Annotated in this window: 47 protein-coding genes and 3 tRNA genes; 31 read left to right on the top strand and 19 right to left on the bottom strand. The window is 44.9% G+C overall.

Translation table 11 applies throughout. The features are described 5' to 3' along the window. Positions 1-126 precede the first annotated feature (126 nt). The 6 genes from R7Q47_RS16915 to lolB all read right to left on the bottom strand — a co-directional run bounded on the left by R7Q47_RS16915 (position 127) and on the right by lolB (position 4,811). Positions 127-203, bottom strand: a tRNA-Met gene (locus R7Q47_RS16915). 284 nt (positions 204-487) lie between these two features. Then, positions 488-1,579, bottom strand: a complete 1,092-nt coding sequence (gene ychF, locus R7Q47_RS16920; protein ID WP_005393178.1) for a redox-regulated ATPase YchF — start codon at positions 1,577-1,579, stop codon at positions 488-490. A 10-nt stretch (positions 1,580-1,589) separates the two neighbouring features. Beyond that, a complete protein-coding gene (pth, locus tag R7Q47_RS16925) occupies positions 1,590-2,180 on the bottom strand; it encodes an aminoacyl-tRNA hydrolase (protein ID WP_005384112.1) in 591 nt (196 codons plus the stop codon). Between the two features lie 151 nt (positions 2,181-2,331). Beyond that, complete coding sequence (locus R7Q47_RS16930) at positions 2,332-3,276, bottom strand: ribose-phosphate pyrophosphokinase (protein ID WP_318089266.1); 945 nt, start codon at positions 3,274-3,276, stop codon at positions 2,332-2,334. Positions 3,277-3,303: 27 nt separating this feature from the next. Further along, positions 3,304-4,176 (bottom strand): 4-(cytidine 5'-diphospho)-2-C-methyl-D-erythritol kinase, encoded by an 873-nt coding sequence (gene ispE, locus R7Q47_RS16935; protein WP_318089267.1) that lies wholly within the window; start codon positions 4,174-4,176, stop codon positions 3,304-3,306. Next, positions 4,173-4,811: a lipoprotein insertase outer membrane protein LolB gene (gene lolB / locus R7Q47_RS16940; protein ID WP_017634843.1), complete on the bottom strand. Its 639-nt coding sequence runs from the start codon at positions 4,809-4,811 to the stop codon at positions 4,173-4,175. Before lolB ends, ispE begins: the two co-directional genes overlap by 4 nt. A gap of 134 nt (positions 4,812-4,945) precedes the next feature. Between lolB and hemA the strand changes: the two genes are divergently transcribed. The 8 genes from hemA to ybaK all read left to right on the top strand — a co-directional run bounded on the left by hemA (position 4,946) and on the right by ybaK (position 12,800). Further along, a complete protein-coding gene (hemA, locus tag R7Q47_RS16945; RefSeq protein ID WP_005384104.1) occupies positions 4,946-6,202 on the top strand; it encodes a glutamyl-tRNA reductase in 1,257 nt (418 codons plus the stop codon). 29 nt (positions 6,203-6,231) lie between these two features. Beyond that, positions 6,232-7,320 carry a peptide chain release factor 1 gene (gene prfA, locus R7Q47_RS16950; protein WP_005382222.1) on the top strand — a complete coding sequence of 363 codons (1,089 nt, stop codon included), beginning with the start codon at positions 6,232-6,234 and terminating at the stop codon, positions 7,318-7,320. 3 nt (positions 7,321-7,323) lie between these two features. After that, positions 7,324-8,178 (top strand): peptide chain release factor N(5)-glutamine methyltransferase, encoded by an 855-nt coding sequence (prmC, locus tag R7Q47_RS16955; protein WP_151514568.1) that lies wholly within the window; start codon positions 7,324-7,326, stop codon positions 8,176-8,178. 40 nt (positions 8,179-8,218) lie between these two features. Then, entirely contained in the window at positions 8,219-8,602 is a 384-nt protein-coding gene (locus R7Q47_RS16960) for a SirB2 family protein (RefSeq protein ID WP_005382225.1), read from the top strand. 5 nt (positions 8,603-8,607) lie between these two features. Further along, positions 8,608-9,417, top strand: a complete 810-nt coding sequence (locus tag R7Q47_RS16965) for a SirB1 family protein (RefSeq protein ID WP_154204788.1) — start codon at positions 8,608-8,610, stop codon at positions 9,415-9,417. A 53-nt stretch (positions 9,418-9,470) separates the two neighbouring features. Beyond that, positions 9,471-10,322 carry a 3-deoxy-8-phosphooctulonate synthase gene (gene kdsA, locus R7Q47_RS16970; protein ID WP_005384095.1) on the top strand — a complete coding sequence of 284 codons (852 nt, stop codon included), beginning with the start codon at positions 9,471-9,473 and terminating at the stop codon, positions 10,320-10,322. 219 nt (positions 10,323-10,541) lie between these two features. Beyond that, on the top strand, positions 10,542-12,224 hold the full coding sequence (gene ushA, locus R7Q47_RS16975) for a bifunctional UDP-sugar hydrolase/5'-nucleotidase UshA (protein WP_154204787.1): 1,683 nt from the start codon (positions 10,542-10,544) through the stop codon (positions 12,222-12,224). Positions 12,225-12,326: 102 nt separating this feature from the next. After that, positions 12,327-12,800 (top strand): Cys-tRNA(Pro) deacylase, encoded by a 474-nt coding sequence (gene ybaK, locus R7Q47_RS16980; protein ID WP_154204786.1) that lies wholly within the window; start codon positions 12,327-12,329, stop codon positions 12,798-12,800. A gap of 64 nt (positions 12,801-12,864) precedes the next feature. On the opposite strand, the gene rluF is transcribed toward ybaK, so the two are convergent. The 3 genes from rluF to R7Q47_RS16995 all read right to left on the bottom strand — a co-directional run bounded on the left by rluF (position 12,865) and on the right by R7Q47_RS16995 (position 14,971). Beyond that, positions 12,865-14,022 carry a 23S rRNA pseudouridine(2604) synthase RluF gene (gene rluF, locus R7Q47_RS16985; RefSeq protein WP_154204785.1) on the bottom strand — a complete coding sequence of 386 codons (1,158 nt, stop codon included), beginning with the start codon at positions 14,020-14,022 and terminating at the stop codon, positions 12,865-12,867. A gap of 94 nt (positions 14,023-14,116) precedes the next feature. Continuing rightward, complete coding sequence (gene smrA, locus R7Q47_RS16990) at positions 14,117-14,698, bottom strand: DNA endonuclease SmrA (RefSeq protein ID WP_005382233.1); 582 nt, start codon at positions 14,696-14,698, stop codon at positions 14,117-14,119. Between the two features lie 132 nt (positions 14,699-14,830). Continuing rightward, positions 14,831-14,971, bottom strand: coding sequence for a DUF3149 domain-containing protein (locus R7Q47_RS16995; RefSeq protein WP_005382236.1), 141 nt, complete (start codon positions 14,969-14,971; stop codon positions 14,831-14,833). Between the two features lie 259 nt (positions 14,972-15,230). Here R7Q47_RS16995 and R7Q47_RS17000 point away from each other — a divergent pair. Then, positions 15,231-15,307: transfer RNA gene (locus R7Q47_RS17000), tRNA-Pro, on the top strand. 442 nt (positions 15,308-15,749) lie between these two features. Here R7Q47_RS17000 and R7Q47_RS17005 read toward each other — a convergent pair. After that, positions 15,750-16,133 (bottom strand): hypothetical protein, encoded by a 384-nt coding sequence (locus tag R7Q47_RS17005; RefSeq protein ID WP_005384085.1) that lies wholly within the window; start codon positions 16,131-16,133, stop codon positions 15,750-15,752. 151 nt (positions 16,134-16,284) lie between these two features. After that, the gene (locus R7Q47_RS17010) at positions 16,285-17,157 is read right to left on the bottom strand and encodes a TraB/GumN family protein (protein WP_005382001.1); all 873 of its coding nucleotides are present in this window, start codon (positions 17,155-17,157) and stop codon (positions 16,285-16,287) included. 494 nt (positions 17,158-17,651) lie between these two features. Here R7Q47_RS17010 and R7Q47_RS17015 point away from each other — a divergent pair, with 494 nt between their 5' ends. Next, a complete protein-coding gene (locus tag R7Q47_RS17015; RefSeq protein ID WP_318089268.1) occupies positions 17,652-20,303 on the top strand; it encodes a beta-N-acetylhexosaminidase in 2,652 nt (883 codons plus the stop codon). A 439-nt stretch (positions 20,304-20,742) separates the two neighbouring features. Beyond that, positions 20,743-21,435, top strand: a complete 693-nt coding sequence (locus R7Q47_RS17020; protein WP_005382004.1) for an oligogalacturonate-specific porin KdgM family protein — start codon at positions 20,743-20,745, stop codon at positions 21,433-21,435. A 65-nt stretch (positions 21,436-21,500) separates the two neighbouring features. On the opposite strand, the gene R7Q47_RS17025 is transcribed toward R7Q47_RS17020, so the two are convergent. Then, on the bottom strand, positions 21,501-21,950 hold the full coding sequence (locus tag R7Q47_RS17025) for a DUF411 domain-containing protein (RefSeq protein ID WP_248487428.1): 450 nt from the start codon (positions 21,948-21,950) through the stop codon (positions 21,501-21,503). Positions 21,951-21,971: 21 nt separating this feature from the next. Next, the gene (locus tag R7Q47_RS17030) at positions 21,972-24,668 is read right to left on the bottom strand and encodes a heavy metal translocating P-type ATPase (RefSeq protein WP_248487430.1); all 2,697 of its coding nucleotides are present in this window, start codon (positions 24,666-24,668) and stop codon (positions 21,972-21,974) included. 478 nt (positions 24,669-25,146) lie between these two features. Between R7Q47_RS17030 and chiP the strand changes: the two genes are divergently transcribed. From chiP to R7Q47_RS17050, 4 genes are all read left to right on the top strand, one after another. Then, positions 25,147-26,268 carry a chitoporin gene (gene chiP / locus R7Q47_RS17035; RefSeq protein ID WP_005382007.1) on the top strand — a complete coding sequence of 374 codons (1,122 nt, stop codon included), beginning with the start codon at positions 25,147-25,149 and terminating at the stop codon, positions 26,266-26,268. Between the two features lie 123 nt (positions 26,269-26,391). After that, complete coding sequence (locus R7Q47_RS17040) at positions 26,392-26,988, top strand: DUF2057 domain-containing protein (RefSeq protein WP_031780870.1); 597 nt, start codon at positions 26,392-26,394, stop codon at positions 26,986-26,988. A 177-nt stretch (positions 26,989-27,165) separates the two neighbouring features. Then, the gene (gene gltX / locus R7Q47_RS17045) at positions 27,166-28,593 is read left to right on the top strand and encodes a glutamate--tRNA ligase (RefSeq protein WP_005384075.1); all 1,428 of its coding nucleotides are present in this window, start codon (positions 27,166-27,168) and stop codon (positions 28,591-28,593) included. A 640-nt stretch (positions 28,594-29,233) separates the two neighbouring features. Then, a complete protein-coding gene (locus R7Q47_RS17050; protein ID WP_005382010.1) occupies positions 29,234-30,196 on the top strand; it encodes an OmpA family protein in 963 nt (320 codons plus the stop codon). 114 nt (positions 30,197-30,310) lie between these two features. Here R7Q47_RS17050 and R7Q47_RS17055 read toward each other — a convergent pair whose 3' ends face one another. From R7Q47_RS17055 to R7Q47_RS17065, 3 genes are all read right to left on the bottom strand, one after another. Next, complete coding sequence (locus tag R7Q47_RS17055; protein ID WP_005382011.1) at positions 30,311-30,817, bottom strand: hypothetical protein; 507 nt, start codon at positions 30,815-30,817, stop codon at positions 30,311-30,313. Between the two features lie 279 nt (positions 30,818-31,096). Further along, positions 31,097-31,173: transfer RNA gene (locus R7Q47_RS17060), tRNA-Arg, on the bottom strand. Between the two features lie 175 nt (positions 31,174-31,348). Further along, entirely contained in the window at positions 31,349-32,482 is a 1,134-nt protein-coding gene (locus R7Q47_RS17065; protein WP_005382012.1) for a flagellar assembly protein FlgT, read from the bottom strand. 169 nt (positions 32,483-32,651) lie between these two features. Between R7Q47_RS17065 and R7Q47_RS17070 the strand changes: the two genes are divergently transcribed. Then, positions 32,652-33,290: a FlgO family outer membrane protein gene (locus tag R7Q47_RS17070; RefSeq protein ID WP_005382013.1), complete on the top strand. Its 639-nt coding sequence runs from the start codon at positions 32,652-32,654 to the stop codon at positions 33,288-33,290. A gap of 9 nt (positions 33,291-33,299) precedes the next feature. Further along, positions 33,300-33,731: a flagellar assembly lipoprotein FlgP gene (gene flgP, locus R7Q47_RS17075; RefSeq protein WP_005382014.1), complete on the top strand. Its 432-nt coding sequence runs from the start codon at positions 33,300-33,302 to the stop codon at positions 33,729-33,731. Positions 33,732-33,834: 103 nt separating this feature from the next. Here the strand turns inward: flgP and R7Q47_RS17080 are convergent, their stop codons facing one another. From R7Q47_RS17080 to flgA, 3 genes are all read right to left on the bottom strand, one after another. Then, complete coding sequence (locus R7Q47_RS17080) at positions 33,835-34,260, bottom strand: flagella synthesis protein FlgN (RefSeq protein ID WP_005382015.1); 426 nt, start codon at positions 34,258-34,260, stop codon at positions 33,835-33,837. Positions 34,261-34,287: 27 nt separating this feature from the next. Continuing rightward, a complete protein-coding gene (flgM, locus tag R7Q47_RS17085) occupies positions 34,288-34,602 on the bottom strand; it encodes a flagellar biosynthesis anti-sigma factor FlgM (RefSeq protein ID WP_005382018.1) in 315 nt (104 codons plus the stop codon). A 116-nt stretch (positions 34,603-34,718) separates the two neighbouring features. After that, positions 34,719-35,465: a flagellar basal body P-ring formation chaperone FlgA gene (gene flgA / locus R7Q47_RS17090; RefSeq protein WP_005382020.1), complete on the bottom strand. Its 747-nt coding sequence runs from the start codon at positions 35,463-35,465 to the stop codon at positions 34,719-34,721. Positions 35,466-35,541: 76 nt separating this feature from the next. Here flgA and R7Q47_RS17095 point away from each other — a divergent pair, with 76 nt between their 5' ends. From R7Q47_RS17095 to R7Q47_RS17160, 14 genes are all read left to right on the top strand, one after another. Then, the gene (locus R7Q47_RS17095; RefSeq protein WP_005382022.1) at positions 35,542-36,468 is read left to right on the top strand and encodes a chemotaxis protein CheV; all 927 of its coding nucleotides are present in this window, start codon (positions 35,542-35,544) and stop codon (positions 36,466-36,468) included. 11 nt (positions 36,469-36,479) lie between these two features. Then, positions 36,480-37,307 (top strand): CheR family methyltransferase, encoded by an 828-nt coding sequence (locus tag R7Q47_RS17100; protein WP_005382024.1) that lies wholly within the window; start codon positions 36,480-36,482, stop codon positions 37,305-37,307. A gap of 303 nt (positions 37,308-37,610) precedes the next feature. Beyond that, positions 37,611-38,006: a flagellar basal body rod protein FlgB gene (gene flgB / locus R7Q47_RS17105; protein ID WP_005382026.1), complete on the top strand. Its 396-nt coding sequence runs from the start codon at positions 37,611-37,613 to the stop codon at positions 38,004-38,006. 5 nt (positions 38,007-38,011) lie between these two features. Next, positions 38,012-38,425, top strand: a complete 414-nt coding sequence (gene flgC, locus R7Q47_RS17110) for a flagellar basal body rod protein FlgC (RefSeq protein WP_005393132.1) — start codon at positions 38,012-38,014, stop codon at positions 38,423-38,425. Positions 38,426-38,442: 17 nt separating this feature from the next. Next, positions 38,443-39,153 (top strand): flagellar hook assembly protein FlgD, encoded by a 711-nt coding sequence (gene flgD, locus R7Q47_RS17115; RefSeq protein WP_005382029.1) that lies wholly within the window; start codon positions 38,443-38,445, stop codon positions 39,151-39,153. Positions 39,154-39,183: 30 nt separating this feature from the next. Beyond that, positions 39,184-40,497: a flagellar hook protein FlgE gene (gene flgE, locus R7Q47_RS17120; RefSeq protein WP_005382030.1), complete on the top strand. Its 1,314-nt coding sequence runs from the start codon at positions 39,184-39,186 to the stop codon at positions 40,495-40,497. Positions 40,498-40,827: 330 nt separating this feature from the next. Beyond that, positions 40,828-41,577, top strand: coding sequence for a flagellar basal-body rod protein FlgF (flgF, locus tag R7Q47_RS17125; protein ID WP_054576686.1), 750 nt, complete (start codon positions 40,828-40,830; stop codon positions 41,575-41,577). A gap of 18 nt (positions 41,578-41,595) precedes the next feature. Continuing rightward, positions 41,596-42,384 carry a flagellar basal-body rod protein FlgG gene (flgG, locus tag R7Q47_RS17130; protein WP_005382032.1) on the top strand — a complete coding sequence of 263 codons (789 nt, stop codon included), beginning with the start codon at positions 41,596-41,598 and terminating at the stop codon, positions 42,382-42,384. A 30-nt stretch (positions 42,385-42,414) separates the two neighbouring features. Beyond that, positions 42,415-43,194 (top strand): flagellar basal body L-ring protein FlgH, encoded by a 780-nt coding sequence (flgH, locus tag R7Q47_RS17135; protein ID WP_054576687.1) that lies wholly within the window; start codon positions 42,415-42,417, stop codon positions 43,192-43,194. Positions 43,195-43,237: 43 nt separating this feature from the next. Next, positions 43,238-44,329, top strand: coding sequence for a flagellar basal body P-ring protein FlgI (locus R7Q47_RS17140; RefSeq protein ID WP_005393118.1), 1,092 nt, complete (start codon positions 43,238-43,240; stop codon positions 44,327-44,329). A gap of 16 nt (positions 44,330-44,345) precedes the next feature. After that, on the top strand, positions 44,346-45,272 hold the full coding sequence (gene flgJ, locus R7Q47_RS17145) for a flagellar assembly peptidoglycan hydrolase FlgJ (protein ID WP_031779079.1): 927 nt from the start codon (positions 44,346-44,348) through the stop codon (positions 45,270-45,272). Positions 45,273-45,432: 160 nt separating this feature from the next. After that, on the top strand, positions 45,433-47,373 hold the full coding sequence (gene flgK / locus R7Q47_RS17150; RefSeq protein ID WP_213868991.1) for a flagellar hook-associated protein FlgK: 1,941 nt from the start codon (positions 45,433-45,435) through the stop codon (positions 47,371-47,373). A 13-nt stretch (positions 47,374-47,386) separates the two neighbouring features. Then, positions 47,387-48,580 carry a flagellar hook-associated protein FlgL gene (gene flgL, locus R7Q47_RS17155; protein WP_017634832.1) on the top strand — a complete coding sequence of 398 codons (1,194 nt, stop codon included), beginning with the start codon at positions 47,387-47,389 and terminating at the stop codon, positions 48,578-48,580. A 427-nt stretch (positions 48,581-49,007) separates the two neighbouring features. Beyond that, on the top strand, positions 49,008-50,162 hold the full coding sequence (locus R7Q47_RS17160; RefSeq protein WP_005382038.1) for a flagellin: 1,155 nt from the start codon (positions 49,008-49,010) through the stop codon (positions 50,160-50,162). Positions 50,163-50,669: the final 507 nt, after the last annotated feature.

The raw sequence follows: 50,669 nt of genomic DNA on the forward strand, positions 1-50,669 counted from the left end.
GAGACTTGAACTCTCACACCTTGCGGCGCCAGAACCTAAATCTGGTGCGTCTACCAATTCCGCCACTTCCGCAACTTATTCTGTAGTTATCAAGGTAATTGGTAAAAACCTAAATAACGTTGTTTATGGTGGCTACGACGGGATTCGAACCTGTGACCCCATCATTATGAGTGATGTGCTCTAACCAGCTGAGCTACGTAGCCAAAACCATATTTTTTGTTCTCAACGCTTTGTTGCCTTGTCGTTGGGAACGGCGCGCATTATGCGAAGTTGAGTGAGATCCGTCAACAGTTTTTTTTAATAAATTTCGGAAAAAACCTCGTTCGCTTCCTTTTTAAACAAAGAGGCGTGTTTATGATCTAAAACTGGAAATAAATTAGCTTGCAGTTGCGTAATTTATTTTTGTTCATTTACTTAAGGTATTAAAAAAGCCAGCTTAACAGCTGGCTTTTAGTGTAAATGAAGTGTTTAGAATTCATTCATTTAATTAAACATTGAAGCGGAAGTGTACAACATCGCCATCTTTTACGATGTAGTCTTTACCTTCTAGACGCCATTTACCTGCGTCTTTTGCGCCATTTTCACCATTGAATTGGATGAAATCGTCGTAACCGACTACTTCTGCACGAATAAAGCCTTTCTCGAAGTCAGTGTGGATCTTACCTGCCGCCTGAGGCGCAGTTGCACCAACAGGGATTGTCCAAGCACGTACTTCTTTAACACCTGCTGTGAAGTAGGTGTGTAGAGTCAGTAGTTCGTAACCAGAGCGAATTACACGGTTCAGGCCCGGCTCTTCGATCCCCATATCTGCTAGGAATTCTTCGCGATCTTCATCTTCTAGTTCAGATAGTTCAGATTCGATAGCTGCACATACAGGTACAACGACATTGTTTTCTTTTTCTGCGAACTCACGAACCGCATCTAGATATGGGTTATTTTCGAAGCCATCTTCGTTTACGTTTGCAATGTACATAGTTGGCTTCAGTGTTAGGAAGTTTAGGTAGCCGATTGCTGCTAACTCTTCTTTAGATAGCTCAACTGTGCGTGCCATGCCGCCTTCAGTTAGTACTGGTAACAGTTTTTCTAGTACGGTTAGTTCAAATTTTGCGTCTTTATCGCCGCCTTTTGCCTTCTTCGCGTTACGTTGAATCGCTCGCTCACAAGAATCAAGGTCAGCCATTGCAAGTTCAAGGTTGATCACTTCGATATCTTCGATAGGTGAAACTTTACCTGAAACGTGAACAATGTTTTCGTTTTCAAAACAGCGTACAACGTGGCCAATCGCGTCTGTTTCACGGATGTTAGCTAGGAATTTGTTACCTAAACCTTCACCACGTGATGCACCAGCAACAAGACCAGCGATGTCCACGAACTCCATCGTCGTTGGAAGAACTCTCTGTGGGTTAACGATCTTAGCTAGTGCGTCTAGACGTAGATCTGGCACAGGAACCACACCAGTGTTTGGTTCAATGGTACAGAACGGGAAGTTTGCTGCTTCGATACCCGCTTTAGTTAGTGCGTTGAACAGAGTTGATTTACCTACGTTAGGTAGACCAACGATGCCACATTTAAAACCCATGATAGTAACCTTATTCAGCTTTGAACGTGTGGAGGCGATTTTGTGCTTTAGATAGGCCATCCTTAATCAGGATATCTAGACAACGAACAGCCTCATCAGCTGCTGCATCTAAAAGCTCTTGCTCTTTAGCTGGCGCTTTACCTAATACAAAACCCGCCACTTTATCTTTGTGTCCCGGATGACCAATGCCAATACGAAGACGATAAAAATCTTTGTTATTGCCCAGTTTGCTAATGGTGTCACGCAGACCGTTGTGTCCACCGTGACCCCCACCTTTTTTAAACTTAGCGACACCTGGCGGTAAGTCTAGCTCGTCATGAGCAACCATGATCTCTTCAGGTTTAATTTGATAAAATTTCGCAAGCGCTGCGATCGATTTACCTGATAGATTCATGAAGGTGGTTGGGATAAGCAAACGGAGATCCTGGCCATTGACCATAATGCGTCCTGTTAGACCAAAAAACTTTGGTTCGTTCTTCAGTGTAACGTTGTGAACGCGTGCTAATTCTTCTACAACCCAAGCGCCCGCATTGTGACGAGTTCTGGCGTATTCTGGTCCTGGATTAGCAAGACCAACAAGAAGTTTGATTTGTTGACTCAAGGTTAGGATCTCTCTGGAATCTCAAAAAGCGCAGTATGATAGCACAGAAAACTCGCGGTGGGCGACCAAGGGATTTTCTAGTTATCAGTACAAATAAAAAAACACCCCAAAGAGGGGTGCTTTTGAAATCAGTGTAACTGAAATGTTCGTATTAGTTGAACATTGCAGAGATTGACTCTTCGTTGCTGATACGACGAATCGCTTCAGCTAGCATGCGAGATAGGCTTAGTGTTGTCACTTTACCTGTTGCAGCTATCTCTTTAGACAGAGAGATAGAGTCAGTCACGATAACTTGGTCAAGAACTGAGTTCTTGATGTTATCCGCAGCGTTGCCTGAGAATACTGCGTGAGTAGCGTAAGCGAATACACGCTTAGCACCGCGCTCTTTTAGTGCTTCAGCTGCTTTACATAGTGTGCCACCTGTGTCGATCATGTCATCAACGATCACACAGTCACGACCTTCAACATCACCGATTAGGTTCATTACTTCAGAAACGTTTGCACGTGGACGACGCTTATCTACGATTGCGATGTCGATGTCGCCTAGTGCTTTTGCTGTTGCACGAGCACGAACAACGCCACCTAGGTCAGGAGATACCACTACAGGGTTATCTAGACCGCGAGCCTGCATATCTTCAAGTAGCACTGGCGTGCCGAAGATGTTGTCTACAGGTACATCGAAGAAGCCTTGAATTTGCTCTGCGTGTAGGTCGATAGTTAGAACGCGGTCAACACCAACGTTAGATAGGAAATCAGCAACAACTTTTGCAGTAATTGGCACACGCGCAGAACGTACACGACGGTCTTGGCGAGCGTAGCCGAAGTAAGGGATAACTGCAGTGATACGGCCTGCTGAAGCACGGCGCATTGCATCAATCATAACAACCAATTCCATTAGGTTGTCGTTAGTCGGTGCACAAGTGGATTGAATGATGAAAACATCGCTACCACGAACATTCTCATTGATTTGAACTGCAACTTCGCCATCAGAAAAGCGAGAAACAGATGCATCACCAAGAGAGATGTAAAGACGATCAGCAATACGTTGGGCTAGTTCAGGTGTTGCGTTACCAGCAAATAGCTTCATATCAGGCACGGTGGAAACCTCGGGTTTGCGTCCAGTTTAAATAGGTCGGTGTGAGGCTGATTGGTATTCAGCCAAAGTCTCTTTTAATGGCGAAATATTGCGCCCTTGAGCGACAAATGCCGAGACTTTATCAGAGAGTTGTGCAAGGATAGTTTCTGCTTCAGATTTGCTCGAAAATTCAGCAAAAACGCAAGATCCTGTCCCCGTCAATCTTGACGGCGCGTATTGTAGCAGCCAAGAAAGTTGCTTATCAACCTCTGGGTAGAGCATTCGTACAATTTTTTCGCAATCGTTTACGCTTGGCGTATTTAAAAGTGTTTCTAGATCTCGTTTTGGGGTGTTTCGCGTTAGATCTGGATGACAAAAAACGTCGACGGTTGCGATAGATACATTCGGTCTGACGACTAAATACCACTTTTCTTCGGGATAAGCAGGAGAGAGTTTTTCACCAACACCTTCAGCAAAAGCTGCAAATCCGCGCACAAATACGGGCACGTCTGCGCCTAGTTTTAAACCTATTTCAGCCAGTTCGTCGTCAGTTAGATTCAGCTGCCATAAGTAATTCAGTGCCACTAATGCTGTAGCTGCATTCGATGAGCCCCCACCAATGCCTCCACCCATAGGCAGCACTTTCTGTAGCTCAATATGCGCGCCAAAAGGGCTGTTTGAGTAAGCTTGAAGCGCGGTTGCTGCTTTCCAAATTAAATTGTCTTGAAGAGGCACACCTTCTATCTCTGGAGAAATCGTAATATCACCAGAATGGTTCGCTTGAATGGTGAGCTCATCGCCGTGATCGACGAATTGGAATAAGGTTTGTAACTCGTGGTAGCCATTCTCTGTACGGCCGTTGATATATAGAAAGAGATTCAATTTCGCTGGTGATGGCCAGCGTGTTGAAAGTTCAATCATTGGGTGATGTTCCATTTTGTGATCACTAGATTTATTTTGACATCAGCTGTGGTGAGTTTCAGCTTATTTGGCAGAGGGAGAGACTGTTCATGCCATTGAACGTCGCCATATCTTTGATATGCAATACTCCAATCATTTAAACCAATTTGTTTGTTTAACGCTTGCAGTGTATTGGTTGGAGACAGTTGGAATTTGTCGGCATCGGTCGGTAGACCTAATAGCCAGTCAGGCATGTGATCGACGGGCATCATCAACCCTGTAAGACGGTAAATCAGCTGGTTAGCACTGCGAGAAGAAAGGACCTGATCGTCGTAAGTTTCTACTGTGGCGCCTTGTGGGGTGATGGTGAGCTTTAATGCCGTTTGTCCGAGTATCGTTGTTAAACGCAACTGGCTTAGTGCTGAAGAATGTTTCCAGTAGAAGTTTAAATTTTGTCTTTGGTCTGGGCCAATATAACCAAGTTTCCCCGTTGCTTGAAAATCTTGGATGGTTTCGAGTCGCTGCTCATGAGCTTGCCATTCAACGCTGGTAACACTTTCAGGAACGGACGAACAACCAGCGAGCAGTAAGCTCGACAAGAAAAAAAGAATAAAGGAGCGTAACGTCATGTTTGATGGCTTATTAATCAGTTTCATCGGGAATCGCTCACAACTATAGCATTGAAAAGTCGCACTTAGGAAAACAAATCCGGCTTACCCTTTCAATAAATGCGTGCTTACAGTAAAATTCTGGACCTATTTTATAACCTATCCCAGAGATACCACGTTAGATGTCCTTGCTTGCTATTGGAATTAATCACAATACAGCGTCTGTCGACTTGCGAGAGAAGGTGGCGTTTGGTCCGGATAAACTCGGCCCTGCACTCGAGCAACTTAGAGAGCACGAAGCGGTTAACGGCAGTGTGATTGTTTCAACCTGTAACCGAACTGAGTTGTACTGCGATGTTAAGCAAGGAGCGCGAAACAAGTTGATCGATTGGCTTGCTCAATTTCATCAAGTGAGCCGCGAAGATTTAATGCCGAGTTTGTATGTTCATGAAGAACAAGCTGCAATAAAGCATTTGATGCGCGTATCGTGCGGTCTTGACTCTCTGGTGTTGGGTGAGCCTCAAATTTTGGGGCAGGTAAAGCAAGCATTTTCTGACTCGCGAGATCATCAAGCCGTCGATGCCTCGATTGATAAACTGTTTCAAAAGACGTTCTCAGTCGCCAAACGGGTGAGAACAGAGACAGATATTGGTGGTAATGCCGTGTCCGTGGCTTATGCGGCATGTACACTGGCAAAACATATTTTTGAGTCGTTATCAGATTCAACCGTGCTTTTAGTTGGTGCGGGCGAGACGATTGAATTGGTCGCGAAGCATTTAGCGTCCAACGGTTGCACAAAAATGATTGTCGCGAACCGCACTAAAGAGCGCGCGCAAGGCTTAGCGGACCAATTTGGCGCAGAAGTGATCAGTTTGAACGAAATTCCTGAACATTTGGCGAAAGCGGATATTGTGATTAGCTCAACGGCGAGCCCATTGCCTATTATTGGCAAAGGTATGGTCGAAACGGCTCTAAAGCAGCGCCGACATCAACCTATCTTGTTGGTCGATATTGCGGTGCCGCGAGATGTAGAGTCGGAAGTCGGTGAACTGAACGACGCATATCTGTATTCTGTTGATGACTTGCAATCTATCATCGACAGCAACATTGAGCAGCGTAAAGTCGAAGCGATTCAAGCTGAAGCGATTGTTAGTGAAGAAAGCGCTGCATTTATGACATGGTTGCGTTCACTGCAAGCCGTCGATAGTATTCGCGACTATCGCAAATCAGCCAACGAAATTCGTGAAGAGTTACTGAGCAAAAGTTTGCAATCTTTAGCGGCAGGCGCAGATCCGGAGAAAGTGCTGCGCGAGCTGAGTAATAAACTCACCAACAAACTGATTCACGCTCCAACTCGCGCATTGCAAAGTGCAGCTGAGCAAGGCGAACCAGCAAAATTAACGATTATCCGCCAAACACTTGGCTTGGATGATCTATAACTCACGCTTTTTATTAAGAAAACGACACTATGAAAGCCTCTATTCTGACTAAGCTAGAAACGCTAGTAGAACGTTACGAAGAAGTTCAACATCTTCTTGGTGATCCTGATGTAATTGGAAATCAGGACAAATTCCGTGCTCTATCAAGAGAGTACTCTCAGCTAGAAGAAGTAACCAAGTGCTTCCAAGCTTATCAACAAGCACAAGAAGATCTTGTCGCCGCTGAAGAGATGGCAAACGAAGACGACGAAGAAATGCGTGAAATGGCGCAAGAAGAAATCAAAGAAGCGAAAGCGACGATTGAGCGTCTTACTGATGAGTTACAGATTCTTCTTCTGCCAAAAGATCCGAACGATGATCGTAACTGTTTCCTAGAAATTCGTGCAGGTGCGGGTGGCGACGAAGCGGGCATTTTCGCGGGTGATCTATTCCGTATGTACAGCAAGTACGCAGAAAAGCGTGGCTGGCGCATCGAAGTCATGTCTTCTAACGAGGCAGAGCACGGTGGTTACAAAGAGATGATCGCGAAAGTAAGCGGCGACGGTGCATACGGCGTGTTGAAATTTGAGTCAGGCGGTCACCGTGTACAGCGTGTTCCTGCAACTGAATCTCAAGGCCGTGTGCATACTTCTGCTTGTACAGTAGCAGTAATGGCGGAAATCCCTGAAGCGGATCTGCCAGAAATCAAAGCAGCAGACCTGAAAATCGATACGTTCCGTGCATCTGGCGCGGGTGGTCAGCACGTTAACACCACGGATTCTGCAATCCGTATTACCCACTTACCAACGGGTACGGTAGTAGAGTGTCAGGATGAGCGTTCACAGCACAAGAACAAAGCGAAAGCAATGGCGGTTCTTGCTGCTCGTATCGTTCAAGCGGAAGAAGAGCGTCGTGCCGCAGAAGTGTCTGATACACGTCGTAACCTTCTAGGTTCTGGTGACCGTAGTGACCGTATTCGTACATACAACTACCCACAAGGTCGTGTGTCTGATCACCGTATCAACCTAACCATCTATCGTTTGAACGAAGTGATGGAAGGTGACCTGCAGAGCTTGATTGATCCTGTGATTCAAGAGCACCAAGCAGACCAACTTGCGGCGCTTGCAGAGAACGGCTAATCGATGAGCCAAGTTCAATCGATTGAGCAAGCACTGAAAAGTGCGACGGCGAAACTGGCAGAAGGCGGCAAAGAGTCGCCTTCTCTCGATGCAGCTGTACTCCTTTGCCATGTCCTTGGCAAACCACGAACTTACCTGCTGACCTGGCCAGAAAAAGCGTTAGAAGCAGAGCAAAAATCTCAGTTTGACGCTCTACTTGAACGACGTTTAACTGGTGAACCCGTCGCTTATATTATTGGTGAGCGAGAGTTTTGGTCTTTACCGTTCAAAGTTTCTCCCTCTACCTTGATCCCAAGACCGGATACAGAACGTTTGGTCGAGGTTGCACTCGATAAGACCTATGAGCAAACAGGACCTATTTTAGATCTTGGAACGGGGACGGGGGCAATTGCTATCGCACTCGCATCTGAAATGCCAAAACGTCAAGTGATGGGCGTAGACCTTAAGCAAGAAGCGAAAGCACTTGCAGAGTACAATGCTGAGCAGCTAAACATCAAAAATGTGACCTTTGCTCAAGGCAGTTGGTTTGAGCCTATTACAGAAGGTACGAAGTTTGCTTTAATTGTCTCCAACCCGCCATATATTGATGAAAAAGATCCACATTTATCCCAAGGTGATGTGCGCTTTGAGCCAAAATCTGCATTAGTTGCTAAAGAGAATGGCTTAGCTGATATTCGTCATATCTCGGATCTTGCTCGTCAGTATCTTGAAGTGGGCGGTTGGCTGGCATTTGAACATGGTTATGATCAAGGTGAGGCGGTGCGTGAGATAATGCGTGGCTTAGGTTACCAACAGGTCGCTACGGAAAAAGATTATGGCGGTAACGATCGAGTAACGCTTGGTTGTCTGGCCAGTTAATCATGGAAGTCAGCAAACACTAACTAAAAAGAGAAGAAAAATGTACGTAGCTCTAAAACACATACACTTAGTGACGATCGCTCTCAGCGCGACGCTACTATCGATCCGATTCGTGTTAATGATGATGAACTCACCGAAGCGAAATAATCGTTTTTTGAAAGTGTTTCCCCACATCGTTGATACTGCATTGCTAGTGTCAGGTATCGCGCTTATTTTCATTACGGGTTTCATCCCGTTTACCGATGCCGCACCGTGGTTAACAAACAAAATCACCTGCGTACTGGCGTACATTGCGCTTGGATTCTTCTCATTGAAACTTGCGAAAAACAACCTACTGAAGATATTTGGCTTTTTCGGCGCATTAGGTTGGTTGGTCATGGCTGCAAACATTGCTGTGTCTAAGAGCCCTACGTTATTTGGATAGACGTCATGTTAGAGTTTTTTGACGAAGATTTTGACAATATACCGTTGGTGGAAGGTGCGCTTGAGCTAAACAAAGCGATTAACCCAGAAACCAAAGTACATTGGGCGAAACAAGAGTTAGAGCGTCTTTACAAAGATGCAGAAGCCACGCTTGTTCATGAAATCGATGAAGAGCAACGATTTGATGCATTCCTACGACTGTTTTTCCACGAGTGGGGATTCAAAGGCGACGAGCAGGAATACTTTATTTCGGACAACAGCTTCATCGATAAAGTGTTGGAGCGCAGAAAAGGTATTCCTGTGAGCTTAGGTTCGATTTTGTTATACCTAGGCAAAAAGCTGGGGTTCCCGTTGAAGGGAGTTACTTTCCCTACTCAGTTCCTGTTAAAAGTCGACTGGATGCATAAGAAGCCAGACTACATCAACCCATTTAATGGTGAGTATGTAGGTGAAAGGATTCTTCAAGCTTGGCTTATTGGCCAAGAAGGACCGCTAGCTCAGCTAAAGCCTGAACATTTTGAGGAAGCTGACAACCCAACAATTATTGGTCGCTGGTTGGCGTTGATTAAAAGTGCGATGTTGCGTGAAGAGCATTATACGCTGGCATTACGTTGTACAAATCTTGCTCTAACATTTGTGCCAGATGACCCATACGAAATTCGTGACCGTGGTTTTATTTTCCAACAGCTAGAGTGCCCTCAAGTAGCGGTATCAGATTTTCAGTACTTTATTGACCAATGCCCTGACGATCCGGCTTCCGAGCTACTAAAATCACAAGTTAATGTGATGAGTGAAACGCACGTCACACTTCACTAATTTTATCGATGTGCCGAACTGTGGCGTATCGTGGACAGAAAAAGAGAATCAAAATGGAACAGAAAATCGTTAATATCGGCGACATTCAGGTTGCTAACGACAAGCCATTCACCCTATTTGCAGGTATGAACGTTCTTGAGTCTCGTGATCTTGCGATGCAGATCTGTGAGCACTACGTAAAAGTAACGGAAAAACTTGGTATTCCTTACGTATTTAAGGCGTCGTTTGACAAAGCAAACCGCAGTTCTGTTCATTCATACCGTGGTCCAGGTCTGGAAGAAGGTATGAAAATCTTTCAGGAGCTGAAAGACACTTTTGGTGTAAAGATCATCACGGACGTTCACACTGAAGCACAAGCTCAACCTGTCGCTGACGTGGTAGACGTTATTCAGCTTCCTGCATTCCTAGCTCGTCAAACTGACCTTGTTGAAGCTATGGCTAAAACAGGTGCGGTTATCAACGTGAAGAAACCTCAATTTATGAGCCCTGGTCAAGTGGGTAACATCGTTGAGAAGTTCGCAGAATGCGGTAACGACAAGATCATCCTATGTGAGCGCGGTTCTTGCCACGGTTACGATAACCTAGTTGTAGACATGCTTGGTTTTGGTGTGATGAAAAATGCTTCGAAAGGTAGCCCAATCATCTTTGACGTAACGCACTCACTACAAATGCGTGACCCATCAGGCGCAGCATCTGGCGGCCGTCGTGAGCAGACAGTTGAGCTTGCTAAAGCGGGTCTAGCGACAGGCATCGCAGGTCTATTTATCGAAGCGCACCCAAACCCAGACCAAGCGCGTTGTGATGGCCCATCTGCACTGCCTCTAGACAAGTTAGAGCCATTCTTAGCACAAATGAAATCGCTTGATGATCTGATCAAGAGCTTTGCAGATATAGATATCAAGTAAACGCCAGATGACTGGTGGTAACAAATACTATAGCCAACCGATGTTGGCTATTTTTTTATCTGAAAAGCCGTGAATTCTCAAACTTGTTACTGATGAATTTGTTATTGCTAAACAATGCATCATAATTATTAAATCAATGTGTTAGGGTGCACGTGGTTTTCAAATAGATCCAATGCTTAAAATGTGCGTCAGTAATCCCAATAAGAAAAAGGTAAATAAATGAATCAGCGTCTGATGATCAAAACTGTTTTGAGTGCCGCTATCTTGGCCTCGTTAGCTGGGTGTGCTACGCAACCTGTACCAGAATGGAATGCCGATACAACCTATAAATTGACCGTGTTGCACACTAACGATCATCATGGTCGCTTTTGGCAAAATCGATACGGTGAATATGGCATGGCGGCGCGTAAAACGTTAATCGATGATTTGCGCGAAGAAATACAGGATGAGGGGGGCAGCGTGTTACTGCTTTCTGGTGGTGACATCAACACAGGAGTACCTGAGTCTGATTTACAAGATGCCGAGCCGGATTTTAAAGGCATGAGCAAAATTGGTTACGATGCGATGGCTCTAGGTAATCATGAGTTTGATAATCCATTGGACGTGCTATTCAAGCAGCAAGAGTGGGCAAACTTTCCGATGTTGTCTGCCAATATTTACGATAAAAATACTGGCAAGCGTTTATTCCAACCATACGCGATGTTTAACAAGCAGGGCATTAAAATTGCGGTCATTGGTCTTACAACCGAAGACACAGCGAAACTTGGCAACCCTGAATTCATTGAACAAATTGACTTCCGTGACCCAAAAGAAGAAGCCAAGAAGTTGATTGCAGAACTGAAAGAGACAGAGTATCCAGATCTGATTTTTGCTGTCACGCATATGGGACACTATGAAAATGGTAGTAGAGGCATCAATGCTCCTGGCGATGTGGCGTTAGCTCGTTATTTGAATGACGGCGATCTCGACATGATCGTTGGAGGACACTCACAAGAACCTGTGTGCATGGAAGGTCCAAACGTTATCAAAAAGAACTTTAAACCAGGTGATGAATGTCAGCCCGATAAACAAAATGGTACCTTTATTGTTCAGGCACATGAGTGGGGGAAATATGTGGGACGCGCCGATTACGAGTTTCGTAATGGCGAACTCTCGATGGTGAGCTACGATCTAATCCCTGTAAACTTGAAAAAGAAAGTTAAAGTTGATGGTCAGTCGCAACGAGTCTTGATCCAAGATGAGATTAAACAAGACGAAATGATGCTTGAGTTTCTTCGTCCTTATCAAGAAAAAGGTCAGGGCAAACTAAACGTGAAGATTGCAGAATCTAACGGTAAGCTTGAGGGTGACCGCAATGTGGTTCGTTACCAGCAAACAAACTTAGGTCGATTAATTGCAACGGCTCACATGGAACGTGCGAAAGCAGATTTCGCTGTAATGAATTCTGGTGGTGTTCGAGATTCGATTGCTGCGGGTGATATTACTTATAAAGACGTGCTCACTGTTCAGCCATTTGGCAATATGGTTTCTTACGTTGATATGACGGGTAAAGAGGTATTAGATTATCTAAATGTCGTTGCAACTAAGCCTGTTGACTCTGGTGCTTATGCACAGTTTGCCGGCATTGCGATGAGTATAATTAATGGTGAGGTAACCAATGTGTTCATTGGTAATAAGCAACTTCGCTTAGATGGTAATTACCGCTTTACCGTACCAAGCTACAATGCTGCTGGTGGTGATGGTTACCCTAAAATCGACGATCATCCAGGGTATGTAAATACAGGTTTTACCGATGCTGAAGTTTTGAAGGATTATTTAGAAACACACAGCCCTATTGATGTTAATGAGTATGCCCCTTCAGGTGAAATCACGTATTTAGTTGATACGGCGATTGATCAGTAACCCAACAGAGAAAAAGCGATTGACTCAAACTCGCTGATATCATTAACTAAAAGCGCAGATCCAATTCAATCTGCGCTTTTTGTTTTTATGAGGAGAATCTTGATGACTCCGGCCATTAATCTTGCGAAAAAGAAAAAAATTCCACACACGATTCATCAGTATGAGCATGACCCTAGAGCCGATAGTTATGGCTTGGAGGCTGCTGAAGTACTGGGGCAGGATCCGAAAACAGTATTTAAAACCTTGTTGTTCTGCTTGAACGGGGAGCCAAAGAACCTTGCGGTTGCGATTATCCCTGTTGATCAAAAGCTGAACCTAAAACTGGCGGCGAAAGCAGCGAAGGGCAAAAAGGCCGATATGGCTGATCCGGAAATCGCGCAAAAGACCACAGGTTATGTCGTTGGTGGAATTAGCCCACTAGGGCAGAAGAAAGCCTTACCTACTTTTTTGCACGAAAGCGCAGTAGAGCAAGACACAATCTGTGTGAGTGCTGGTAAACGTGGTTTAGAAATTGAGTTAGCCCCGAGAGATTTGCTGAGCTTAACTCGCGGTCAGTTTGCACCTCTTTGTTTGTAAACTCATGACAAATAAAAAGGACGCTCATGAGCGTCCTTTTTTGATCTTGCCTGTCAGTGAAGCGTTACTTCTTCAGACTCAATGTACCACCAGTGCGTTTAGCTGGTTTGCTTGGTTTCGCTGCATTTGGGTTCATGTAATGCTGCTTGGGCTTACTCGGTGATTGAGGCTTGTTTGCTGAATGCGTATTGCTCGATGCATCTGGTTTACGGTGTGATTTACCATGCTCGCCTTGCGGTCTGCTGCGTTCACCTTGTGGTTTCGCTTTGTAATGTTCTTTAGCTGGACGTCCGCCTTGATCATCACGCTGACGACGCTTTTGTTGACCTTTTTTCGAGTTTGGTGCATGACGGAATTCATCAGCATTGTTACCGCGGAAAGTTCGTGTCTTCTGGTTACGACGAGCAGTAGAATCTTGGTTTTCTTCTCGGCTATCAAACAGCTTCGCGTCGGTCGCTTTACGAATGTTGCGACCTCTAGAGTCTGTTTTTGATGCTTCTTCTGTACCTACCGAGCCTTCACACATTGCTAGGATCTCTGCCACTTCTTCGTCACTTAGATAACGCCATTTCCCATTGGGAATACCATCAAGAGAGATATTCATGATGCGTACGCGACGCAGCTTGAATACTTCATAGCCCAGCGCTTCACACATGCGACGGATCTGACGGTTAAGCCCTTGAGTGAGCACAATACGGAAAGAGAATTTAGTTTCTTTCGTTACCTTACAAGGTAGGGTGACTGTGTCGAGAATCTTAACGCCACTCGACATCTGTTTGAGAAACTCGCCTGTAATTGGCTTGTCCACGCGTACGACGTACTCTTTTTCGTGGCTGTTGCCTGCGCGAAGGATTTTGTTCACGATGTCGCCATCGTTGGTCAAAAAGATCAGACCATCAGAGGGTTTGTCTAAGCGTCCGATCGGAAAGATACGTTTTTGGTGGCCGATGAAATCAACGATGTTTCCAGGGACGTCTCTCTCAGTTGTACAGGTGATGCCTGTTGGTTTATTGAGAGCGATATAAATCGGCTTCTCTTTTGCTGCCACTGGCTTACCATCCACACAAACATCATCACCAGGTAGCACTTTTGTCCCCATTTCAGGTTTGTTGCCATTAATGGTGACACGGCCTTGCTCAATCAGTCTGTCTGCTTCACGGCGTGAGCAAAACCCCGTTTCACTGATGAATTTATTTAATCGTTTAGCGTTGTCTTGTGACATTTTTGTCTCCTAACGTTTCACAACGGCGAATGAAGCTCCCTTCCTTTAAGGGGAAGGAAGAATAAGGGCGGGCATTCTAGCATTAGGGTGAAATTTAGCCTAACCGTTTTTGGTGACGTTCGCGGGTTTCTAATTTCTTTTCCGCACTTTTTCTAAGTAGGACGTAAACGGCTCCAGTTCCACCGTGAAAGCGTTGCGCACTATGGACGCATTGGACTTCCTTAATTTGTCGTAGCCAACTGCTAACAAAGCTTTTCATCATTGCAGGTGGATTTGAGCGTTCTCCTCGACCATGGACGATAACGACCGTTCTAATGTCCATTGATAGGCATTGCTTTAAAAACGTCACGACTTCATCACGTGCTTCTTTCAATGTTTTACGGTGCAAATCCAAGCGAGCTTGGATTGGATACTTACCAAGGCGAAGTTTGCGGTAAACCCCGTCCTGTACACCATCACGTTTGAACTCAACAAAGTCCTCTGGCTTGAGCATTTCAGCGTGATCAAGTGATAGGTATTCTGGGTCATCTTCCGTTAACCAGATTGCTGCTTCGCGTTTTGCGAGCTGTGCTTCTGTTACTTGGTGTACTTTTTTGTGTTCGGTGGTGTCTTGAGTGATTGGCTTTACATCGCCCATCATCTGTTGAAATAGATCAAAATCGTCGTCGTGAGACATAGCAGTAATCTCATTAAGAACAGGGAAGAATAATAGGATTATATCAATGAGTGGTGCATTGAGATCAAATAAAAAACCGGAGTAGGCAAGTAACCGACTCCGGTGCAAAGCGTTTCTAGAGCTAAGCGAGATCTAGTGAGGAGATTTGTCGTTCATGATCTTGTATATGAAGAAACCGCCGTAAAATAACATCAGACCAATTGCCCCAAAAATTACTATCATTGACGATAGACCCACTGCATTACCAAATAGGAGATCAAGCCAAAAGTCCATACGTTTCCTCCAAGATGTTCCCGACAGGAATAAACTAAATGGCGGTGTCTTGTTGCACACTGATCTGGATCAATTATGTTGCTAAGGTTAATAAACTGTATTTTGTTGTGAGTTATCAGTCACATTTTACGTGCTAGTGTTCAGTTATTCATCAAACGAATTAAGATCTAAGGTTTTTTTGTAAAAAGCACTTGCGCCACAGTTCAGAATCCGTAATATACGCATTCGTTGACGGGGACAATTCCTCAGTTAAACATCTCGGTGAATAGCGCAGCTTGGTAGCGCATCTGGTTTGGGACCAGAGGGTCGGGGGTTCGAATCCCTCTTCACCGACCAATTTTAGAAAGCCTGCTCAATGAGCAGGCTTTCGTCGTTTCAGCGGTCGCAAATTTGGCTTTGATAGTTGCGAACCAAATGGGGTTCGCCTGAAGTTAGAATATGGCTCTTCATCGACACATATTGAGAAAAAGGCTCTACAGAAATGTAGAGCCTTTTTCGTATTTGGTGATATTTATTTGGAACCAGAGGATCGGGGTCTGGAATGCCAGTCCTCTGGAAGCTCGGTCGCGTCGAATCCCTACTTCACCGACCACTTTTAGAAAGCCTGCTCAATGAGCAGGCTTTCGTCGTTTTTAGCGCTAGTAATTTTAGACTTCAATAGTATCGAATCAAATTGGGGTTCGCCTGATGTTCGAATGTGGCACTTCACCGACACGTATTGAGAGGAAGGCTCTACAGAAATGTAGGGCCTTTTCATTTTTTAGAGCGAGTAAATTTATTACTTGATGTCACACGAGATAGTATTGATAGGAGTTTCAGAAGTAGTGAAACAGACATAAGCGGTCTTTGGGTGATTTGGCCCAATCTTGACGTAACCCGCTTTTAAATCGTCTTCATCAAACGTTACTGAGTGAGATTTGCTTGTATTTCCATCATAGTAAACCGCTTCAAAGCCTTGGTTCATCATATGTGCAACGCGATTTCGAGTGTGGGCTGTTGAAAACGTGATGTTCGCGCAACGCATCATTGGTTTTTCGGTAATAAGAAATTGACCACTCTCTTTATCTAAAACACCGCCTTTTACTTCCGGAGTTATATCAATAGCTTGAAAAGCTTCTACGTTGCATGGCGGTTTAGCATAAGACAGCGAAGAAGTGAGCATAATTCCAATCGTGTATAGGAATAAATATTTAAATTTCATATGAGTTGTTTTGTATCCACTTAGCTTAACGGCGTTTTATAAGAAAGTTTGAATGAATTTTAAATGGTTGTATTTAAATAATTGTATTTAAATGGCATTTTTCAAACAATCACTAGATATCACAATTTGCTTGGCGCGTCTTACCCAGTGGTTTGATGTTAAATCCCCGATTTTTAAGCAGTTCAATCAGGTTATCTTTACCTACTAAATGCAAGCCACCAACAACAACGGTGTAACGACCCGATTGCTGAGGTAGAACACTGCCAGTGTCGAGTTTTTTAGCCCAATCTCGATTACGCTCGTATAAAAAGGCTTGGTTAAACTCTTCTGTTGTATGATCGGTCAAAGAGGCTTCGACCAACATGCTACCATCACCACTCTTCCAACTCTCTATCAAGCATTGAACCAACTCTTCTCCGCCATCATATTCTTCAATTGATGAGAGAAGTATCTCTTTACCGCCTTCTGATTGACCTGCGATTAAATCGATTTGGAATTGCACGGACTCCAGTGGAATGACCGGGATTTGCTTTTTATCAGCGAGTCCTATTAAGTGCATGTCGACCCCTTTATCAGAGACATACCCCAGTTTGTTGACTAAAGCGAGTTGGATGGTGAATGCCGCCATCCAAGGTGGGGAATTTAGGAGTTGAGTTTCTGGCAAACCTAAATCTTGGGCAATTTCAATTAAGTGGCGACGTTGAGCTCTGTCTAAAACATCTTTAGAAAGAATGGTTGTTTGTGGGTAAACCAAGCCTTCAGAATTCCTGACGTCTGCTTCAATAATCAACCCTGCGCTTTGGCTTAAATGCTGGATGACCGTTCTAGGGAGTGGGTACATCGTTTTATCCCCCACATGTACCGAGCCAATAATCATAAGTTCGGTTTCCCCTTTTTTCGCTAACCAATGCTGTGGCTCTGCATAAGAGGAAAAAGGAGTCAAAGTAACAAGTAGAGATGATATGAGCGTCAAGAGACGAAACATAGAATGGTCCTCAGATAAGATACCTTTAAACTTTATACGCAAAATAGCGTGAGGTTAAGTGCAATTTCTCCAGTGGGGTATTCGACAAAATCGTCATTTCTAAAAATATTGACGAGTTTTGACGACGAATAAATGAGAGTCACTTCACGAAAGGTAAATAGGTAATTCGCTTACTAATGGTTCACAAAATAATTAGGCGTGATCCAAATCTTACAAAATCAGTCGTAACTCATGAATATAAGTGACCTAGATCGCAGCAAACTCGTCAAAACAAGTTGTTCGATTTTGACGTGTATTGTAACTCCATGAAAATTAGGTTTTTATTGTTTTTGCTGAGTGTCATTTTTTGAGCTGGATCACTTCCTATTTCTATTTATTTTACGCTTAGAAATAACAGGTTGTATGTTGAATGTAACGGTTAGGTACCTCGCATTTGAGGGGCCGAGATTTTTATCATTGTCGTTTTGAACCACTGACTTTTTTGGGGAAGTAAGATGTTTAAACCTAGTCTGATTGCTGTTTCTGTTATCACTACATTAGCAGGTTGCTCTGCGCTGCAAAGCTCTGAACAACAAGTTGTAAATTCGTTGGCTAATAATCTTGATATTCAATACCAAGTGTTGACTAACCACGGTGCAAACGAAGGTCTTGCTTGTCAGGACTTAGGGGCTGAGTGGGCGTCTTGTAACAAGGTAAACATGACGCTGGTTAACCAAGGTGAAGCGGTTGACTCAAAAGATTGGGCTATTTACTTCCATAGCATTCGTCTGATTCTGGATGTTGAAAACGAACAGTTTAAAATCTCTCGCGTAACGGGTGATCTACACAAACTAGAACCAACAGATAAGTTTGATGGTTTTGCTGCGGGTGAAGAGGTTGTGCTTCCTCTTGTTGCTGAATACTGGCAGCTCTTTGAAACCGACTTCATGCCAGGCGCTTTCGTTGCTGCACCAAATGCAGAGCCTAAGATGATCGCTTCTCTTAACACAGAAGACGTTGCATCTTTCGTGACTGGCCTTGAGGGTAACAACCTAAAACGTACGCCAGATGACAACAACGTATTTGCAAACGCTGTGTCTCGTTTCGAGAAGAACGAAGATCTAGCAAAACAAGACGTATCAACCACGTTACTACCAACGCCACTGTCTGTTGAAGCAGGTAACGGTACGGTAGATATCGCGGCGGGTATTGCGCTGCCTAAAGACGCATTCGATGCGACTCAATACGCAGCAATTCAAGGTCGTGCAGAAGTGGTAGGTGTGGATGTTCGTGGTGATCTTCCTGTAAGCATCACTGTTGTTCCTGCTGACTTCACCGGTGAATTGGCAAAATCTGGTGCTTACGAAATGAGCATCAAAGGCGACGGTATTGCGATTAAAGCGTTTGACCAAGCAGGTGCTTTCTACGCAGTACAATCTATCTTTGGCCTGGTAGATAGCAAAAATGCTGATTCTCTACCACAACTGTCTATTAAAGATGCGCCGCGTTTTGATTACCGTGGTGTGATGGTGGACGTGGCTCGTAACTTCCACTCTAAAGACGCAATCCTTGCAACGCTTGACCAAATGGCAGCGTACAAGATGAACAAACTACACCTTCATCTAACGGATGATGAAGGCTGGCGTTTAGAAATCCCGGGTCTGCCTGAGCTGACTGAAGTGGGTGCTAACCGTTGTTTCGATTTGGAAGAGAAAAGCTGTTTACTGCCTCAGCTTGGCTCAGGTGCAACGACAGACAACTTTGGTTCTGGCTTCTTCAGCAAAGCAGACTACGTGGACATCTTGAAGTACGCGAAAGCGCGTAACATCGAAGTGATTCCTGAAATCGATATGCCAGCGCACGCTCGTGCAGCAGTGGTATCAATGGAAGCACGTTACGACCGTCTAATGGAAGAAGGTAAAGAAGCAGAAGCAAACGAGTACCGCCTGATGGATCCTCAAGATACATCGAACGTAACGACGGTTCAGTTCTACAATAAGCAAAGCTTCATCAACCCATGTATGGAATCTTCAACTCGCTTTGTTGATAAAGTGATTTCAGAAGTAGCAGCAATGCACCAAGAAGCGGGCACGCCGCTAACAACATGGCACTTTGGTGGTGACGAAGCGAAGAACATCAAGCTAGGCGCTGGTCTGCAAGACATCAACGCAGAAGACAAAGTAAGCTGGAAGGGTAACATTGATTTGTCTAAGCAAGACAAGCCATTCGCACAGTCACCACAATGTCAGACGCTAATTGCAGACGGTACGGTAAGCGATTTTGCTCATCTACCAAGCCACTTTGCAGAAGAAGTGTCGAAGATGGTGGCAGAGAAAGGCATTCCAAACTTCCAAGCTTGGCAAGATGGCCTTAAGTACAGTGAAGGTGAGAAAGCGTTCGCAACAGAAAACACACGTGTTAACTTCTGGGACGTTCTTTACTGGGGTGGCACATCATCAGTGTACGAATGGTCTAAGAAAGGTTACGACGTTATCGTTTCTAACCCAGACTACGTATACATGGACATGCCGTACGAAGTTGACCCGAAAGAGCGTGGTTACTACTGGGCGACGCGTGCAACAGATACTCGTAAGATGTTTGGTTTTGCACCAGAGAACATGCCTCAGAACGCAGAAACCTCTGTAGACCGCGATGGTAACGGCTTCACTGGTAAAGGTGAAATCAAAGCGAAACCTTTCTATGGTCTATCAGCACAGCTGTGGTCTGAGACAGTACGTAACGACGAGCAATACGAGTACATGGTATTCCCTCGCGTACTGGCAGCCGCTGAACGTGCATGGCACCGTGCTGATTGGGAAAACGACTACAAAGTGGGTGTTGAATACTCGCAAAACTCTAACCTAGTAAACAAAGCTGCGCTAAACCAAGACTACAACCGCTTTGCGAACGTACTTGGCCAACGCGAACTGGCTAAGCTAGAAAAAGCGGGTATCGACTACCGCCTACCTGTACCAGGCGCGAAAGTTGAAGAGGGTAAACTGGCAATGAACGTTCAGTTCCCGGGTGTGAAGCTTCAATACTCTCTAGACGGCAAGAACTGGCTAACTTACGCAGATAATGCTCGTCCAAATGTGAAAGGTGAAGTGTTTATCCGTTCTGTGTCAGCAACCGGTGAGAAAGCAAGTCGAGTGACCAGCGTGAAATAACTCGATTCTTGTAAGTTAATTTTTTGGCAAAGCCTCAACCTCATGTTGGGGCTTTCTTTATTTTTTGAGGAAATTAAGCGTGATCGATGTCTAATTATTTTTCATTGATAAATAAGTTTTTGGTTGTAATGGTCAAGGTTATTGTGAACTGGATCGACTTAATCTGCTAAATATCAATAAATTATCTGTTTACGATCACACTTCTATTTTTTGAATAATTTTATAAAAATACGATAAGTGCCTGTATTTTCCATGTTTTTATCAGGGTTGTTGAGCTTCGGTTTGAACAAGATCACTTTTTAAAATGTTTTATTTTTCATCGCGAATTAATTGAAACAATATTGCGAACGCCAAGGAGGCACATTCCAAAGTTTGCGATAAAAGGGAAGAGATGTCCTCTAAAACTATCGCATAACGTGAATAAATAAAGGCAGTAATTATGAAAAACATTTTTGCACTGAGTGCTCTTTCTCTCGCTTTCGCTTCTAGCGCTTTTGCTGGTTCTTCTTACGTAACAGGTAATGTTCAATTCCACGATGATGGTCGAATTCATGGTTCGGACGTTACGTCTACACTGGAAGCTGGTCATACTTTTGATAACCAATTCGGCGGCTTTACGGTTTACACCGAATTTGATGGTATTCAGTTGGGTAAACTGGAAACAGAAAACGGTGGCGCAGGTAACACAACACCAGCAATCACTGTGGGTGGTGAGCAGTCATTTAATATTACCGATCATTTATGGGTTGCCGCGGGTTACCAACACCTGTTCTCTGCTGGCGAGAACGTACAGTACCGTCCATTGGTTAAGATCGGTTACAACTTCGATAACGGCATCTCCTTAAGTAACCGTACTCGTGCGCACATTGATGCGACAGACGCAGATGCGGATACAGATTACCGCATGGACAACCGCATCGGTTACGTGATGAATGAGGATGTGACGCTAAGCTACAACAACGTCTACATGATTGAAGCGGAAACCATGGACCACGAGCTTCGTGCAACGTGGACTCGTAAAGGTGTTCAACCTTACTTTGAGTTCCGTAGTCAAGCACACGGTGCAGAAAACGCGAGTGGTGACAGCCTAGTGAATAACGCTTTTGTATTTGGTGCCTCTTACGGCTTCTAATTTTATATTTGTCTTAACTGTCCATTAAGAAAAAGCCCAGCGGTTTATCTCGCTGGGCTTTGTTTTTATTGGTCGTTGCCTTCGTGGTGGCTATATTCGAACACTTGGCCTTTTTCGTTAAAGGCGTAAACGGTGTAGCTGTCTTTTTTGTCGCCATATTCCATACCAGGGGAGCCCATTGGCATGCCCGGTACTGATAGGCCTTTTGCGTTACGTGGTGGATTTTTCAAAAACGCTTTAATGTCTTCGGCTGGAATGTGACCTTCAAACAGATAGCCGTTGATCTCTGCCGTGTGGCAAGAGTAAAGCTGTTCATTCTTGATGCCTAGATCGCGTTTGATGGCGTTCATGTCATCGTGCAATTTTTCTTCGACCGTAAAGCCGTTCTCTTCCATGTGTTTTGTCCATTCTCCACAACAGCCACAGTATGGCGATTTGTGGTTTATAACATCGGCTGCCAATACGTTGGCGGACATGGTCGCAAGCATTGCAAAGGTCAATAGTTTCAACTTCATAATACCCTCAAAAAGAAGTGGTTACTTTACTGAAAACAGTCGTAGTCGATTTGCATTACTAACGACAGTAATTGAAGACAGTGCCATTGCCGCTCCTGCGACAACAGGACTGAGCAAAAATCCAAACGCTGGGTAAAGCACGCCAGCGGCAACTGGAATACCCAACGAGTTGTAAACAAAGGCACCAAATAGGTTTTGCTTCATGTTTTTAAGTGTAGCGCGAGAGAGTTCAATCGCATGTACTACCGCCATTGGTGACGTGTTCAGGATGGTCATTTGCGAACTTTCAATGGCGACATCACTGCCGCTACCCATGGCAATACCTAGGTTGGATAACGCGAGAGCAGGGGCGTCGTTAATGCCATCCCCCACCATTGCCACGACATGTCCTTGAGATTGAAGTTGCTCAATGTGCTGAGCTTTCTCATCTGGCATTACTTGGGCAATCACTTCATCAATACCAAGTTCTTGGCCGATAGCATTGGCAACGTGTTGGTTATCGCCCGTCAGCATTACCGTTTTGATGCCTTGCGATTTTAATGCAGAGAGCGCTTGCTTCGCATCTGATTTGAGCGGGTCGGCAATGGCGATCAGACCGATCAGTTCGCCGTTCAATGCCACAGCTACCGGAGTCCACGCATTTTTTGCGCATTCATCGATGGCAGGTTTTAGTGCGCTGGTCTCGACGTTCTCTGCTTGCATAAATTGAAGCGAACCAATGAGTAGCGGTTTATCTTGATACGTCGCCCAAATGCCGCGCCCGCGAACGTTCTCAAACTTGTCTAATGAGACATCCTTTGCGTCGTGTCGTTTGGCGTAATCACATACCGCTTTTGCCAGTGGGTGCTCAGACTGACGCTCTGCCGCATACGCTAAAGCCAATAGATCTTCTTGGCTGGTGGCGTGAGTAAACACTTTCTGAACGCTAGGTTTACCTTGGGTAAGCGTGCCAGTTTTGTCGAACACAACCGTGTCGACTTTGCTTGCCAATTGCAGGGCGTCGGCGTCTTTGATTAGAATGCCGAGCTCTGCGGCTTTACCCACTCCCACCGTGACAGAAAGCGGGGTTGCTAAGCCTAGAGCGCAAGGGCAGGCGATGATCAGGACGGTTGTGGTGACCACCAGCATATAACTCGCTTTTGGCTCTGGGCCAACGGCAAACCAAACGAGCGCGGCCAGTATTGCTATGCCAACAACGACAGGGACAAACACCGATGAAATCTGGTCTGCCAGTTTCGCGATGGCAGGCTTACTGCTTTGCGCTGTGCGCACCATGCGGATGATACGAGCCAGCATGGTATTTGCGCCAATGCCCGTTGCCTCAATGACTAATCCACCATCGGTATTTAATGTCCCGGCAGACACTTGAGCCTCTTGTGCTTTTAATACTGGTACTGGTTCACCAGTGAGCATCGACTCATCAATGTATGATTCACCTTGAATCACAACACCATCAACAGGCACTTTCTCGCCTGGTTTGATACGCAGTTTCATGCCTAACGTGATTTGCTCAACCGCGATTTTTTGGTCGCCTTGTTCCGTAATTACCGTAGCTTGCTGAGGTTGCAGGTTAATCAGAGCTTGCAATGAGCGTGTTGTGTTTGCTTTGGCTTTTGCTTCTATATAGTGACCAAGAGAAATTAAGCCGATGATCATTGCACTCGCTTCAAAGTACACGTGGCGTGAAGCAAGAGGGAACCAGTCTGGGAAAATCACCACAAGCATCGAATAGAACCACGCTGCGCCAGTACCGAGCGCGACTAACGTGTCCATGGTGGCGCGCTTGTGAGTAGCTGCTAACCAAGCGTTACTGAAGAAGTGTTTCCCTGCTGTGGCAAGAAGGAGTAAACATACGATACCGATCGCGCCCCAAGCTAATTGGTCGTTGGTGTTGCGAATCATCATATTGCCGCCAGCTACGCCCCAAATCATTAAAGGGGCACCGACGACAAGGCCAGCAATAGCATCCAGTTTAAAGCGTTTTTGTTGCTGACGTTGTTGCTGTGCTTGCTTTTCTTGCTGGGTTGCGGCGTCTTGTAGGATCTCTGCTTGGTAACCGGCTTGTTTTACCGATTCAACAATTGCGTTAAGGAGGTCATCAGAGTCTTGGCTTGCGAATATTAGTGCGCTTTGTTCTGCAAGGTTGACCTGTGCTTTCTCAACGCCTTCTACGTTAGTAAGTGCTTTCTCTACTGAAGATACGCAACTCGCACACGTCATGCCTTGAATCAGCATTTGCAATTGAATACTCGCTGGTGGCACCTGCGTATCTTTAATATTGCTTTGCTTTTCTACCTGTTCGGTCTCTGGTGAGCTTTCGTTCTCTACTTCAACAGAATCAAGGTTGGCGGTATAGCCGAGTGTTGCTATTAAGTCGATCACTTGTTGCTCGGAGAGGAGGGTACGAATCTCTAAGTGCGTTGTTGAAGCCTCAAAAGAAATAACGTCTTGATTAGATTCTAATAAAGATGAAAGTTTTTTGACGCAACCGCCACAGCTTAAGCCTGAAAGGTTTAGCTCGTAGTGATTTCCTGCTTGGTAACCAAGAGATTCAATCGACGAGACGAGCTCTTTAAGAGAAGACTCGGTTTTGACCTCTACTTGCGTCGGGGACAAATTGAGGATCTCCACATCGTGATTCGCATGTAAAGCATTCTCAACTTTTCTCGCACAGCCCATGCAGTTGAGCCCTGATAAAGGTATAACTAACTGATACATAATCTGCACCTCAATAGTAGTGATGCTATGAGCTTAAACCTTCCTGCAAGGGTAAGGTCAATACCCATTTGCTACTCACAACAATTTCGTCAAAATCTCTCGAATCCCACAAGTGCACGGTCATTTTACTTGCGAGTGATCTCAAGGTTTTTTCTCTTTGAATATAAAGTTCCGTTAAAACACCTAAAAGATGAATGAAGTCGCTCACGTTTTTTAGATGCTCTCAATGTCAGTTCAGTGTCAAAACGTACTTTTAACGTTTTTTATTTTTTATATTTGATGTTAACCAATTGTTTTTTATTGATTTATTTTATTTTTGATCTTCTCATTTTGAAGTCGCTCAGATTGCTGTAGCGAAAGTTTTTTAGTGCGAAAAAAGTTTGTCATATTTGCCCCGTCCAAACACTGTTTCAAGTTCCTACCATGTCCTAGTTAGTGAATTTGAAAATGGAAAAAACTAAAAATATAGGGGTTTATAATGTCTTACCTAAAGAAAAGCCTACTTGCCACGGCAATTACCGGCATGATGTTCAGTGGTGCTGCATTTGCTGATGGTGCAAACAGTGACGCAGCAAAAGAGTTTCTAACCAAAGATTCATTTTCTTATGAAGTTTACGGAATCATCGCGATGCAGGCCGCGTACCGCGATTACGATTCTGGCAGCAAAGCAACGGACGATGATTTGGGTGGCATGCAGCTAAACAACGAATCTCGTATTGGTTTCCGTGGTAAAAAACAATTTGCTAACTTCGACCCTACTTTTATTTGGCAAATCGAAGGCGGTTATGTAGACCCTAGCTTTGGTGGCGAGGGCGCAGGTCTTGGTGAACGTGACACATTCGTCGGTTTTGAAAGTGCATCTTGGGGTCAAATTCGTCTGGGTCGCGTTTTGACACCTATGTACGAATTGGTTGACTGGCCAGCATCTAACCCTGGTCTCGGCGATGTATACGACTGGGGTGGTGCTATTGGAGGCGCCAAGTACCAAGACCGTCAATCAAACACTATCCGCTGGGACTCTCCAATGTTTGCTGACAAATTCTCCCTAGATATCGCAGCTGGTGCAGGTGATAAAGCAGGTCTAGGTGAAGGGGATGACTACTGGGGTGGTATCGCAGCACACTACAAAATTGGTCCTATCCAGTTAGATGCGGCATATGAAGGTAACCGTAATATCAAGATGGAAAGCCAAACGTGGGAAAACAACACGTACTTGGTAGGGGCACAAGGCTGGTTTGATAACGGAATCTCTTTCTTTGCGCAATACAAATACATGGAAGCGGACGCAAGCAATGGTGTGAGTGAAAAGCAAGATGCAATGTCTGCCGCTATCATGTACACCACGGGTGATTGGCAATACAAACTGGCTTACGCCGCTAACTTTGATCTAGAGCGTGATGGTAAGAAAATTAACGATACAGCGGACGATGTGTTATCAGCACAAGTTATGTATTTCGTAGACCCATCGGCAGTGCTGTACGTACGTGCTCGTACTCTAGACTTTGGCGACGGTGCGTCTCAATTAGATAAACCAACAGAAGCACGTTGGAAGTCTGCTGACTACGACGAGTTCTCTGTAGGCGTTGAATACTACTTCTAACTAAAGAAGCAGCTAAAAGGGCGGAAACGCCCTTTTTATCTTGATACTTATTCAAATAAGCCTTTGAAATGACTGGCCTGTAAATTTTAGAGGCTTATCTAAATTGGTATAAAGTGAGAAACCATGATGAAAAAAACAACGACACTTCTCGGACTTTGCGCAATGCTTTCGGCGCCAGCTTTTGCTGCTCAACTCACTCTGCAATCTGAATTAGTTCCTCGCGTTCTCAACGGCGAGTTCGTCTACCCTGAGTGGATATCCAAGAACAACAGCATCGAGTTAAAGGATGGGGAAAACCAATTAGCGGTAACGGTTGGACAAATCGTATTTGAAGATGGAAAGCGCCGTAAATTCGATTCGCAGCCGCTGGTATTAGAGTTTGATGCAGAAAAAGACACCGAGCTTTCTCTGGCTTATCAAACATTCCGTACTATTGAAGAGGCGAGAGCCTTCGAACTCGATCCTAAAGTGGTATTGAAAGACAAAAACGGAAAAGAAGTGGCATTCTCTATGGTTCAACTTCGTAAAGGTGGTTTGCAAGGTTTTCGTGATTACGAACGAGAAGTTGCCGACTATAATAACGCAATGAATAAAGAATCGACTAAGGCAAGCATTGCGTCTTCTCCAGCGGAAACCAAAACAATCAAAGCATCGTTTAATGAATTGAGCCGTGAAGAGCAGCAAGAATTTATGCAATGGGCAATGCGTAACCTGAAGTAATTTCGTCTCGTGCTTTAACAGTAAATAGCAGGGCTGTGCCTTTTTGGTTCTGCCCTGTTTTTATTTCTGGTGTCAAACCGATTGTAGAATTGACTTACGGTGGTAAAATGTCGCCACTTTTATCCTTGACATTACAACGAGAGATCTCTCGTTGCTCATTACCCCTAAGGAACTCAAATGACGGTTAAAACTCGTTTTGCTCCTAGCCCAACTGGCTATCTACACGTTGGTGGTGCGCGTACTGCACTTTACTCTTGGCTATACGCTAAAAACCAAGGTGGTGAATTCGTTCTACGTATCGAAGATACAGACCTTGAGCGTAACTCTCAGGAAGCGGTTGATGCAATTCTTGAAGGCATGGAATGGCTAGGCTTGGAGTGGGATGAAGGTCCTTACTACCAAACTCAACGTTTTGACCGTTACAACGAAATGGTTGATAAGCTTCTTGCTGAAGACAAAGCTTACAAATGTTACGCGTCTAAAGAGCTGCTAGATGAAATCCGTGCAGAGCAAGAAGCAAATAAAGAAATGCCTCGCTACGATGCTAACCATCCAAAAATCAAAGCAGCAAACGAAGCGGCAAAAGATGGCGATCCATGTGTTATCCGTTTCCGTAACCCGAAAGAAGGCAGCGTAGTATTTGATGATCAAATCCGTGGTCGCATTGAAATCCGCAACGATCAAATGGATGACCTAATCATTCGTCGTACAGACGGTTCACCTACTTACAACTTCTGTGTAGTAGTGGATGACTGGGACATGGGTATCACTCACGTTGTTCGTGGCGAAGACCACATCAACAACACGCCTCGTCAAATCAACATCTACGAAGCACTAGGTGCGCCAGTACCTACATTTGCACACTGTGCAATGATCCTGGGTGATGACGGCGCGAAACTGTCTAAACGTCACGGCGCTGTATCAGTCATGCAATACCGCGATATGGGCTACCTGCCTGCGGCACTAAACAACTACCTAGTGCGCCTTGGTTGGTCTCATGGGGACCAAGAAATCTTCTCTCAAGAAGAGATGATCAATCTATTTAGCCTAAACGCAGTATCTAAGTCAGCGTCTGCTTTTAACACTGACAAACTGCAATGGTTGAACAACCACTACATCAAGAACTCAGATCCTGCGTACGTTGCTGAGCATCTACAATGGCATCTAGACCAACAAAAACTAGACGTAACGAATGGTCCTGCTATTACTGACGTGATCAAGCTGGTGGGTGAGCGTTGCAACACACTAGTTGAGCTAGCTGAGCAAATCCGTTACTTCTATGAAGATTTCTCTGAGTTTGAAGCGGGCGCAGCGAAGAAACACCTGCGTGGCGTGGCTAAAGAGCCTCTAGAACTTGCATTAGCGAAAGTGGAAGCACTAACTGAATGGACGACAGCGAACATCAAAGATGGCGTTATCGCAGCAGTATGTGAAGAGTTGGAAATCGGCATGGGCAAAATCGGTATGCCATTACGTGTTGCTGTAACAGGCGGGGGTCAGTCTCCTTCTGTCGATGCAGTAATGGAGCTGGTTGGAAAAGAGCGCTGTATTGCTCGCATTAAGATGGCGCTTGAGTTCATTGCTGAGCGTGAAGCAAACGCATAATTGCTTTGAACTGAACGTTCTTTTGAATAAATAGTCACAAAGCCGCGGTGAGCAACCGCGGCTTTTTTGTATCTTCAATTTAGATAACGAGAAACTTTCTCTCATATTGGTGAATGAAGAGATGGTTTCACCTGTAATTTACCTCAATATGGATAAGATTTTTTAATCCAAATATCGTTGGCATGAATAAAAAACGAGCGATTATATATCAAATATCTGATTGATTTTTATCCATGTTCCTTAAAGTTTCATTTTATTTGTCTCATTTTTAAGAAAAATCTTTGCTTTAGCTATGTTGTTCCAAAAATTAAAGCAAACGTTTGCGTCGTGGTTGCGTGGGGATTTTTTTGCTTAAGATCACATGTTGTCGAGATTTTTGATGACAATAAATTGACAGAATTGGGATTTTTCTCGCGATTTCTTAGCGTTATAGTTCATCCCGTCAGCGATACCGAGATGGCGATGTGTATCACTGAACAGGAAATGTACGTAAGTTGCTTCCATAAAAAAAATGCATGTGCATAAAAAGAAGCTGACTAAGTATCTCACTCAAGGAATGAATAAAAAGAATTGAAATACAACGTCAGTCAGACGGCGCATTTCGGCATCTAACAAAAGAACTTCTTTAGAGGAATCAATAATGAAAAAATTAGCAGCGGTAATTTCAGCGTCTCTACTTATGGCTTCAGCAGCACAAGCAGAAGTATACGTTGGTGGTAAGATGGGTAAGTCATGGATGGAAGACGCGTGTGTAGCGGGCCAGGCTTGTGACAAAGACGATTCTACTCTTGGCGCTTTTGTTGGTTACGAAATGAATAAATACTTCGCAGTAGAAGCGGGTTTCGACAACATCGGTGATTTTAACCAAACTTCTTTCGGTGGCCACGTAGAAGCGATCACTCTTGCTCCTAAATTTAGCCTACCAATCACTGAAGACATCGCACTTTACGGTAAAGTGGGTGGCGCTTACGTAATGTTTGATGGCAAAGATGATTACTCTTACCTAGGCGCGGCTGGTCTTGAATTCAACCTAAGCCAAAACGTAACAGCTCGTGCGGAATACCAAACACTGACTGACATCAGCAACGATGTAACTCGTGCGACAGGTAACACTGCAACACTAGGTGTTTCTTTCAAATTCGGCGGCAACGATGAGCCAGTAATCGTAGAAGAGCCAGTTGTTGTTGAAGAAGTGGTTGTAGAAGAAGTGGTAGAAGAGCCAGTTGTAGTTACGAAAACATTCGAAACTCAAACAATTGGTACAGGTAGCTTCGATCTAAACAGCACAACTCTAAAACCAGAGAGCGCTGCAAAACTTGATAACCTAGTTGCTTTCCTAAACGAGCACCCACAAGCGAACGTTGAAGTTGTAGGTTACACAGATACGTCTGGTCCAGCAGCTTACAACCTAAAAGTTTCTGAGAAACGCGCTGAATCTGTAGCTAACGCACTTGTTGAAAAAGGCATTGATTCATCACGTATTCAAGCGCGTGGCGAAGGTGAAAACAACCCAATCGCTTCAAACGACACTCGTGAAGGTCGTCAGCAAAACCGTCGCGTAGAAGTCGTTGTTCCAGAATTTGAATACCAAGTTCAGCAATAAGCTCCTATTCGACCGTAGTATAGAAGACTGAAGCTGAAAGCCCCAAAGAGTTCGCTCTTTGGGGCTTTTTATTTCTCTTTAAAAACTGACTGAAATGTTCAAAGTGGCTAGGTATTACTTAAGATCAATGCTGTTTAAACGCCCCATGAATGTCAGGATCTCCAAGTTATCTTTATGTGCTTCTAACAACGCTTTTTTGGTTTGCATGTAGGCGGCAAGTTTGCCGTACTTACTAATAGAGCGAACCACCGTTTTATATTTATACTCACCGTCATCATTGAACTCTCGCCACTTGGCGATGTAACACGTATCTCGGTTGTCAGGGTTTTCAAGAGTAGGGTTAGGCTTGTGAACGATTTTAGGCTCAACGCTATGTGGAAGCCTGGTCATTAGGTAAGGGTCTTTCAAAAGACGTCGCCAGAATTTGCCCCACATTTGCCGGCCTAACTCGTTTCTCAGCTTAATGGCTTTTTGTAAGCCTTTCTTTTCTCCAATACGAACAAATCCTACCGAGCGGTGTAGTACCGTATCCTCGGGGGTATGGATATGTATCTTAAAGGCTGTCTTGCCTTTAGAAATAAAGCGGTGTCCAGTGTTAGTTATTAAATTGCTCTTAGACATAGTGCTAACTAATAATTTTATTAATAGCTAAAAGGGTAAGCAAAACTCATAGATAATTAAAGTAATAAAATACAAAACTGTAAATAGGGCTTGTTGAAATGATTTCAAGGGGAAGAAGTCAGATCAGTAGAAGACTTTATCCCGTAACCGAAACACCTGATCCGATCATATTGATTACTGGGAAGATTACCTAACACGATGTACTAGGGGGAGCAGTGCGAGGCTTGAAATTGAAGATACAAAAAAGCCTTAGCTCAAGTGGGAGCTAAGGCTATGATATGGCGCCCCCAGTAGGATTCGAACCTACGACCTGTCCCTTAGGAGGGGACTGCGCTATCCAGCTGTGCCATGGGGGCGTAATACCAATAGTTGCAGTTCATTGCACTGTTTTACTGAGTTCAAATCTAGCAATCTACCAGATCTGTATCAGCATCACGTTGAACGATTCGCTACGGTCATTGGTATAATCAAATAAGATGCGCTGCCTATGATATTCAAAAGTGAGCATATCTCAAGACTTAATGTTTGCTTTTATAGGATCTTGTTCATTACGTCGCCAATTTGAACGCTAGATGCTAAATTTGGCTGATCAATCGTCAGTTCCGCTTCGTGTTCGTATATGCGTGATACCGTTAATGTAATTTCGCTTTGCGAGACTTTGTTTCTTGGCAATCCATTTTGGTCGATAAACGACGCGGTGTGCCAAAGCTGTAATTTGTCTCCCTCTTTTACGCCGTGCATACGGCCGAGATCCATCGTTACGGTATTACCGAAGACTGCCACAACCTCTGGCAGTGTAATTTTGCAAGATAGCTCCGACTCCAGATCTAACATAATATTGCGACTAACGCGAAGCATCATCTCGCCATAGGTCGATGCCCAAAAACGTGCACTACGAGTGTCCACTTGACTCGTCTTAGCAAATGGCCAACGCGCGACCTCACGGTAGGCTTTGTTGAAGATTTCATGGCCAGTTTTACCATCAAATACTTTCATTTCTAACGCAAACTGACGATTGATGATGTCATCTTGCAATAGTTGAGATTCGACCGTTGCAGTGAGATCGGTTATGACCCCTCCAATGATGTATTGTGCGCCATTGTCTTGTGCGATCATTTGAGTGCGAGCAGGATAGTTGCTGCTTATTGAGTAGTCCGTTGTACCAACAGACACAAAGCTGCGTGAGGTTTGATCAAGTTGACGGTTCACTACGTGGCTAAAATCGTCACCAACTTGATAAATTTGTCCCATCACTGCTTGTTGTGGTGATGCTACCTCAATATTGCCGACCAGCATTGTCTTTTTGTATTGATCGGTGTGGCAACCCGTTGCCGATGGATAAATATCAACGCGGATTTTTACCTCGACTTTACCGCGACGTTTGCGTTCAGACTCGACCAAAATGTAACGGACTTCATGATTGGTAAACTGGTATTCGTTGCGGCTTTCTTCTAACAGCGGCATCAAGTTGCTAATACTGCCAATATCTGCGCCCGAAAAATTGACGGCTTTGAACAGCGCGTCTTCCAACGCATGGAGCCTTGCCGTCTCTTCTGAAGAAACGATGGTGGCAACGCCTGTGACTTCATACCAAGATGCCATTACCTTAAAAGGCACAAGCATCACTAAAGTGATTGAAAACAGACTGTTTAATATTTTTTTCATTGGTTACAACCGTTCGGGTATAAATATTGCTTTAACAAATTCAGTGAAGTTTGGTGGGTTTTTCTTCGTTAGGCAAACAAAGAAAAGCAAAGACTGTTCCAATATTCACTTTCTTGGAAAGGAATTAATAAAGAACGGTATCACCTAAGATTATCTGGAGAATCAAACCATGAAAAAGTGGCTTGTCGCCGCATCGATGATGACGCTTCTGACATCGTGCGCGTACTCACCGATTTACAATGGTAAAGAACCGTACTCGGGAAGCCAGTTTATGCTGATGGATAGTCCGCGTCATACGATGGACTTTTTCATTGAGAGCATGACAGAAGACCTGATGGTTTCTAATGTGGCAGTATCAGCGCGGACACCGATTGCGATTACCTCGTTTGTTGATCTACAAAATATGGATGCAACAAACTGGTTAGGTAACTCGGTCTCTGAAGGTTTTATCCATCAGTTTCAGCGCCGAGGGTTTAAAGTGGTTGATTTCAAAACTACGGGCTCTATTCAAGTGACGCAGCAGGGCGATTTTGCTTTAAGTCGTGATTGGCAAGATTTAGCTCAAGAGCAGCAAATTCAGTATGTACTGACCGGAACAATGTTGCGCCAAGAGGGCGGAGTGCTTGTCAATGCACGCGTGGTTGGCATGCAAAGCCGTGTAGTTGTAGCGACAGCGCAAGGTTTCCTTCCGGCTGACCGTATTGGGCGTGACTTAGATACGTTAAATAGCATCCGCACACAAGATGGTGTGTTGATTCGTTCTGACCCTACCATTCGTCAGCCGTACACTGTGATTCTCCGTCCATAGGATAGAAGCATGAAGAAGTTATTATTTATTGTTGCCACACTGATATTGGTTGGGTGTCAGCCATTACAACAGATGCGTCAAGATGAAATCTTAGTGGCGGTGGGCTACGCCAGCGTCAGTGAGCAAACAGGCCGCACAGTAGAAGAAAAGCGTGTACGAGCAATGCGCGCATCAAAAATTGATGCTTATCGTGAGCTAGCAGAGCAAGTTTATGGCATGCGTGTTAGTGGACGTGCAGAGCTGCAAGACCAGCGTTTGGGTATTGAAAGCACCACTGGTGCCGTCGATGGTGTAATTCGTGGTGCAGAAGTTGTGCGTAGTTATCTGGTTGAAGACAGTTATGTGACTGAGCTGCGTCTGGATATCCGTAAGATGGATAAGCTACGTGATTATGGAGAAGTTCAGCAGGTACCTGAGAAGCGTCAGCAAACCTTGTTTTAAACCATTTCACTAGACAGATAATCTTTTTGAGCGGCTGATTGGTAACAATGAGTCGCTTTTTTTATATCTACGTGAGCGCGGGAATTGAGGGTAGGAGTGACGTTTAAGCTTTTATATTGGTGCCAAGCGTCGAGATGGTGTGGGTTTTTCCGCCCGCATTGTAGGTCATGCCAACTTTGCCATGAGTTCGCTGAAGCATGTTGTTGAGTTTATTGAAGCTCAGCTGTGCGCGACTAAGCGATTCGCCATTTACTTGGTTAACTTGTTGACAGTCGAGGACGATCGATTGGATTTGAGCAACAACCTGACTTAGGTGCTCATCTTCAGTAAGTTGATTGACGTGCGGGTGAGAGGCGATTCGCTGATCAGTTGTTCTGAGCTGATCAATGAGCGTCATCTTCTGTTTGGCAATGTTCTCAATCTCGGTAGAGACACGCGCCGTTATTGCTTGTGTTTCTTGGCGTAAAACAGCGGAAAGTGCCTTAGCATTTTCTAGCTGGAAATTAACGAGATCGACTAATGCTGCCATAAAATACTTACCTTCGACCTAAGTCAGTTAGCTTTTGCCTTGCAATTCGTTTTCAAACTTAATCATGTTGTCAGCCAATTTTTCAGGATCGACTTTGTATGAACCGTTTGTGATAGCTTCTTTGATTGCTGCAACTTTGGCGCTGTCATATGCCGGAGAAGCTGCCATATCCTTCTGGAGTTTACTGACGGCTTTACTTTGCTGGCTGAGTGATACTGCGTCTTGTTGCGCTGGCGCCTTTTTTGATTCTGTCGTGCTGGTAGCATTGGAATCGTTACGTGCAGGTGCGCGACTTGTTGTCGTCATCATTTGCCCTGAACGTATATTATCTATACCTGCCATGTTTAACCTTTGCCTTGTATCGTAATACTGGTATCCAGACTATCGACCAGCGCAAAAATAACTTTAGTCATTTTTTGCATTTTTATTGATCAGTTTAAACACGCTACCAGTGGGTATTAAAAATTAACAGTGATTTCCGCAATGTCAGTCACTATGCCTTCTATTATACGTTGTGACTTATCATTTTTCACTCTTACTTGATCGCCAGCTGAACCATCCTGCAATGCTGTGCCTTGCGTTGTGATCGTCATGCCAGAATTCACCGCTTTGATAATGACCTTTTCATTTCGGCATACCACACAAACATCATTTCTCTCTACGACATCGCCTAAACGAACATTACGCTTTAGCTTTGCCCCAACCACTTGATCGTAGCTAGAAAATCCATCTTTACGAAAGCGCTGTAGCTCGATCATGGAAGTGGTAACATCCGATGCGCTGACGATTTCTCCTCTCCCTAATGTTCGTGTCGCGACGATCATTGGTACTGATACCGAGATCCTCACAGGGACATAGACTTTCCAGTCATCCGGTTGGCATTCCACTAACACATTGATGTTACTTCTCGTGCTGCTGGTGGAAGAGGCAGATGTATCTAACGGAACAGGGCAATCCGTTGCTTTTATTCTCGAGTCGATCTCTGCCGCATTAACAGATAGCTCGCCACCATCAGGCTGATCAACCGTAGCAAGAATATGTTGTTCTGCTGCTGTTTTTATTTGCTCGATCTGATTATCTGAAGCTGAATGAACAAAAAAGCTAAACATACTGAGCAAAATGCCGATAGACTTAGCGTACTTTGTAATTAGCGCTCTACATATTGTCATAGTCAATGGTGTCGAAGTGAAAGTGAAATACGCCATACTGTCTCCCTGGTATCGTGCTTGCCAGTGGTAGAGTATCATTTAAAAACAAAAAGTTTGAGATGGAGATGAGCATATGACGGGGATTCTTGACTCGGTGAATCAGCGTACGCAACTCGTCGGTCAGAACCGATTGGAATTATTGACCTTTCGACTGATGGGCCGACAGCGCTACGGCATTAACGTATTCAAAGTGAAAGAAGTACTACAGTGCCCTAAGCTGACTTCAATGCCAAATCTACACCCTCTGGTTAAAGGTATCGCTCATATCCGCGGCCATACCGTGTCCGTTATTGATTTGAGCCTGGCAATTGGTGGCCGCCCAACCACTGATTTAGATAAATGTTTTGTTGTTATTGCAGAATTTAACCGTACGATCCAAGCATTTTTGGTATCATCGGTTGAGCGTATTATCAATATGCATTGGGAAGCGATTTTGCCACCGCCAGACGGCGCAGGTAAAGCGCACTATTTGACTGCCGTGACAAACATTGACAATGAGCTGGTTGAAATCCTTGACGTTGAAAAAATCCTGGCAGAAATTGCGCCAGTTGATGAAACGATGGATTCCGCTATTGGCGAAGAAATCGCACAAGCAGAACAAGAAAAGCCTATTGTACGCCGCATACTGATTGCTGATGACTCGACGGTCGCGCGTAAACAGGTAGAGCGTGCGATTACATCCATCGGTTTTGAGGTCGTATCTGTCAAAGACGGCAAAGAAGCGTACAATAAGTTGATTGAAATGGCTCAAGAAGGCAATATCTACGATCAAATTTCGTTGGTTATTTCCGATATTGAAATGCCAGAAATGGACGGCTATACCTTAACGGCTGAAATTCGCAGACATGCCGATTTGAAAGACCTTTATGTTATCCTCCATTCTTCATTAAGTGGTGTATTCAACCAAGCTATGGTTGAGCGTGTAGGTGCCAACACCTTCATTGCGAAATTTAACCCAGATGAGTTGGGTAACGCGGTTAAATCTGCATTAACACAATAAAAGAGACATTAATGACTGCTATTACAATCAGTGATCAAGAGTATCGTGACTTTAGCCGTTTTCTAGAATCGCAATGTGGCATCGTGTTAGGTGATAGCAAGCAATACCTCGTGCGTAGCCGACTGAGTCCTTTAGTGACGAAGTTTAAGCTCGCGTCGTTATCAGATTTGCTACGTGATGTTGTTACAGGGCGTAATCGAGAATTACGAGTCGCCGCTGTGGATGCGATGACGACTAACGAAACCTTGTGGTTTCGAGATACTTATCCGTTCACGGTTTTAGCTGACAAATTATTGCCAGAAGTAGCGGCAAGCAAGCGCCCAATTAAGATCTGGTCTGCTGCCAGTTCATCGGGCCAAGAACCGTATTCTATTGCAATGACGATCCTGGAAACGCAACAGCGCAAGCCGGGCTTGTTACCAAACGTGTCCATTACAGCCACAGATATTTCGGCAAGTATGCTCGAGATGTGTCGTGCAGGGGTGTACGACAACTTGGCTTTGGGTCGCGGGCTTTCACCAGAACGTCGTCGCACCTTCTTTGAAAATGCGGACGGTGGTCGCATGAAAGTCAAAGATAACGTCAAGCGTTTGGTGAACTTTCGTCCACAAAACTTGATGGACAGTTACGCACTGATGGGGAAGTTCGACATCATTTTCTGTCGTAACGTATTGATTTACTTTTCTCCAGAAATGAAATCTAAAGTGCTTAACCAAATGGCGAGCAGTTTAAACCCTGGTGGCTACTTGCTGTTAGGGGCATCAGAGTCGCTAACTGGTCTGACTGATAAATTTGAAATGGTGCGCTGTAATCCGGGCATCATTTACAAGCTTAAATAGCGGTATCTCTTCATTGATAGAAAAGCCTGACTTCGTGTCAGGCTTTTTTTGTTTGTTACCTTTCTGCGCCGAGCGCCTCATGTATCACTCAATTAGTTGAAGCGCGTTTTTGCCTTGTGCCCTCAACACGGTGTATCTTTATTAAGTGACAAAGTGATACGACATGACATTCCAGTTACTTTGGCTCACTTATTGCTATTTCAATTCACGGTAACCACTAGGTTGGTGTAATGCTTTAGGTTTTGGCATGCTAATTGCTTTTTGGTTATCAATCACGGTCAGTTCTTAATTGTAGAGGCAAACATGGCTATATCTTTTGACAATGCACTAGGCATCCACCAGCACACGGTGGGCGTACGTGAACGCAATGCAGAGGTGATTTCCACCAATATCGCACAAGCAAACACGCCTGGTTACAAAGCAAGAGGTTTAGACTTTGCGAAGGAATTGCAAGCGGCAACATCTGGGGCAAGCATTGGTCTTAGTCGCACAGATGGTCGGCATATTCCTGCCACTACAACGTTGGTTGGGGACAAGTTATATCGTCTTCCTACGCAACCAGATACGGGAGATGGCAACACGGTAGACTTGGATTTAGAGCGTAACTTGTTTATGCAAAACCAAATCAGACACCAAGCATCACTCGACTTTCTAGGCAGCAAATTCAAGAACTTAACCAAAGCAATCAAAGGGGAATAATTTAGATGAGCTTATTTAACGTTTTCAATGTGACAGGTTCCGCAATGAGCGCTGAATCCGTTCGTCTGAATACTACCTCAAGCAACTTGGCGAACGCCGACAGTGTCAGCAGCTCTGCGAAAGACACTTACAAAGCGCGTCATGCCGTGTTTGGTGCAGAGTTAAGTAACGCCATGCGTGGCGGTGATACGGTGCCAGTGAAAGTGATGGGTATTGTAGAAAGTGATAAACCGCTGAGTGCGGAGTACAACCCAGACCATCCCCTTGCAAACGAAGAAGGCTACATTTACAAGCCTAACGTCAATGTAATGGAAGAAATGGCAAACATGATTTCAGCTTCTCGTGCATACCAAACTAATGTACAGGTCGCTGATTCTAGTAAACAAATGCTGCTGCGTACGCTGCAGATGGGTCAATAAGGATAAGGGGGTAGCGTATGGCCGGAATTAACAACGTTGGTCAAAGCGGCTTGTCCTATATCGACCAGCTTAAAAGTCTACAAGAGAGTAACAAGAAAGCGGAAGAGAGCACGGGTAAGCAGGACCTAAAACAGGAAGACTTCTTATCATTGCTCACGAAGCAACTGTCTCAGCAAGACCCTTTTAAGCCGGTAAGTAATGACCAGATGATTGCGCAAATGGCTTCATTTGCGACCGTTGATGGCATTGGCAAGATGAACACTCAGTTTGAGAGTTTGAATTCGTCAATGACATCAAATCAAGCGTTACAAGCTTCCTCTTTGGTAGGGCGTGACGTATTGGTCCCAGGAGCAGCAGGTGTGAAGCAGGACGACGCACCAATGGCGGCAATGGTTAAGCTTTCACAATCTATCGATAATCTGTTTGTTCGTGTAGAGGATGAAGCTGGCCAACTGGTTCGTACCTTTGAGGTAGGGGCGAAACCAGCCGGCGACACGCGTGTGCTTTGGGACGGTAAAGATGAAAGCGGAAATCCACTGCCAGCTGGCAAATACAAAGTGAAAGCGTCTGGCTTAGTTGAGGGGGAGTCGCAAGAGTTCCCAGTATCGACGTATGCCAACGTAAACAGCGTATTGCTTGGCAAAGGTGACGGAAACGTATTACTCAATCTGGCTGGTTTTGAATCGCCAGTTCGACTTGCAGAAGTATTGGAAGTCGGCAAAGCGTAGTCATAGCTCGCTAGATTAGGAGATTTTGGAATGTCATATGTATCTTTAAGCGGTTTGTCCGCCGCCCAACTGGATTTGAACACCACCAGTAACAACATTGCGAACGCCAACACTTACGGCTTTAAAGAGTCCCGTGCTGAGTTTGCTGATGTCTACTCTAACTCTTTATTTACTAACGCAAAAACCACACCGGGTGGTGGTGCACAAGCAAGCCAAGTGGCACAGCAGTTCCATGAAGGCTCTAGCATTTACACCAACAACCCAATGGATTTGCGTGTTTCGGGGACAGGTTTTTTCGCTGTAGCGAAAGAGCGTCTAACTCCACAACAGAATGAACTGACACGTAATGGTGCATTTCACTTAAATAAAGAAAACTACATGGTGACCGCGAACGACGAGTTCTTATTAGGTTACCAAGTGGACCCAAGCTCTGGTGAGGTTTCTTCATACGAGCCACAACCCATCAATATTCCTGCTGAATTTGGTAAGCCAAAACAAACAGCAAACATTGAAGTGGGTGTGAACTTGCCAGCGAACGGCGATTTGAAAGATCCAACGCAGTTTGATTTTTCAGACCCAGATACATACAACCGTTCAACCTCTTCGACAATTTATGACTCGATGGGTCAGTCTTACAAGCTAACGACGTATTACTTGAAAGATCAGACTCAGCCAAATACATGGAACACTTACTACACCGTGACAGATAAAGAAGGTGAAAAGCCTTTAAATGTTGCGGCTGGTGATGCGCAAACGCCAACAGGTCATGTGGGGCATACCATGAAGTTCAACAACGATGGTACGTTGGCGAGCTTGAACAATGGTCAGCCAATCACTTCTGTGGCTCTGGGCGATCCGGCGACGAACACGACACCAGTCGATATGAATGGTGCCGATCCTGCGCAGACGCTTAACTTCGGCTTAGGCTCAGCAACACAGTTTGCGGCTCCGTTCGAACTGACTAAGTTTGACGAAGACGGTGCAACGACGGGCTTCCTAACCAAAGTTGACTTCGATGAAAACGGCAGCGTATTGGGAACTTACTCAAACGGTGAAAACGTTACATTGGGTCGTGTTGCTCTCGTACGTGTTCCAAACGAGCAAGGTCTGGATAAGAAAGGCGGCACTCAATGGGATTCAACGCAGTTCTCTGGTGACAAGATCTGGGGTGAATCAAATAAAGGCTCTTTCGGCACCATCAATAACGGTATGCTGGAACAGTCAAACATTGATATGACGCAGGAGTTGGTGGACCTGATCTCTGCTCAGCGTAACTTCCAAGCAAACTCACGTTCGCTCGAAGTACACAACCAACTACAACAGAATATCTTACAGATCCGCTAGAGCACTAGCTGGGTCATTCGATACTCTGCTTGAGTAAGCAATGGCGTGTGATTGCTTCTTAGTAATTACCGCTTTGTTCACTTTCATCATGACATTCATCTGATGCTTAGCCTGAATACACCTCACTCAGGCTAAGCATGCTTTGATCTACGATTTGCCGCTGTTGCCGCCGTATGGATCAAAACCTTGCCTCTCGTTACAGTTTTCTGCCTCTATTGACCTCTTTTCATTGTTGGTTCTTAATTCAAAGTATTGATTTATAAGTCTATTTTTGTTTTGGCATAACTATTGCTTTTACTCCGTGTACAGAGAGATTTTTTGGAGTAATTTATGGATCGCGCACTGTTTCTCGCAATGAGTGGTGCCAAGCAAAATATGCAGGCACTACAATTGCGCGCTAATAACTTGGCTAACGTAAGCACGACCGGATTTCGGGCTGATTTAGCACAGGCTCGCTCAATGCAGGCTTATGGTGAAGGCCATCCTTCACGTGTATTCAGCATGACAGAGCGTCCAGGGCATAACTTTGCTCAAGGTAGCGTGATTACAACAGGGCGTGATCTGGATGTGACGATTGAAGGCAGCGGTTGGATATCGGTACTCGATCACACAGGGAAAGAAGGGTTGACCCGTAACGGCAACCTAAAAGTCGATCAAAATGGCATGCTTACCAACGCAAGTGGTCATTTGGTGCTGGGTGAAAACGACGCGCCGATTACTTTGCCTATCCCTCTCTCCAAAATTGAAATCGGTCGGGATGGCACCATCTCTGTGCTTCCTCAAGGTGCCCCGGCAGAAGAATTCCAAGCGGTTGATCGCATTAAGCTTGTTAAGCCTAATGAGCAAAGCTTGTTTAAAGACACCAATGGCTTATTTCGCCATAAAACTCCAAACCAACCTTACGAAGCAGACGCGACTGTTAGCCTCCAGACGGGAGCGATAGAAGGCAGTAACGTGAATGCCGTAGGTGAAATGACCGCATTGATTGACTTACAACGTCAGTTTGAAATGCAAGTCAAGATGATGAGCACAGCTGAAGAAATGGATAAATCTTCAGATTCACTGCTTCGTATGAGTTAACAGAGTTAGAGGTTCACTATGCATCCAGCACTATGGGTAAGTAAAACAGGTCTAGACGCCCAACAAACCAACATTGCCACGATTTCGAACAACTTGGCGAACGCCTCTACTGTCGGCTACAAAAAGAGCCGTGCAGTATTCGAAGATTTGTTCTATCAGAACATCAACCAGCCTGGCGGCCAGTCATCTCAGAACACGGAACTGCCAAGTGGCTTGATGCTAGGTGCGGGTTCTAAAGTGGTTGCGACGCAAAAAGTGCACACGCACGGCAATGCACAGACAACGACTAACGCACTGGACATGATGGTGGAAGGCGACGGTTTTTTCCAAGTGACATTGCCGGACGGCAACATCGGTTATACCCGTAACGGTCAGTTCACGCTCAATGGTGAAGGTACGTTAGTCACGTCGGGTTCTGGCTACCCTGTAGAGCCTGAAATTGTGATTCCAGAAGATGCGATTTCTATTACTGTCGGTACGGATGGTGAAGTGTCGGTTCGCGTCCGAGGTCAGCAAGACAACCAAGTCGTTGGTCAGCTAACCATTACAGACTTTGTTAACCCGGGTGGCCTAGAGCCAATTGGTCAGAACCTTTACTTACCAACGGGTGCCAGTGGCGATCCACAAGAGGGTGTTCCTGGTTTGGACGGTTTGGGGGAAATTCGTCAATCCATGCTGGAAGCGTCCAACGTGAATGTAACAGAAGAGTTGGTCAATATGATCGAAGCCCAGCGCGTTTACGAAATGAACTCAAAAGTGATCTCGTCAGTCGATAAGATGATGAGCTTCGTTAACCAGCAATTGTAACGATTAAGAGCAAGATTTGAGGAGCTCACGATGAAACGTATTTGCCTACTCGCTTTGATTGCTACGATGTCGGGCTGTGCCATGTTGGAACCGATTGAAACGGAAGAAGTGACACAAGCAACCACTGTGGTCGACGCAGTAGAAGGTGATAAATCGAAAGAAGAGAGCAGCGGTATTGTAGATACTTTACGTGGTAGAAGCGATCCGGTTGCTGGCGACCCTGCTTGGGCTCCAATTCATCCGAAAAACAAACCTGAGCATTACGCTGCTGCAACAGGCTCGTTGTTTAGCGCCGAGCACATTACCGATCTCTACGACGATTCTAAACCACGTGGTATTGGCGACATTATTACCGTAACACTTGATGAGACAACCAGTGCGACGAAAAGCGCAAATGCCGATTTATCGAAAACCAATGAAGCGCAAATGGACCCGCTTCAAGTGGGCGGAGAAGAGCTGAAAATTGGCGGAAAATATAATTTCTCTTATGACTTAAACAACTCCAACTCATTTGCAGGTGACTCTTCTGCAAAGCAGAGCAACAGCATCAGTGGTTACATCACTGTTGAGGTGATCGAAGTACTGGCAAACGGCAACCTCGTGATCCGCGGTGAGAAGTGGATGACGCTAAATACGGGTGATGAGTACATACGTTTAAGTGGCACTATTCGTCCGGATGATATTAATTTCGACAACACCATTGCATCAAATCGCGTTTCTAACGCAAGAATTCAATACTCAGGGACTGGTTTGCAACAAGATATGCAAGAGCCAGGCTTCTTGGCACGATTCTTTAATGTAGCGCTATAACACGCCGTGCTGACGGCAATTTGACTGCAAGAGATAAGTAAGCATGAAAAAACTCCTTTTAGTACTGATGAGCGTTGCTCTGTTTTCTACCGTAGCCCAAGCCGCACGTATCAAAGACGTCGCGCAAGTGGCAGGTGTACGAAGCAACCAACTCGTGGGTTATGGTTTGGTTTCAGGCTTACCTGGTACGGGTGAAGCGAACCCGTTTACAGAGCAAAGTTTCGCCGCCATGCTGCAAAACTTCGGCATTCAGATGCCGCCGGGCACAAAGCCAAAAATTAAAAACGTTGCCGCAGTCATGGTTACGGCAGAATTGCCGCCTTTCTCTAAACCGGGTCAGCAAGTGGACGTGACTGTCTCTTCCATCGGAAGTGCTAAAAGTTTGCGTGGTGGTACGCTACTACAAACGTTCCTCAAAGGTCTCGACGGTCAAGTTTACGCGGTTGCTCAAGGTAACTTAGTGGTGAGCGGCTTCAGTGCTGAAGGCGCTGACGGTTCTAAAATCGTAGGTAACAATCCAACCGTTGGTCTTATCTCTAGTGGTGCGACAGTAGAGCGAGAAATTCCAAACCCATTTGGTCGTGGTGATTACATCACGTTCAACTTGCTTGAGTCAGACTTCACAACGGCTCAACGTATGGCGGATGCTGTAAACAACTTCCTTGGCCCACAAATGGCGAGCGCTGTTGACGCGACATCAGTGCGCGTGCGTGCTCCTCGTGACGTCAGCCAGCGTGTTGCGTTCTTATCGGCAATTGAAAACCTAGAGTTTGACCCAGCAGATGGTGCAGCCAAAATCATCGTTAACTCTCGCACGGGCACCATCGTAGTTGGTAAGCATGTGCGTCTTAAACCAGCAGCAGTAACGCACGGCGGCATGACGGTTGCGATCAAAGAAAACCTGAATGTTAGCCAACCTAACGGCTTTTCTGGTGGGCAAACCGTAGTCGTACCAGACTCGGATATCGAAGTCAGCGAAGAGCAAGGCAAAATGTTTAAGTTCGAACCAGGCTTAACGTTGGATGATTTGGTCCGTGCCGTGAACCAAGTCGGGGCTGCGCCTTCGGACTTGATGGCAATTTTACAAGCATTGAAGCAAGCTGGTGCCATTGAAGGCCAGTTGATCATCATTTAATGGTTAGGAGGTAGGTATAATGAACAATCCTAACGACATTGGTTTTATCCATGACATCAGTTCTCTGGATACTCTGCGTCAAAAAGCAGTGAAAGAGGGAAAAGATGGCGAGCAAGAAGCATTGCATGCGGCTGCTCGTCAGTTCGAATCGATCTTCACCTCCATGATGTTGAAATCCATGCGTGAAGCCAATGAGGGCTTTGAGTCCAACATGATGAACAGCCAAAACGAGAAGTTCTACCGACAAATGTTGGATGAACAGATGGCGAGTGAATTGAGTTCGTCTGGTTCAATGGGACTGGCCGATATGATTGTTAAGCAATTAACGGCTGGGCAAGGGAACGACAAAAAAGAAACGGCTATGCGTGATGCGGCAAACAATGCTGCGGAATATCGTCGTGTTGACCCGAAAAAAGCGCGCGAGATTGAACAGCGCTTGATTGAATCTGGTCAACTATCTCGACCAAGCAATGAACCCACTCGATTCGATTCACCAGAATCCTTTGTTAACTCGATGAAGCCATACGCGGAGAAAGCTGCGAAAGCCCTAGGAGTCGAGCCATCTCTGCTACTTGCGCAAGCCGCTTTGGAAACGGGGTGGGGGCAAAAGGTCGTGAAGAACGCGCGTGGCAGCAGCAACAACTTATTTAATATCAAAGCAGATCGAAGCTGGCAGGGTGACAAAGTGACGACTCAAACTTTAGAGTTCCACGATAACACGCCAGTGAAAGAGACGGCAGCGTTTCGCTCATACTCAAGTTACGAAGACAGCTTTAATGACTTTGTACGATTTTTGAATGACAACCCACGTTACGAGACAGCATTGCAGCAACGCGGGAATTCAGAGTCGTTTATTCGCGGTATCCACAGTGCGGGTTACGCGACCGATCCGAACTACGCAGATAAAGTCCTGCAGGTGAAGGATAAAATCGAAAGTATGTAATGTCTCTGCGCCAATTTATGACGTTCTCGAAGGCTTGCCATAGTGCAAGCCTTCACTTTATCTGAATATCTACGCCTTTCTATCACTTGGCACATCTTTTGCTTTTAACGTGTCTAGGTGATCGGTTTTGCCGATTTATATTTCGTTTTTGGGGGCATGTATGGCGTCAGATCTTCTGAATGTAGGTACTCAAAGTGTGCTTACTGCTCAGAGACAATTAAACACCACTGGTCATAACATTTCTAATGTTAATACAGAGGGTTATAGCCGTCAGTCTGTTATCCAAGGCACGAATGATCCGCGCATGTTTGGTGGTTCTACCTACGGCATGGGTGTGCATGTGGAAAATGTTCGCCGCTCGTGGGATCAGTTTGCCGTGAATGAACTGAACCTGTCGTCGACCAACAATGCCAACAAAACGGATACCCAAGACAATCTTGATATGCTCTCTAGCATGTTGAGCTCTGTGGCATCGAAGAAAATTCCCGAGAACCTGAATGAGTGGTTCGATGCGGTAAAAACCATGGCAGATACCCCGAACGATTTAGGGGCACGAAAAGTGGTATTGGAAAAGGCGAAAATCTTCTCTGATACATTAAATGATTTCCACGAAACCGTTCGACTGCAATCTGATGTCACCAATAAAAAATTGGATATGGGCATTGAGCGCGTTAACCAACTTGCGTTGGAAATTCGCGATATTCATCGACTGATGATGCGTACTCCCGGTCCACATAATGACCTGATGGATCAGCATGAAAAGCTGGTTACTGAGCTGTCAGAGTACACCAAAGTTACCGTAACCCCACGCAAAAATGCAGAAGGGTTTAATGTTCATATCGGCAATGGACACACACTTGTTTCTGGCACGGAAGCAAGCCAGCTCAAAATGATCGATGGCTATCCGGATGTTCATCAAAGACGATTAGCAATGGTGGAAGGAAATGGCATTAAAGCGATCAAGTCTGATGATATGGATGGCAAAATCGGCGCTTTACTTGAAATGCGCGACAAACACATTCCACAACTGCAAGATGAAATGGGCCGTTTAGCGACGGGTTTCTCCTACAAAATTAATCAGCTGCAATCTCAAGGTCTGGATCTCAACGGCAAGATAGGTAAAGACGTATTTACCGACGTGAACTCTGAGCTGGTGGCAAAATCTCGAGTTTTTGCTGCGCCTGACTCACAAGCTGATGTTGCGGTTTACATCGAGGACATTTCCGCGATCAAAGGTGGTGAATATTCGCTGCGTTATGATGGCGACCAATACAGCGTGACAACACCGAAAGGTGAGCAAATGTCGTTGAACATCGACCGTTCGGATTCGTCGTTTGTTCTGGATGGTATGAAAGTGCAAATTGGTGAAGGCCTTGCCGCCGGTGAGCGCGTATTGCTCCGCCCAACGAGAAGTGGTGCAGCCATCATAAAGATGGAAACCAATGACGCAAAAGCTATTGCCGCACAAAGTTATGAAGCCTCAACCACTTTTGCCCAAGGTAACGCCAAGTTTAAAATTCGTGAGGCGGGGGATGTTAAAGAGTTTGAGGTTACCGTACAACCAGCCGATGAGAAGCATGATAAGCCGTGGTTAAAGATCACGGATAACAAGGGTAATTTACTATCGGACAAATACTCATACCCGTTAGATAAAGATAACCCGATGATTGAAATATCAGTGCCGAAAAGCCATCCGCTGTATAGAAACGGCGATGCAACCGTGTTTGAGTTGAGCGAAGGCGCTCTGATGAATGATAAATTCACCGCAAACTTGGTGCCTTCTGAAGGTGGTAACGGCAACTTGAGAAAAATGCAGAAGATCCAAACAGACAAGATGATGGATGGAAAATCCAGTACCTTGATCGATGTTTATCATAACCTCAATACTGAAGTTGGACTGAAGTCTTCTACAGCAAACCGTTTAGCCTCCGTCGCTCGTTTAGAGCATGAAGCGGCGCAAGAGCGCGTTGCTTCTATTTCTGGTGTTAACCTCGATGAAGAAGCGGCCAACATGATGAAGTTTCAACAAGCGTACATGGCTTCATCACGTGTGATGCAAGCGGCGAATGATACCTTCAATACCATTTTACAACTGAGGTAAGGAGAAGAGATAAGTGCTAACCCGAATTTCTAGTTTCCATAACTATCAGTCCGTACAAAATGATCTGCGTCGTCAAGAGAATAAGGTTCACCACAACCAAGAGCAGCTTGCTTCAGGAAAAAAGTTACTGAAACCTAGTGACGACCCCCTCGCTGCGCATTACATCCAAAACATTAGTCAGCAACAAGAACAGCTACAACAATATCTTAGCTCGATAGTGTTGGTACGTAATCGTCTAGAAAACCACGAAGTTAATATCGCCAATGCGGAGAATTTTGCCGACGAGTCGAAGCGCTTAACGATGGAGATGATTAACGGTGCCTTTTCTGCTGAAGACCGACAAGCAAAGAAGCGTGAGTTAGAAGAGATTGCGAACAACTTCCTTAACTTGGTGAACTCGCAAGATGAATCTGGTAACTACGTGTTTGCTGGCACTAAGCCAAAAAGCCAACCATTTTATCGCGATAAAGATGGTAGCGTGCAATACGCTGGGGACGATTATCAGCGCAAAATGAAAGTTTCTAGCATGCTTGAGATGCCAATGAACGATCCTGGCAGCAAGCTGTTTATGGAGATACCAAACCCATTTGGCGATTATCAGCCGAATTACGATCTACAAAACGGCTCTGAGCTGTTGCTAAACAAAGCCACTAACGTTGATACGAAGGATGATGCGGCGTATCGCGTGACATTTGTCGATATGAATAACGGCAAATTTGGTTACCAATTAGAGCGTAACGGCAAAGTAGTGGATGCCGATGAGTTTTCTCCAGAGAAAGGGATTGAATACAAAGGCCTGAAAGTGCACGTAAAAGGCCAAATTACGCCTGGTGACAGCATTGAGATCGAAAAGCGGGCAGAGTTCAGCATTTTCGATACCTTCAAGGATGCAATGGCATGGTCAGACAAATCGGTTTCGGATACGTCGGCGACTGCTAAATTGCACCAAATGACAGAAGAATTCCACGCTGCTTTTATCCATTTGAATAAAGCGCGTACAGATGCCGGTGCTCGATTGAGTACGCTGGATATCCAAGAGCAAAATCATGAAGACTTTAATTTGTCTCTGGCAAAAGCGAAGAGCAACTTTGAGGACTTGGATTACTCCAAAGCCGTGATCGAGTTCAGTGAAAACTCGCGAGCGTTACAGGCATCGCAACAAGCATTCGGTAAGACCAAAGATCTAACGTTGTTTAACTACATCTAGTATGACACTCATACACATTGTCTGATTTTGATGCCTTATGTGCAAAGCCTTAAGCGCGATAAGTCGACGTAACCTGAGAGTCTGAGATGTCATGCGGCACGATTTTACCCAAAGCGGCAATGATGCGGGAGGCAAGTCGGGCGGCAACAGGGCAGCGTTCAATACCCTTGGGCTAAGATGAGTCTGACAAACCGGAAATAGCTTAGTGATAAAGCTAACTTATTGTTTATTTGATTCTTTTAAAAGTGGTTAAATAATTTACGAAAGTTGGCACACAAATTGTATTGAAAATATCAGAACAGATTTAGAGATTCTAAACCCTGCGTTTAAGGCAGATTTAGCAAGTAACTTTTACGGTCAGTGCTTATCCAAATGAGAGTAAAGCTGGCCGCTTCGCAAAAGCTTGCGAACTCAACAGGAGAGCAAAATGGCTGTAACAGTTAGTACTAACGTCTCCGCGATGACCGCGCAGCGTTACCTAAACAAAGCGACTGATGAATTAAACACGTCGATGGAGCGCTTATCTTCAGGACATAAGATTAACAGTGCAAAAGATGATGCGGCAGGTCTACAGATCTCTAACCGCTTAACTGCACAGTCTCGTGGCCTAGATGTCGCAATGCGTAACGCGAACGATGGTATCTCGATTGCACAAACCGCTGAAGGTGCGATGAATGAGGCAACCTCTGTCATGCAACGAATGCGTGACCTTGCGATTCAATCATCGAACGGTACTAACTCTCCGGCTGAGCGTCAGGCGATCAACGAAGAGTCAATGGCATTGATTGACGAGCTAAACCGTATTGCAGAAACCACTTCATTTGGTGGTCGTCGTCTATTGAACGGCTCATTCGGTGAAGCAGCATTCCAGATTGGTGCGAGCTCAGGTGAAGCCATGATCATGGGACTCACCAGCATTCGTGCGGACGATACGCGCATGGGCGGTGTGACCTTCTTATCTGAGAACGGTAAAGATAAAAACTGGAGCGTTGACCCAGCTAAATCTGACTTGAAGATCACGCTACCAGGTATGGGTGAAGACGAAGACGGCAATGTTGATGATCTAGAAATCAACATTAATGCCAAAGCGGGCGACGACATCGAAGAGCTTGCCACTTACATTAATGGTCAGTCTGATATGATTAATGCGTCTGTAAGTGAAGATGGCAAGTTGCAAGTTTTTGTCGCGCATCCAAACGTTCAGGGTGAGATTTCTATTTCTGGTGGATTAGCATCTGAGCTTGGCCTGAGTGATGAACCTATCAGAACGTCAGTACAAGATATTGATATGACCACGGTACAAGGTTCTCAAAACGCGATTTCTGTGCTGGATTCGGCACTGAAATACGTAGACTCGCAACGTGCAGACTTAGGTGCGAAGCAAAACCGTTTGAGTCACAGCATCAACAACTTGGCGAATATCCAAGAAAACGTTGACGCATCGAACAGCCGAATTAAAGATACAGATTTTGCGAAAGAAACCACGCAAATGACCAAAGCACAAATTTTGCAACAAGCAGGTACATCGATTCTTGCTCAAGCGAAACAGTTGCCAAACTCTGCAATGTCACTATTGCAGTAGTTTACTTAGCCTGTACTCAATACATTCAGACGTGGATGGGAATGCAGGCTTTTGGCAAGCAGCTTTACAATAGAATGAGCGGCTCTCTCATCTCTCACCTGCCAATCATTTTCAATGTAAAGTTGCACTCGGTATGCCGGAAATGTGTTCATTTCTCTTGATCTCCACATAGGCTCTGGCGACCAACCTAGCCCCAGTTCTCTCAAAGGAAAAGGGGCTTTTTCTTTTCTAATTTTCACGTCTATCGTCTGCGAACTTACCTTTAATTGTTTCCTTTTGCTGGTTTTCTATACAATTTAGCCCTCTCGGCTCGATTTGTGGAAACTTGAGCACTTTTTCTTACTTTTCTTCAATTTTATTAGCTAAATCTCGCAATGTTATTTTTTTAAACTTTTTTCTAAAGCTTCTGAATTTGGTGTCGTTAATAGAGGTAACTTTGAGAGAACTACTTGGTTTTCCGAGACGTCGGAAACCGCTACACCGGAAAATCAATTGGAGAAATCACCA

It is taken from the genome of Vibrio sp. Vb0349 (assembly GCF_033338975.1).

Excerpts from the sequence above, each read along its gene's own strand:
- R7Q47_RS17020 (WP_005382004.1), top strand. The coding sequence starts at position 20,743 with ATGAAAAACATTTTTGCACTGAGTGCTCTTTCTCTCGCTTTCGCTTCT.
- ybaK (WP_154204786.1), top strand. The coding sequence starts at position 12,327 with ATGACTCCGGCCATTAATCTTGCGAAAAAGAAAAAAATTCCACACACG.
- flgE (WP_005382030.1), top strand. The coding sequence starts at position 39,184 with ATGTCATATGTATCTTTAAGCGGTTTGTCCGCCGCCCAACTGGATTTG.
- flgB (WP_005382026.1), top strand. The coding sequence starts at position 37,611 with ATGGCTATATCTTTTGACAATGCACTAGGCATCCACCAGCACACGGTG.
- rluF (WP_154204785.1), bottom strand. The coding sequence starts at position 14,022 with ATGTCACAAGACAACGCTAAACGATTAAATAAATTCATCAGTGAAACG.
- flgG (WP_005382032.1), top strand. The coding sequence starts at position 41,596 with ATGCATCCAGCACTATGGGTAAGTAAAACAGGTCTAGACGCCCAACAA.
- R7Q47_RS17050 (WP_005382010.1), top strand. The coding sequence starts at position 29,234 with ATGAAAAAATTAGCAGCGGTAATTTCAGCGTCTCTACTTATGGCTTCA.
- flgM (WP_005382018.1), bottom strand. The coding sequence starts at position 34,602 with ATGGCAGGTATAGATAATATACGTTCAGGGCAAATGATGACGACAACA.
- lolB (WP_017634843.1), bottom strand. The coding sequence starts at position 4,811 with ATGAAACTGATTAATAAGCCATCAAACATGACGTTACGCTCCTTTATT.
- R7Q47_RS17010 (WP_005382001.1), bottom strand. The coding sequence starts at position 17,157 with ATGTTTCGTCTCTTGACGCTCATATCATCTCTACTTGTTACTTTGACT.
- flgP (WP_005382014.1), top strand. The coding sequence starts at position 33,300 with ATGAAGAAGTTATTATTTATTGTTGCCACACTGATATTGGTTGGGTGT.
- R7Q47_RS17070 (WP_005382013.1), top strand. The coding sequence starts at position 32,652 with ATGAAAAAGTGGCTTGTCGCCGCATCGATGATGACGCTTCTGACATCG.
- R7Q47_RS17025 (WP_248487428.1), bottom strand. The coding sequence starts at position 21,950 with ATGAAGTTGAAACTATTGACCTTTGCAATGCTTGCGACCATGTCCGCC.
- R7Q47_RS17140 (WP_005393118.1), top strand. The coding sequence starts at position 43,238 with ATGAAAAAACTCCTTTTAGTACTGATGAGCGTTGCTCTGTTTTCTACC.
- R7Q47_RS17100 (WP_005382024.1), top strand. The coding sequence starts at position 36,480 with ATGACTGCTATTACAATCAGTGATCAAGAGTATCGTGACTTTAGCCGT.
- R7Q47_RS17015 (WP_318089268.1), top strand. The coding sequence starts at position 17,652 with ATGTTTAAACCTAGTCTGATTGCTGTTTCTGTTATCACTACATTAGCA.
- ychF (WP_005393178.1), bottom strand. The coding sequence starts at position 1,579 with ATGGGTTTTAAATGTGGCATCGTTGGTCTACCTAACGTAGGTAAATCA.
- R7Q47_RS17095 (WP_005382022.1), top strand. The coding sequence starts at position 35,542 with ATGACGGGGATTCTTGACTCGGTGAATCAGCGTACGCAACTCGTCGGT.
- R7Q47_RS16965 (WP_154204788.1), top strand. The coding sequence starts at position 8,608 with ATGTTAGAGTTTTTTGACGAAGATTTTGACAATATACCGTTGGTGGAA.
- R7Q47_RS16960 (WP_005382225.1), top strand. The coding sequence starts at position 8,219 with ATGTACGTAGCTCTAAAACACATACACTTAGTGACGATCGCTCTCAGC.
- R7Q47_RS17080 (WP_005382015.1), bottom strand. The coding sequence starts at position 34,260 with ATGGCAGCATTAGTCGATCTCGTTAATTTCCAGCTAGAAAATGCTAAG.
- flgF (WP_054576686.1), top strand. The coding sequence starts at position 40,828 with ATGGATCGCGCACTGTTTCTCGCAATGAGTGGTGCCAAGCAAAATATG.
- prmC (WP_151514568.1), top strand. The coding sequence starts at position 7,324 with ATGAGCCAAGTTCAATCGATTGAGCAAGCACTGAAAAGTGCGACGGCG.
- R7Q47_RS17055 (WP_005382011.1), bottom strand. The coding sequence starts at position 30,817 with ATGTCTAAGAGCAATTTAATAACTAACACTGGACACCGCTTTATTTCT.
- ispE (WP_318089267.1), bottom strand. The coding sequence starts at position 4,176 with ATGATTGAACTTTCAACACGCTGGCCATCACCAGCGAAATTGAATCTC.
- R7Q47_RS16995 (WP_005382236.1), bottom strand. The coding sequence starts at position 14,971 with ATGGACTTTTGGCTTGATCTCCTATTTGGTAATGCAGTGGGTCTATCG.
- prfA (WP_005382222.1), top strand. The coding sequence starts at position 6,232 with ATGAAAGCCTCTATTCTGACTAAGCTAGAAACGCTAGTAGAACGTTAC.
- flgA (WP_005382020.1), bottom strand. The coding sequence starts at position 35,465 with ATGGCGTATTTCACTTTCACTTCGACACCATTGACTATGACAATATGT.
- ushA (WP_154204787.1), top strand. The coding sequence starts at position 10,542 with ATGAATCAGCGTCTGATGATCAAAACTGTTTTGAGTGCCGCTATCTTG.
- R7Q47_RS17030 (WP_248487430.1), bottom strand. The coding sequence starts at position 24,668 with ATGTATCAGTTAGTTATACCTTTATCAGGGCTCAACTGCATGGGCTGT.
- hemA (WP_005384104.1), top strand. The coding sequence starts at position 4,946 with ATGTCCTTGCTTGCTATTGGAATTAATCACAATACAGCGTCTGTCGAC.
- flgC (WP_005393132.1), top strand. The coding sequence starts at position 38,012 with ATGAGCTTATTTAACGTTTTCAATGTGACAGGTTCCGCAATGAGCGCT.
- flgK (WP_213868991.1), top strand. The coding sequence starts at position 45,433 with ATGGCGTCAGATCTTCTGAATGTAGGTACTCAAAGTGTGCTTACTGCT.
- R7Q47_RS17040 (WP_031780870.1), top strand. The coding sequence starts at position 26,392 with ATGATGAAAAAAACAACGACACTTCTCGGACTTTGCGCAATGCTTTCG.
- flgH (WP_054576687.1), top strand. The coding sequence starts at position 42,415 with ATGAAACGTATTTGCCTACTCGCTTTGATTGCTACGATGTCGGGCTGT.
- smrA (WP_005382233.1), bottom strand. The coding sequence starts at position 14,698 with ATGTCTCACGACGACGATTTTGATCTATTTCAACAGATGATGGGCGAT.
- chiP (WP_005382007.1), top strand. The coding sequence starts at position 25,147 with ATGTCTTACCTAAAGAAAAGCCTACTTGCCACGGCAATTACCGGCATG.
- gltX (WP_005384075.1), top strand. The coding sequence starts at position 27,166 with ATGACGGTTAAAACTCGTTTTGCTCCTAGCCCAACTGGCTATCTACAC.
- R7Q47_RS17160 (WP_005382038.1), top strand. The coding sequence starts at position 49,008 with ATGGCTGTAACAGTTAGTACTAACGTCTCCGCGATGACCGCGCAGCGT.
- R7Q47_RS17065 (WP_005382012.1), bottom strand. The coding sequence starts at position 32,482 with ATGAAAAAAATATTAAACAGTCTGTTTTCAATCACTTTAGTGATGCTT.
- kdsA (WP_005384095.1), top strand. The coding sequence starts at position 9,471 with ATGGAACAGAAAATCGTTAATATCGGCGACATTCAGGTTGCTAACGAC.
- flgD (WP_005382029.1), top strand. The coding sequence starts at position 38,443 with ATGGCCGGAATTAACAACGTTGGTCAAAGCGGCTTGTCCTATATCGAC.
- R7Q47_RS17005 (WP_005384085.1), bottom strand. The coding sequence starts at position 16,133 with ATGCTCACTTCTTCGCTGTCTTATGCTAAACCGCCATGCAACGTAGAA.